This window comes from Kribbella ginsengisoli, from assembly GCF_039537185.1.
GTDB lineage: Bacteria > Actinomycetota > Actinomycetes > Propionibacteriales > Kribbellaceae > Kribbella > Kribbella koreensis.
In genome coordinates this window covers 1-57,671 of sequence record NZ_BAABAA010000022.1, presented here as the reverse complement: position 1 = coordinate 57,671, position 57,671 = coordinate 1, and the positions used below count along the sequence as shown (strand labels likewise).

The window sequence follows — 57,671 nt, the reverse complement described above, 5'->3', positions numbered from 1 at the left end:
TTCGGTCTGCAAGCTCGGCGAGAGTGATTGCCCTCAGGGAGGAGAGCCAGGCGCGAGCCGAGTCCGGTGCCGCTCGCTCAAGGAGCGATTCGGCCTTCGAGATGTACTTCAACCCGATATGAGCGTTTCCGGCTTCAGTCTCGAACTGGCCCAGGCTCGCCGTCATGTAGGCAGTCAACAGCGGATGCCGGGCCTGCTGGGCGCGTTGCACTGCCTCTCCGTATCGCAGTCGCGCCGTTGCAAGATCACCGCGGTCAGTTGCCAGCCAGCCTGTCATGCCTGCAATTTCAGCGAGAACGCTGAGCCCGCCGGGCGTCCTGAGATGTTGGTCGACGGTTACTCGAGCAAGTGCGAGGTGCGCCTCAACTGCGGGGGCGAGGTGCTCTGAAGAGACGGCATGTTCCATCCGCCGGTAGTGCGTGATCGGTCCGGCTAGTGCGGACCGCAGGTCATGTGCTCCCTGGTCGTCGGCGAAGGAGATGTATCGCGAGGCGATGAGGCCGGTACCAGCCCCAACCGCGACCCGTAGGAATTCTTTGCGCTGCACGTCATCACCGACTCCTCCACCCCCATCCACCTTCGTCTCTGGCGGCGCGGGCCAAGGGGTGCTTGTTCGGACGCCGCCTCCACTCGGAGCAAGTCCTAGTGCGTTCCGTGCGTGGATGGGCATTGAGAATCCATCCGCGATGCGCTCTAGAACGTGAATCCGGGCTACTCCACGGGTACCCCGAATGATCTCGCTGACACGGCCTTGACTGAAGCCCACAGCCATACCAATTCGGGTTTGACTCATCCCACGCTTGCTGGCCTCGTTGAACAGTGTGCTGATATCGCGGGATCGCAGAGCGTTTTGAACGACCTCGGCCCGCCAGAACGAAGCAGGCAGCCGCAGCGGCTCCGCAACCCCGTCCTTCATGTGGCCCTCGATCCATAGGAACTCAGGTCGGGATCGTACCCAAGCGTAGGCGCGTCCTTACTCCTCGTTCCACGTCGAATCCGAATAGGTATCCCCAATGGGGATGGATACCACCTGGGCCCTCCGTCACATTGGTTACGCAATGCAACAGACCCACTACGGCCGACTGACGCGGTCCGCTTATCGGCCCGAGTTGAACGGCAAGGATGTGACTGACGGTGATCAGCGAACTGAGCGAAGCCCAGATCAGCGAGTACGTCAGCAGGTGCCCTGACCTGAACCGGTGGGCTTTCGAAGGATGGCTCCGGGGCGAGCGCCACCTCGACGGGGATCTGATTGAACGGGGAGATGAGGACCGTGATGGAGACGGTGCAGAGCGAGGGGGGTGCTGAATGGCGCCGGGTGCAAGTTTGGTTCGGGGAACATCTCATTTCGGACTGGATTGGCGACAACCCGCGGTACGCGGCTCGGTTGGAGGCCGCGCAGCGCAGGCGGTTCGCCAAGCTAAGGGTGACCAACGAGCCGACCACACGCTCGGCCCGGTGACCGATGAGAAGCAGTGGCTGGTGGCAGTGATCCGCGATGGCCGGATCATCAACGCCCGTGTAGCGCCGGCTGCCTTGGCCCAGGCATACGCCGATGCCTTTCGGACGCGATATCCGCACGACCAGATTCGCGCCAGGGAAGCCACGGAGAACGAGATCGCATACCCGCCTGGCGAACCGTACGACCCTCGCGATTAAGTCGCGAAACTCCATGATCTGACGGAACCGGCATCCAACCTCTGGCGCGGTTGATCGTCGCGCGGTGCCGGTTCCGTCACCACAGACGGAGTCCTCGATTTCAACCCCGAGATCGAGGACTCCTCAAGACCAGCGGGTGGGCTTCGCTGGGCGAGCGGCGCCCACTCGCTGTTCCAACCAATCAATAAGGAGTGTCGTGGACACCGACATTGCAGCAGTGCCGGACCAGCCAGCAGTGAGTGCCGAGATCCATCAGCACTACTCGACCCGATGGAATGAGTCCGTTCGCCTGAGTTCCACCCTGAAAGGCAAGCTTGAGAGCGCGCGGCTGTACGAATTCCTGACGCGATGGCTACCGCCTGCTCCTAGCCGCGTTGCGGACATCGGCGGCGGTCCTGGCGTACATGCACAGTGGCTCCAGGGCCAGGGCTACAACGTCGACCTCCTGGACCCCGTTGTGGGACACGTCAAGAAGGCCCGTGACAGCGGAGTCAGTGCGGAACGCGGCGACGCACGCAATCTGCCCTGGCCGAACGGGACGTTCGACGCAGTATTGATGGCGGGTCCGCTCTATCACCTGCCGGACGCCTCCGATCGGCGGCTTGCCCTTCGTGAGGCTGCGCGGGTACTACGCCCCGGTGGCGTCATCGTTGCGATAGCGATCAACCGAGCGGCCAATCTGATCGGCTCGACCCTCGCCAACACCCTCGTTCCGCGACTTCACATCGTCGAGAAGATCATCGACAGCGGCTTTAGCGAAGACAACGAGCGCATGGCGCATTGCTTCTACCACAAGGAAAGCCAGCTCCGTAGCGAGATCGCCGATGCCGGGTTGCGGTCGGTCAAGATCTTCGGGCTCACGGGGCCTGGTGGCTGGCTCACAGTAGCGATCGATGCCCACTTCAAGGACCAGCCGTACTCGCAGAACCTAGCTGCTGAGGACCCGCTGACGACGGCACTGGAGTGCTGTCGTCTGGCCGACAGGATGCCGGAGTTGGTTGCCTCCAGCTCCTTGTTCCTTGCCATCGGCTACAAGGACTAGTCTGCTAAGCCGTCCGGCCGCCGAACAACTCTTCGTGCTCGATCTCTGCCTGGAGAACCTTGGAAAGGACCGACTCAGCGGGTGCTCGGGGAACTTTGCGCCATCCCAGCGCAACCTAGGCCCGGGAAGCAGGCGAGACGGCGGGATCACGACAGCTGTTCCTGGGGAGACGTACTCGACCCCGGTGGCCAGCGGTCCGAGTTCGTCTCTTGGCGGCAGAGTGCAGGTGATCCAACCGCCTTCAGGAAGCTGCATAGTTGGCGGCCAAACCCCGGGGCGATCCTGCTCATAGAGACGCTTGCCGTAGGCGCCGGCCACCTTGGGCAGCCTCCAAATGGCAACGGTCGCACTGGAGGTGATCGCAAGGTTCGGGCTCGGCGACTCCCCAGACGGCACCGACAGAGTCGGCATCCGTCAGCCAGTCTGTACTTTCGGCGTCTCCTTCTGGAGTCGCAGGCTGCATGGCCTAGGAGACCCCACGGCCGCATCCCCGGTCCAACTGCCAAAGGCCCGGCCCCACGTCCACGTCCACGTCCAGTGAGGAGATTGCCATGTCAGACCTACAGCGCCTGAAGGAGCAGCTACACCAGGTGGCGGCCGAAGCGAAGCAGGCGGCGGGAGGCTTGGCGGGGTTCAAGCTGCGGTTCACTGAGCACAGCGCGCAGGTGGAGCGCCTGATAGCTGGCACCGCAACCGGTGTCGACCGGGACATCTCCGAGATCTTGGATGCTGCGGGTAAAGCGGTCGAGCAGGCTTCCGAGGCATTGGAGATTGCTTCGGCCGGATGCAAGAGCTACGCCGATCAGATCTAGGCCGTAGGGTGCCTTCCGATCTTCAGCGGGTAGCACAGAGGCTGGTTGATTGCCTAGATGAGGTTCCCGGGATTCTCCAACACCTACAGCGGGCCGCTGTGCGGTGCAGGGAGAACGCCGCGATCGCTACCCACCTCGGCGCTACTGCAGCCGGTAGTCAACTCGATGCAGCGGCACGGGCGTGTGACGTAGCAGCCCAATGTCTCTCCTTGGCTCCGTCAAAGGCTCAAGGCTGGGCCGAGAGGTTGGTCCAGGGCGGTACAGGTGACACACATCCGGCGTCCCACTCAGCTGCCCGGAACCCCCAGACAACCGGTAGACCTCAGTCAGGCCGCGGCAATGAACATGGTCCTGATGGTTCAGCGCCAGGTCGCGTCGGCAAGGAACCAAAGACGGTCAACGAACCTGACCGCACAAACTCAGACGTCGAAGACCCGACTTGGGGGAGGGGAAGTGGCGGCTCGCAGCCGCCGCCCGCGCCGTTCCTCGAGCAGCTCTTTCAGCGTTTACCGATGAGGTCCGAAGGGGACCTCACCTCGGGCATCCTGTCGAGGACGGACGGCCGCGGACCAATTCACCTGGTCAGTGGCTCCAGAGGTCCGGGCAAAGGCAGTCCGTACCTGGTCGATCCAATCGCCCGGCTATCGGTTGCACAGGATCACGTAGAAGGACACACAGCGGCGCTGATGCGCCGTCCGGGGGCACCGCGCGAGGCCACGCTCTACTTGAACAACCAGCCTTGCGGAGGTCCGGGCGGGTGCGACGCGACCCTCGAATCACAGCTTCCTGACGGATCACAACTTACGGTGTACTGGCCCGGCGGCCACAAGGTCTACCGGGGGAACGGGAAGGGGATGGCGTGAGTAACACTCTGATGGGCTACTACGAGCGCGAGACTGTCAGGGTCACCTCTGAGGGTGAGCTGAATATCCTGCTGGACGCGGTCGTCGCGCTTCCTCATCCGACCTGGCTCCAGCTTGAGTCGCCCAGCCACGAGGTCCTCATGATTGGACTAGGGCAAGACTTCAGCTCGCTGAGGTTCATCGAGGGCCTGAACGCCGGCGATGAGATGTACCACTCAGTGGGCACGCTCGCGGATCCCGCAGAGGCCGAGTTCGACATGGGGTCAGTACCGACCAAAATGGACGTCGGGAGTGCCATCCCGGCAGCGCATGCACGCGCCGCCGCTGCCGAATTCCTGCGCACCTCTCAACGACCGGCGTCCGTCGCATGGACGGTCGTGCCGATGCCAGAGGGAGAGCCCGACCCTGTCGAAGGCTGGGGCGCCTTCGCAGATCCAAAGTGAGGCGGCAGCTCAGACGACCACTCGATGTAGTCCTCGCCAGCACCGCCATCACCTATTAGCTGCAATAGCCTCCCGCTGCCCCCGACCCACATAGCTCAGAGTCTGCATCTCCAAGGGTCTCGAGATAGGCCACATAGCGGATCGCGGTGTTCAGGCCACGGGTCGAGAGAAGCCGGCTTCGTGGATGAGCGAGGTTGTCGACACCAGCAACAGCAAGTTCCTCACATCGTGCCTGGAACCACTGCCAAGGCACGTCGAGGTACTCAGCTAGAGCCATCAGCCTTGCAGCCGCCGTCGACTGCCGGTTCACTGCGTCCGCGGCGAGCTCCCGTGAGAGTTGCCGGTACTTTGCCGTCCGAGAACGCGATGCTCCGACGTCCACGTACCAGAGCCCCAGATCTCCGAAGGAGTCCGCAACAATCACTTCCTCGGCAAGCACGAAACCTTCGACCTGGCCTAGGTCGGGTTCAGCGCTCACCTCCACTCTGACTCCGAACGCCTCCATCAATGCCGTTGCGAGAAGCAACAGCACTCGCTCGTACCGTGGAGAGCCCGCCACCTCGCTCTCCGGCACACAGAATCCGTGGCGGATCCCAGTGAACCGGCGCGAGATCCTGTGGAGGTACTCATATCTGTGCGACCAGATCAGCCACGACGCTGCTTCCTCGCCGGACCGTTCCCGCGACCAGAGCAACGCTGGGCCGGTCAGCCGATCGAGGTGCCGTGCCACATGCCGTACACAGAATTGCGAACCAAGCCAGCGCCTCGAAACGGCATTCAGGTTCGGCACCTCCCGCAGGCGCGCCTCCGACCTGAGGCGTTCGTCATAGGGAGCCAACCGCGCACGATAGGCCTCCAGTTGACCGTCGTCAGCGAGGAGGGCCGTGTCGGTATTGATGACCGCCCAGATAATGCCGATCGTCAGGTCATCGATCACGTTCGCGGCTGGCAGGGGATGCGGGCCCGCAAGATGATCAGCGTGGTCTGCGAAGTGCCTGCCGTCGCATACGTAGAACCTGCGCTCGTCGTCAACGGCCACCACCACCGACCGAGCGTCGGGCCGCCGTAGCGACTCCACCACATCGTTTGCTGGATCAACTACAAGCCAGTCGCGGCCTGCCCTCTTCGCAGCGCAATGATGCGCGACGACCTCGACACCGGTGAAAGACTTCCCGGCCGGAAACTGCAGCGGCTGCACCGTGCCGACCTGCGCGCCCATCAGGTCTTCCAACGGAAAGTAGGGCGACAGAATCTGCCGCGGCCGGTTCTTGGCCCTCCCGACACGCTGCTTGAAGAACCCCAGTTCGATATCCGTCTTACCGAAGATGCTGCGGAGGGCAGCTCGAGCGTCCTTCGATGGCCACGTGTACCAGCCTCGTTCCCAGTCGGAGATCGACTTCGAGCTGATCGCTGCTACCCGGCCCGTCGCACGGTAGATCTCTGTGTTGACCTGCTCGGCCAGCGCCACCTGAGACAGACCGGCCCGCGCTGCCCGAAGCAACTGATTGGGTTGTCGCGCCTGTGCAGTCATGGCACTGCCTTGCTGGGATCGTTGCCCGCAAACCGTGAACACCTTCGATCAGTCATAGAAACCGACCTTCCATCTGACGCAACCACCGGTTATAACCAGTGCACTCAGAGTAACTTCTGGACTGCGACAAACGCAACCACTTATTATGACCAGTGGCCAGACTTCGCAGGAGGAACCAATGAGCTCCAAAGGGGTACTCGGCACCAAAACTGAGCAGCTCGCCGCGTCGCTTCGCGACCAGATCCTCTCCGGGCGGCTCGCCCCGGCAGCTGTCCTGCCGTCCGAGCGGCAACTGATCAGCACTTATGACGTCTCGCGGATCACGGTCCGCGCCGCGATCGCCGCACTGCGCACAGAAGGCCTCTTGCAGGTCATCCCCGGCAAAGGAGCTTTCGTCAGACGCATCGGCGACTGGCCCGTCCACACACACGCACGCACCATCACTGTGGACAGAGACGGCAACTACATCGACAACGAAAGTGGCGCCGCCGATTGGACGGAGCTGGACCGGCCATCGAAGTACCGGGCCGACGCCGACACACCTCTGGCGCTCTCGCTCGGCATCGCGCAGGGGACCTCCTATTACGCGTCTGATCGATTGCTCGAGAACAACAGCGGTACGCGGATCTTCGTGCGTACCTATCTCCCAGTCTTCGTGACTCGCGAGATCCCCGAGCTCGCCGAGCACCCTTATATTTCGGCTCGCCAGGTTTACAAGGCCGCCAGAGAAGCCGGGATGGAACCTGAGTTCAATGACTACATCTCAGCGCGCCACCCCTCCGCAGACGATGCTCGCAAGCTCCTCATCCCCAACGCAATCCCGATGCTCATCACCCGCCGGATTGCAACTCACAATGAGCGTCCACTCGTCATGCAAGAGACCCATCGCAGCGCTGAGGACACCCAGCTGCACTACCGCCCCGGATCCTGACGCCGCTGGCGGCATTGGTCCTTGCTAGCCGACGTACCCCAGGAGCTCGAAGCGTTCTCTCTCTGCCTGCTGAACCAACTCGTGTACTGACTCCGCCGACGGCAGCGGAGTTTGCGGAAATGCCGGCGACTGCAACCAACGAGTCCGTCCCGAAGGCAGACGAGACGGCGGCATCAGCACCGGCGTACCCGGCTGAAATGCGCTCACGCCCGTAGCCAAGGTCACTCCGGCCACGGGCCGCGCGGTCGCCACAACCCAATCCCCACTGGGCAACTTCAACAGCGGCGGCCAAGGGCCAGGACGCTGCTGCTCGAACAAGCGCATCCCGTACGCGCCGATAACTCGCGGGAGCTTCCAGAACCAGACCGCTGCACCCGACGTCGCCAGAAGATTCGGCGACTGAGGCGTGCTCCACACTCGTGCTACATCCGCGATGTCTGTTAGCCAGTCATCGCCGCTGGCGTGTGTGCCCGGACGCTGACAAGTCAGGTCTCCGCAGGCGCACCTCCATCGACCGAATGCATCGAGCGCACTGGCAGTGCGTATCACGCTGTATGCCTGGCGCACAGCGATTCCCTGCTCTGCATAGGCGAAGGCTGTCGCGAGCAACCTATGGCGCGCCTTGAACATCCACACCTCCTTCTCTCGGAACCATCATGCAGCACGTCTGATCTTCAGCCCCGCTCAGGGATACTTGCTCGCGGCTGATTCTCGCCCTCATGGACCTGAAGTCCCTGACGTCTCAGGTGATCCTTGACGAGGAGGTCTTCGAGACCGGGTTGGCGCGGAGTTGCCGGCCTCGTTCTCGGCTTTCAACACGCGTCGTACGTCGCGAGTCGACCAACCCAGAATCTCGGCGGCCGCTTCGGCTGAGCCACACACCCGAGCCAGCTCAGCGGTGTCTGCCGACGCCGTGGCCTGCGCTCTGGCAACTCTGTCGTCATGCCGCTCAGCAGCGGCTTGGCGCGCACTCACGGCACGCTCGACAGCGGCCTGTGCGCGGACTGCGCGCCCAGTGGCCGCCTCGATCCTCCCCTGCCTCTGACGCGCCCGCTGCAACGCCGCGATCCGGTCGCTCGCGCTCACAGTGCCGGACCTCCAGTGTCTCGCTCCGCGCCGTCGAGTTCCGTCGCAAGGGATCGAGCGACTTCGGTGCGCGGTCCCGATCGCGACTTCTGGCCACGGTGCTGCCATCTGGATTCGGCGCCGACTGCTGGGGTTTGCGCGGTACGGATTTCGTGGTCGAGGGTGCTTGCGGCAACCTCTTGGTCGTCCGCCGGATAGTCGATGCGGACCAGGTGGTGAGCGACGCCGTCGACCTGGATGGCAGCGTGGTGGTCTGCGTGCGAGAGAGGGAGGTCGTTGCCTCCGTGCATCATCTGGACCTTGGATGCTTCGTTCCGCGTGAGGCGCAGCAGGGCCGCATCGATTTCAGAGTGCAAGTACGGCTCTTCGCCTCTGAGGTCAGCCTGCTCTTCGAGTTCGCTGCGCAGGTACGCCAGCGAGATCCACCGGTTGTCGGGCTCACGTCCTTTCGTCGCGAGCCACAAGGACATGTCGTAGGCAGCTCGCACGGCGTTCTCGGCCCCGTCTTCGCGTTGTCGAGCTTTCTCAGCGTCGAGGACCAGTCGCGGGACTGTGAGGTCAAGATCATCGACCAAATGCTCGATCCGTTCCTGTACCCGCTGCCGTAGGGCGGTCTCCTGCTTGTGGAGGTAGGCGGGTCGTTGTTCGGCAGGCAACGTGACGGCGGTCTGGATCGCGGCTAGCTCGTCCTGTTGCTGGAAGTCTTCGAGCATTTCAAGGACGTCTCCCAGTTGCGATGAGACGTCGCGTTCGCCGGCGTCGTGTGCGCTGTCCCATCTGACCTGGATGCGATCCATCAGCTCGGCATGACCCAGGTCGACGCCACTACGGTCCATCCATGACCAAACCTCATCGTGCACACCGGCTGTTCCCGCTGGCTCGAAGCTTTGGGTGGCGGCGCCGTGTAGATCGTGACAGGTGAGTTGAGAGTGGCCTTCACTGATCCACGCTTCCATAACCGTGGGCAGGTCATCAAAGGTGAGTCGTCTGTCGAAGAGATCTTCGGCCATGACGTTCAGGTCCTCGTCCAGTTCGTGGGCGATCGCCGTGTAGGTCAGCGCACTCGGCCGATCAGGGGCGATCGCGGAGAGCAGACGAAGCCGTCGAAGGCGTTCGTCGAGCGGCGCGAGCGCCTCAGAAATGGCTTCCCGGCGCTGGTGTTGTTCTCGACTGACCGCCTGCATGGCCAACATCTGCTCGTGCAGCTTCTCGGTCGTCGGCCTGTGTGCGAGCCGCGCGGCGATGACCCGTTCCGCAACTCGGTTAGCGGCCCGGTGCTCGCCACGCAAGCGGCCCATGAACCTCCCTATCCAGCTCACAGGATCGGTCCCACAAAGTCGAGCTCGACACCTGGGAGTTCATAGGCGAAACTCCGCGAGATCTCGGGCCGCACGGGGACCGGCGATATCTCACCGCGGAACCTGTCAGTTGAATTGATCAGCTGCTTGGCCATCGCGGTTACTCGTCGGCCTGTTGCCTGGAGCACCTTTTCGGGAGTGCCCTTGTCGACTGTGGCCGCCCACCCGGCGATGTACCCGAAGGACGACTGGTCGGTCTCGAGGCCGTGGTGTGACAGTAGGACGTACGCCACCGACTCAGCTTCGACCTCCCGCGTGCCTCGGCACATGATCGTGCCGGCCGCGACGACCTCCTGAATGGAGTGCATCCGCATGTGCGCGATCTCGTGGGCAAGACAAGCCACCGCACTCACGTCGTCGAGATGCGTTGCCACGACAACCTTCTTCTCGTCGTGATCGGTGTAGCCATCCACGGTGAGGTCCGAGGCCTTCTCCCTGGCCAGGGTGAACCCCGCATTGCTCACCTCAGCAGCCAACGCCTCCCAGAGTCCAGGTGGAACCTGCCCAACCACGGGTTGGGGAGTAGGTCCTGCGGGCAGCGGCTCGCCGGTTGTCTGCGAGATATCGAAGACAACCGTTGTTCGAAAGCCGATCAACCGGCGTCCGCTGCGTACCTTTGCCGGCTTCGCCTCACGGTCCTGAGGTTGATCCTGCTCAGCGTGAGCAACGGTGTCGGTCTTTCGCGACCAGACCGGCGCCAGGATCTTGATGCCTGTCTCTCCTCTGATCACCTGACGGCCGAGTTTTTGCCAATCGCCGTAGCCGGCGACTCGGGTGGCATCGGGCCTTTGCAGCTGGATCAGCAAGACGTTGCCGAAACTGTACTGATGGAACTGTGCTGCCGCTTTCAGCCATCGCTTCCAGTCGTCGCCCGACCTCAACCGTCGCACTTCGGCTTCGATGCGTGCCAGCAGGTCTTCGGTCTTGAGCTTCGCTCTACTCACATCGCCTCCAAGTCCCGTCGTTCTTCAGGAACTCAACGTCCGAGGTCTGGTTGACTCTGCGGCGTCGCTGCCGGATCGATGGCGGGCGCTGACGGGGAGCGATGCAGCGGCCCGTCTGTTCGCGGCAGAGGACGAGGGCCGACGCCCTTGCCGCCGTACGGCCGCAAGTCGTCACCGGCGCCGGTCAGCTCGCGTGCCGCTCGAGAGCTGGCGAGAAGTTCTTCGCATACCTCGCTGAGCGAGGTGGTCAGGTCCACGAAGCAGTCAGGGCGGTCGGTCCGCACCCAGGGATTGCGAACATGCTTGCGTTCTACCTGGTACTTCGTCAGGTAGTACTCATCTCGAGGAGCGACGACCGAACGCGGCGCGAACAGCCGTCCCTGCATGATGAGAATCGCCGTCGCCGATTGCTGCAGCTCAGCGACTCGATGAGTGGAGTACACCAGTTCATCCAGCGCGTCCAGAAACCGTTTGGCAGCCTGCCCATCAGGCACCAGTACCTCGGCGGCCAGGAGCTGTCCTTCCGGCCTAAGGTTTTCTGTCAGCGCCTCTAGAAGCTCCTTGAAGGCGGCCTCGCCGGGTGCCGCGCTCTGGCCACCAACATCTGAGAGCCGGCGCTGCCACCCATGGGCCGTGTACTGCGCCGCAACATCGGCTCGCCTGAGGCTCACCCTGAGTCGCCTGAGCAGAATCTGCGGCACACCTCCTCGAAGATGCGACAGACTGTCGACGAGATAAGCCGCGTATCCGATCGCCGTCCTCACCTGAGCAGTAGTCGACCGCAGATCGCGAGTCAGCAGGCTCGATGCGTCCGTTTGCTCATGTGCGCGTTGCCATCGGACACTCGCTCTGGACATCCACGACGGCCCATCGAGCTCGAAGGTGGGCGCGCCGGCTGTCAGACCTCCCAGCGCACCCAGGTTCGGATATCTCCGGTTGGCCTTCGCGATCTTCCTCAGCCGAGGCATCGTGACCGCCAGGTGCTCCCTCAAGCGGCCCATGGACTGATCGCCAGGCAGTTTCGAGATACGCGCCGCTACAGCGGCTCCGGCGACTAACACGATGCCTGCGACCTCCGCTCGAGCGGATGCCAGTTCGCTCAATTGGGCGAACGCACGCGCAGTAGTGAGATCCTGTGCCGCTAGCAGATCCGCTCCTGCTCCGATTGCCCGCGCGACGGCTGCAAGTCCGGCGTCGGGCTCACCATCACGACCATCGAACTGAGGTACGTCGAGTCCTCCACGTAGCCAGGCCAGGTGTGCTTCGGCCGCACGCACAACCGAGGCCCATCCGGCGGCCAGATCTCCGCCGGCATCGCGCCGGCTCGCATCTTCAGCGGCAGTTCTGGCGACATGGAGGAGATCCTCATACCTCGCCCGCATTACGCACCATCTGGACGTCGACTGCGGCGGACCTGAGTGCATCGGCGACCGCAAGCCGCCAACCGACGTCCTCGAGTGGTACGCCGAGGTTGTCGGCCTCGCCCGCGGCCATCTCTAGCAGCTCGACCGGGTCTGCAGTGAGATCACCGACGAACGTTCCGTACGGCGCGATGCCGAGCAACTCGCACACGCGATAGCGACTGAAAGCCGTCATCGCCCATCGACCACGCGGAGACCTCGCCTCCAGCGCCTCGAGGATCGCTTCTGCCTGGGTCGCCAGCGCTACCAGGCGGCTTCGACGTTCTTCGTCGGACATCATAGTGTCGGCCATCGACACTCTCCTCTCGTTACCGACAGAGTCGGCCGGATTCCTCCTGCTATGGGAAACTCGCTGAAATCTGTGGATAACCACGCCCACGTGGTCTCAACGCCTCACGCGGTGGCGGCTTGCGCCGCGCCTCTCCTCCGCTCGCACCGCTTCACCTCTGTCACACTTCTTGCATTCAAGGCGTTTCAGCATCTGAAACGGCGCGAACGAGGGCGGTCGCCTCAGCCACGTTGAGCGTTCATGGAGATCGACGAGCACGGATCTGATGTCACAGGCAACATTCGGTTGCGTGCCTGCGAGTGCTGTGCGGCGCCGTTCTACGCGCATCGTTCCGATCGCCGGTTCTGCTCAGATCGGTGTCGGCTGAAGAAGTGGCGGAGCCTCCAAACAGCACTCGAGCAACCCCTGGAATCGACCAACCCGGCAACTGCAATCACCAGTCTTCTGCGCACGTACCTAGAGCGATGCGGCTCAGCATCCCGTTGCGAAGTGACCGTCCAGGAGCTCGGCGACCTCTTGATCGAAAGCGCATTCCTCGCCCGCAGGTACGCCTCGATTCAGCGAGACTGCTTGGCGCTGCAAGGCGCGCTGACTCTGGCAAAGACCGCAAGTCGACGACGAAGCTGCGGCTGACCTCGTGCTCAGCATCCACCGGTTGACAGCTGGAGACGGCTACAAGTATCTCCTCAAGAACGTCGCGACTGGGGACGTGGACCGTCGAATGGCGACGCCTCTCACCGCGTACTACGCGGCAGCGGGATACCCGGTCGGTCGATGGGCCGGAGCAGGTCTCGCGAACCTCGGCGACGGCCGGCTGGCGCCCGGGAGCGAGGTCACGGAACCACAGATGGAAGCTCTCTTCGGACGAGCGCAAGACCCGCTCACCGGCCGACACCTTGGCCGGCCGTACCGCATTTACCCTCGCGTATCTCAGCGCGTTGCTGAGCGCGTCGCGGCCCTGGACGACGACCTGACCAGCACGGATCGGGATCTCGCCGTCGCGCAGATTCACCGAGAGGAATCTCGTCGACGGACGATGCAGGCCGTGGCGGGATACGACATCACCTTCTCCCCCGCGAAGTCAGTTTCGGCGCTATGGGCAACGGCCGACGTCGGCGTACAAGAACAGATCGCTTCAGCGCACTACCAAGCCATCGACGATGTACTACACCTGCTCGAGGAGCAGACGGCCTACACGCGAACTGGCGTGGACGGCGTCGCACAGCACAAGGCCAAGGGCCTCATCGCCGCCGCCTTCGACCACTGGGACTCCCGCAGTGGCGATCCGCAACTCCACACGCACCTCGTTGTCGCCAACCGCGTCCAGGCACCAGACGGGCAGTGGCGGACCTTGGATGGTCGGGTCCTCTTCAGCGCCGCAGTCGCGATGTCCGAGGTCCACAACGTCCTCCTCGCCGACCAGCTCAACAACCGAATCGGCACGATCTGGGATCTCCGTGAGCGCGGTCCGAGGCGCAATCCGGCCTTCGAGATCGACGGGATCCCGGACGAGCTCATCAAGGAGTTCTCGTCTCGAACAGAACAGATCGAACAGAACCTGCAGGCACTCCTGCTCGAGAGAAACACGGGCCTGGGCGCACCCACACGCAGCGAGATGTACGTCCTCCGCCAGCAGGCAACCTTGATGAATCGGCCGGCGAAGCTCGCCGCACGCCCGCTCGCGACGCTCATGCAGGAGTGGTCGAAACGCGCCGAGCAAGTGCTCCCGGGGCAAGTCGAATCCATCATCAGGCAGTCGATGAACCGGCCGGACCAGCGTCCTATGGTTACCGCCGATCTGGGAGCCGAGACGATCAACGCGTACGGCGCTTCCGTCGTACTGGCCCTTCAACTGAAGCGCTCGACATGGACCCGCTGGAATGTGATCGCGGAAGCCGCCCGGCAGACCCGTCTTCTCCACATGCGCGAAACCGAAAGCCGTATGGCCCTCTTGCTCCGGATCACCGAGTCTGCCGAGCAGCACTCCATCAGCCTCAGCGCGCCGGAACTCGTGCCGAGCGCCGAACTTCGCTCCGACGGCGAGAGCATCTTCACCGTCCACAACGGCCAGGTGTACACATCACCGGCAGTCCTCGGCGCTGAGTCGGTTTTGCTGGACCTGGCCAGCGACAAACTGGCGCCTGCCGTGCGACTCGGCGCGGCACCAGCCTCCCTCGCCGTCGACAAGGCTGCCGTACTGCGCCGCGTCATGGAGAGCGGCCAGCGAGTGGAGGCTGTAGTCGGTCCAGCTGGTACTGGCAAGACGACACTCCTGGCCGAGCTGAGAACGCGATGGGAGGCCGAGTACGGCAACGGATCGGTGCTGGCGCTTGCTCCGTCGGCCGCCGCCGCGATGGTCCTCGCCGACAGCCTCAATCTGCCCGCCGACAACGTAGCCAAATGGGTCCACGAGGCGGTGGGCATCGGCGCCGATCAGCGCCACCGCTGGATCGCCGAAACCGAAGCCGCGGCGAACCTCGCTGCCCAGTCCGGACGCCGGCGAAGAGCGCAAGGCCTGCTCGCCAAAGCCGCCGGAGCACGCAGCGAACAAGACCGATGGAGCTTCCGGCCGAACCAACTCGTGATCGTCGACGAAGCCTCGATGATCGGCACCATGGAGCTCGCCACGATGGCCCGGGAAGCACACCGCGTGGGAGCCAAACTTCTCCTGGTCGGCGACGACGCACAACTCGGTGCCATCGACACCGGCGGAGCTTTCCGCCTCCTCGTCCAAGAGACCAACGCAGCTCAACTCAGCGAAGTCTGGCGATTCAAGAACGCCTGGGAACGCGACGCCAGCCTCGCCCTACGCGCCGGAGACCTCCGCGTCATCGACGCCTATGACAACCACGACCGCCTCATGCACGGCGGATCGGACGAAGTCGAGACTGCGGCGTACGAGGCGTGGAGCAGCGATCAACGAAGCGGCCGCACCAGCCTTCTCATCGCAGGCGACAACGCCACAGTGATCCGACTCAACACTCGTGCCCGCCTGGACCGCATCGAAGCCGGCGAAGTCGAGGCCGACGGCGTAGTCCTCCACGACGGAACCCACGCTGGTACCCGCGACAAGATAGTCACCCGCCTGAACACCAGGCGCCTCAAAGTCAGCAAAGACAGCTTCGTCCGCAATGGCGCCATCTGGACCGTCATCCGACGGTGGACCGATGGCTCCCTCACCGTCCAGGACGACAAGTCCGAAACGATCACCCTGCCAGCCGACTACGTCCGCGAAAGCGTCGAACTCGCCTACGCGACAACAGCTCACCGGGCTCAAGGCACCACCGTCGACACCGCCCACCTGCTCGTCAATGACCAGATGACCCGAGCACTTCTGTACGTCGGCATGACCCGCGGCCGCCACAGCAACCGCGCCTACATCACAACCCACGAATCCACAGCCGACATGCACGAACCCATCAACGAACAAAGCATGCAAGACGTCCTCGAAGCCGTCCTCAACCAAGACGGCATCGAACACTCCGCCCACGAAGTCATGCGCACCGAACTAGACAACGCCACCCGCCTAGACCGCCTCATCCCCATCCACGAATACCTCTGCCAGATAGCAACAGGTCAGCGGTACCAAACGATCCTGACGACAAGCGCCCTAGACGAAGCCGACCAAGCCGCCATCAAAGCCTCCCCCGCATACGGCCCCCTACTAGCCGCCCTACGCCGCGCCGAAGCCATCGGCCTCAACGGCGAAACTACCCTCCGCACCGCAATCACCCAGTCCTCCCTCACCAACGCCAACGACCCCGCCGCAGTCCTCCACGCCAGAGTCGAACGCCTAACCACCCGAGCCGAACGCCGCACCAACACCACCCCGCCCCTGATCGCCGGCCTCGTCCTCCCAGCCACCAACATCACCGACCCCCAATTCGCCGCCCCACTCCACGAACTCGAGTCCCTCATCACCCAACGAGCCAACTGGCTAGCAGACAAGGCCACGCCGGATTCCCCACCGTGGCTACATGCCCTGAAGGACAATCTCAAACACCTATCCCTCGAAACCCGCAGACAGCACATTCGCGACATCGCCGCCTTCAGAGAGCGTTACCAGGTCGCCGCCCACCAACCTCTTGGAACACCACCCTCCATGCGCAGCTACCAACGATCCCGCGACTACGCCCGCCTCCAAACAGCCCTCCTGACCCCAGAAGAGACGCGGTCAGATAGGCCTGAATCCGCGCCATCACCCGTCGCAGAGATCGGAGGATAGAGCGTCGCTGGTTGCACACGTTGAAATTCATCAGCAGGCGGATCACGTCCACGGCGAGGCAGCGGGAGCGAGCTTGGGCTCACACAGGCTCAGCCTAAGGACCCCTGATTCCAGACCATTCTGCGTAGACCCCGGCTAGACCGTGACCTATCTGAACCACAACAGCGGCTTCCTCTCCCCGGATGCGGGGGCCGCATCTAGGTCCGATAGGCAAATGCCGGCGAGTCCTGCCCTACCGGCACCTACACCGAAGCCGCCGGTTCCTTACCCTGGTAACTCTCTACTGCATCGTGCCCTTGCGCATAAGTTCCTCGACCTGCTGCTCAAGGGCCACTACTCGCGCGGCCAATTCGGCCTTGGTCCGCCTGTCTTGCCGGGGCGCGGGCTCGGCCTGCGAAGCACGCCGGATGCCGATGGCCTCAGCGTCAACAATGGTGGCAGGGTCAAGGCCGCACTCGGCACAGCGCACGCCGCCCGAAAACGCCGCACGTACGGACAGATGGGTGCGGTGTGCCTTCTTCTCGATGACGTGCCCACAGTAGAGCCGGAGCCTCCAGCGCATCAGCTCGGACTCGGCAGGCCGTCGCGAAAGGATTCCAGCCAGCTTCGCGGCAACCGCCGGCGAAATCGGCAGAGATGGACAACACCGGCTGCAGTGGTTTGTCAGCGAGCCCTCGACACCCCAGCGACCGGCCCGACACTCCCCATGGAGATTCTTGTACCGGACTTCCTCGGCGTCGTACCGCTCCCGCTCCTCGGTCTTGAAAAACATCGTGCCTTTCGACTCCCACCGCTCTGAGTCGTGCAGCGGCCACAGGCAGCCCGGACAGGGCTTCCCAGCGGCCAACTCCTCAAGAGTGAGCGACGGCGCACTGCCGATGTAGGTGACCGCCCTCCGAATGTCCTCGCTCTGGCTTTGGTTGCGTTCGTGCTGCTTGGTCAGCGAAAACGGCTTCTCGATATCGCCGAGGCGCTCGTACTCCTTGCGTGCATTCATGAGGTCAGCACCATGGTCATCTGTTCGCCGATCACGAAGCGACCGCGTCCAGCTCGTTCGACAACGCCGAGCTGGCCTAACCGTCGTAGCCGTCTGTCGACCCCAGTCCGATGGCGACCGACCAGATCCGCCACCTCACGGCTCGAGGCACCACCGCTACGTTCCTGACTCTTGATCGCTACGACGATTTCCACGTCGGTGTCATCACGTCTGGGATCCAGGGCACGCAAGGTCTCCAGAACCAGGACGGTCCCGGTCTCCGTCGCCTTTCCACGCTCGGAATTCAAGTCGACAGTCCGGATCTCCGCGACACCGTCCCGCACCTGATCAAGAAACGATTCGGTACTCACGCGGAGGCCGTCCTCGCCGCGGACGTCGAATGGTCGCCCTTCGAAGGCCTTGCCGGCCGATCGCACGCAAACGAGAAACTTCGCTGCCCCGGCGAGGTCTGGTGTCCCGTTCTCGTGTGTCTCGATTGTGAGCCGACCAGACTCCGAGGCACTGACGACAAACGTCCCGATCCGCAGGTCCTCTGGATCAGGTACGCCAACCCCCCAGTCGACTAGTTCCACGCTCCCGATACCTGCGGAGCGGGCAGCGGAGGCAAGCGCCTCCAGGCGTTCACGCGCCTCGACATACATTTCTATTTCTGCAGCGGGCCATTTGTCGCTCGCGTAGCTCTTGATCGCCGTCGACCGATCACCCGCTGCCCAGACCGCCTCTGCGACGAGCCCTCGATACTGAGAATCCATCAACATCTGTGCCTGTCGGGCCTCTTCACATCGAATGGCGGCAGCCTTGAGTCGCAATTGCAGCATGAGGTCCTCGTGCGCCTCGATCATGACAGCTGGATCCTCGGCCGTGCCAGACCCGATCCACAACCGCACTCGCACCTTCTGAGGCAGCGACTCTGCACTCCGGTGCCAAGTCGTGCGATAGAGCGCCCGCGGCCCGTGCTCTCGAAGCACCTTCGTCGCCAAGTCGGCCGGCGTCGCCTCCGGATCCGTGTTCTTGCGGTGCTGGATCTCCATGCTGCTCTCGAAACCCCGGTCGCCGTCCACCAGCAGGTCGAACGAATGTGTCTGCCACTCAGATCCGCCCGGAAGAATCACCTCAAGCGAGAAGGCGTACGCAGTGACGATGCATCGATTCACGAGTCAAACAACGGACAGGCGCGGGTAGGGTTACGCCCACCGCCGAAGGCTTCGACGCCGCCGCGTTGCCGAAGTACTGTCCGCGGTACGGCCTAACATCTGGGTCATGTCGGTTGATCCTGGTTCGTCGAGCGTGCTGAACCTTCGCGAGCTGAGCCCACGGTACGAAGAGCAGCATCACAAGAGGTACGTCGACGTCCTTACAGACGCGGTGAAGCAGACCAGCGCCAGTGCACCCCGAAACATTGCCCTGACCGGGCCGTACGGCAGCGGCAAGAGCAGCGTTGTGGATGGCCTCAAACAACGGCTGGACGCGGAGGTCAAGACATGGTTCAGCCCCCGCCGGTCGAGTTCACGCGTGGTCAACATCTCGCTGGCGAGCCTCGGGACCAACGAGTCCACAGAAGCGGACGACGAGAAGACCTCCAACCGCATCCAGAAGGAGATCGTCAAGCAACTGCTCTACCGCGAGCCGGCAGCGCGAATGCCCTCATCGCGCTACCGACGGATCCAGCCCTTTCGTTGGTGGCCGGCCTTTGTCGGCGCCCTCTTCGTCGCGGGTGTCTTCTGGGCAGGCGTCGAGCTGATCGGCAAGCCTGCCCGCCTTGCTCACGATACGTCCACCTTGCTCGCGGCCGCGGCCCTGCTCGCACTCGTCGCGGTGGTCGCACAGTGGCGGCTAGCAGGACGCGTCTGGCTGGAGAAGTTCAGCGCCGGGCCAGCGACGGTGACGTTGTCCAAGCCCAGCAACTCCTACTTCGACGATTATCTCGACGAGATCGTCTACTTCTTCACCGCGACGAGTTGCCGGATCGTTGTCTTCGAGGATCTCGACCGGTTCAACAACGCACGCATCTTCGAGACTTTGCGCGGCCTGAACACAATCCTGAACAGTGCCCAGCAACTCAAGCCGAACGAGAGTCCTGTCAGGTTCGTCTACGCCGTCCGGGACAGCATCTTCGATCTTCTCGACGCGGACGCGGGGTCTGATGTCGAGGCAGCGGCCATGGTGGCGCCACGCTCCCATGGCCGGCCGGTAGAACCGCCGAGCACGAGCCGTACGAAATTCTTCGATCTCGTCATCCCCCTGGTTCCGTTCATCACCGCCCGGACGTCCCGAGACCTGTTGTCCCAGGTCATGCAGGCCAGCCCCGACTGTCCGGGCGCCGAAGTCATCAAGCTCGTCGCCGGCCACATCACGGACATGAGGCTCATCTACAACATCCACAACGAGTTCGAGGTCTTCAAGACCCAGATCCTCCCGGCCTATGGCGGGCTCCCAGGTCTTACCGCCGATCAACTCTTCGCCATGGTCGCCTACAAGAACCTGCACCTCAGCGACTTCGAGAAGATCCGAAGCGGCACCAGCGGACTCGACAAGGTCTACGACGCCTATCGATTCCTAGTCAACGAGCAGATCGCCAACCACGAGACGCGCATCGGCGAGCTCCGGGAGCACCTCGACAACGGCCAACTGTCACCGGAGCGATGCGCCGACCTCGGCGCCCGCCTCACGGCGTTCCTTCATGCAGTGGAGGAGCTCTATGGTCAGCCTCGCCCCGACTCGGAGGCAAAGCGGATCCAAGTGGCCGGTTCAGCTCATTACTCGCTGGCAGAAGCACAGTCTCCCGAGTTCTGGGCTGCAGCAGCCAATAGCTCGGGCGTCCAGCTATATCTCGCAGGCACCTGGCGATCCATGACATTGTCGAGTCTGCTCACAGGCGCGGGCATCACGACAACTCCCGAGGAACTACAGTCGGAATCCCACGCCAGCTGGACGGCGCAAATTAGCGACGCACAGGATGCCATCGCGGCGATCCGATGGGCCAACATGACCAAGATCCTCGCTGCCCAAGATCTGACGGTCGCCACAAATGGTGGACCGAAGCCGCTGAGGGCGGTCGCCGCGCAGGCTCTCGGTTCACCTCTGGCCATGGACCTGCTGACAGCCGGCTACATCGACGAGAACTTCGCGCTGTACGTCGCCCAGTACTACGAGACCCACTTGAGCGCGGCAGCCAAGAACTTCATCTTGCAGGTGACTGAACGCGGCGAACAGGACGTCGAGTACAGGTTCGGCCCGGCACACGACGTTCGCGACCTTCTGGAAGAGCTCGGCCCCGACTTCCTCGGCACCCGCAGCGCACAGAACATCGCAATTTTCGACTATCTCCTGACTGCGTCGCCGGCGCTCGCCGAGGTTGCAGTCGAGAACCTGACCCACGACGACAGCGACCCCGCGTTCATTCACAGCTACATCGCTCGGGGAGAGCACCCGAAACTGCTCATCAGCAAACTCAGCCCCATCTGGGACCAGACATTCACCTTCATCGCGGCGCTGGACGTACCGTCTGCCGACCTGTTGAACACCGCACTAGAACACTCCTCGCCGGACCGCTCCTACGCGACCAACGACGCCGTCGCGCGCATCGTCGACATCGAGGCGAGCACTCTGCCAGTGTTGACCACGGGCGGCGACGGCGACCCTCGAAACACTGCCGTGGTGCTCTCGCAACTCGGCGTGCAGTTGCAGGACGTCCAGCCACTCACGCGGAAGCTCCGCGACCAGGCGCGCGAGTTGAGCATCTACCGAGTCACTCGCTCGAACCTCGACGTGGTGGCCGGCGGTTCGACCGCCCTCGATGAGCTCCTGGCCCAGGACAAGGAGATCTTCATCCATGTGACGGCGAACATGTCCGACTACCTCCGCATCCTCGAAGACGATCAGGACATGCGCTCGATCGAGGATCCAGAGCGTTTCGACACCGTCCTCAATTCCCTGATGAACGTGTCCGAGGAATCGATCTCCACCCTCTTGCAGCGGTGTGCCCCTTCTTGCCAGGTCCACGATCTGAGAGACGTTCCGAAACAAGTCTGGCGGCCCGTCGTCGCAGAGCGTCGCTGTTCCACGAGTGCCAGGAACATCCTGAGCTACCTCGAGTCGTTCGGAGAGTTCGACGACCCGCTCGGACGACTGGTCGCGGAGGCGGGCAGCATCAGCGCTATCGCTGATGCGTCTGCAGAGCAGCGACAGGCGCTCGCCGTCCACATTGTCAACGCGGACTCGGTCCCACTCGAGCGGCTTGAGCCGCTGCTCGAGTCCTTGGAACTCGAGGCATCGCTACCTGCAGATGCCGTAATTCGTCAGATTGGCCCCGAGGTACCGAATCTCGTCGCCAAGCACCTACTGACCGACGGTCCGGACGCCTATGAGCTGGTCGCAGGAGAACGATGGCCGATCAGGCGCGATCTGATCTCAGCATCCGAGTCGTTCCCGGAGTACCTGGACCAGATCTCACTGACCGGTACGGAACTGGTCTCCCTCGTGACGGGAGGGATTGCGCCAGCGCGCGTGCGCACGGCAATCCTGGCCGATTCCAACCGCCTGACGCGACTGACCGCAGACGAAGCGACCCACATCAGCAGTTACCTTGCCGCTGGAGGGATCCGGATTCCCTCCAGCTCGCTAGTTGCTCTCACCACCGCCGGTGCCGAGCCCTACCCTGTCCTGCAGCTGCTGGTCAACCAGGTCGATACCCTGACTGCCGCCGAAATAGGTCACTTCTTCGGCGCGATGCCGGCCCCCTACAACGCGATCTCGTCGTCAGACCCCGTCAGCCCGGCAACGGTTCCGGACACTCATCGCGACCTCTTCGAGCAGCTCAAGTCAGCCGGCCATCTCCACTCCTTCGAGAAAGTCCGCAACAAACCACTCCTCCGAGTCGCCCGACTCGCGTGAGCGGCGCAGCCCCACTCTCGCTACTGTGCTTCGTGCGGCGGATCCGTTCGCGCTCCCCGACCTCGACCGTGTCGAAGTACTCGAGGCGATGGCCGTGGTCTTTCTGACAGACGGGGATAGTACGGCGCTGGTATCGATCGCCGGCGTTTTGGGGCGGCACCTGCGGTGTAGTCAGGCTCCTGGCCAAGCGTCCCGGCGCGTGAGACCTGCCAGCTGACTTGCGGCAAGCGCGGTTGGTTTGGGTTTGCCGCTCGTCTGACCCGAAATTTGGAGTTTCCGTTGTACCAGCGGTACTGGGGCGATGATCGTCCGGTCGATCTTCTGCCGGCGGCGACTCCGACCACTGCCTCGCGGCCAACCGCCCGCGGGCAGTCGACCCTGGGCGCCAGCAGGGGCACTGCGACAGGTCATCGCTGGCTCCCGACCCAGAGTGGTCGCATGCGCCGGATTGCTCGATCGCTGTCTCGCACAGTTGAGCCGAGCAGCACTCGCAATTGGGGCAGGGTCGCCGGCGTCCCAAGTTTGTTGGGTCACTCATCGGAGCCTGTCAGCGATGGCTCTGCCAAGGTTGGAGGCGGCAGCCTTATCCGGATGGTTGCGGCTCGTTGGAAGGTGTAGGGGCTCTAGGTCACGAATCCCGATCTCCCAGCTCGCGGTCCACTCTTCAGTTGAGCGTGGTTCGACTCCCATGACCCGGCAGTAGGTCACCTCCCGAAGCGGGATGAGTCGCGCGTCGATCGTCGGGCGGGGATCTTGCCTGTTCGAGCCGTCGAGCTCCCAGTCCGGAATCACGTTGGCCAGGCTCGCTGTCACAAGACCGACATCGGTCAAAGCGACGTACCGCCACGTAGTCACAGGGTCGCCGTTGTCGGCTCGGCTCTGGGCTTTGATGGATAAGGCGCTGTGGATCGCGCTGTTGCCCACCAGCGAGGCCACGACTTGAAGAACGACGGTAGGCGGCTCCAGCTGTTCTTCCGGCCCGCTCAGCGACTTCAGTACCGCGCGCAACTGGTCGAGGCTGATCTCCATCAGGTGCTCTTCTTTGACGATGCTCCGCCTGCCGAAGACGTCGGCGGAGGAGGCGGAGGCGGCTTGCTAATCGACTCTGGCGGTTTCGGCGGGGCCGGCTTCCAGCCGCCTTTGACTGATCGTTGGCTCTTGGCATTCGGCACGATGTCTACTTTCCCGTTGTGGTAGGCCTGCCCCCGGACGAGGGTGGCGGGGGCGGTGGGTTTCGAGGCCGTACCGGTGGGCCAACCACCTTGGGTTTCCACCCTCGCTCCTCTGTCGGACCAGGCGTGGCCGGCCTGCTGTGGATCGGGTTATTTCTTGGCACTGGTCGGGCCGCCTTTGCTGGATTTTGGGGGTGCCGGAACGAACTGGCCGGATCCGGTGTCGCGCTTCACCCATTCGCTTGATTCGCCGCTCTTCTTGGCGACGGTCTTACCGGTGGTCTTCTTCTTCGCGGCCGGTGGTGTTGCCCGGTATCCGCCGTGTCCTGGTGGGAGGTTCTTAGCCATCGGGTTGCCCTCCTTCGGCTTGGTTCTCCAGTGTGAGCTGATCAGCGGAGTCGAGAGAGATCAGTTCGATCGAGATAGCGGAGTCACAGGCCACAACAACACCTTCGGAGTCGGGGATTGGATCGCCGATCCGGCCGTCCGCGTCGACGGTGTAGCAGTACTCGAGGAACAGCTGGTGCTTCTCCGGGAACGACGAGCTGTAGGAGTTTTCGCCGTAGTACCCGGCGATCCACTTCTCCTGGGAGGTAAGGATCCGGACGAAGCAGGGGCTGCGGTCCTGGAACGCCTTGTCCCAGGCTGTAGGTGTCGGGTCGTACGACAGCCGGTTGGTGAACCAGCGGCAGATCTTGGCTTCATGGAGCCAGGCTGTGTGGTCGTCGGAGAGCCGGAACAGCGCTAGTACGGCCGGAAGGACGAACCCGCCGGCCAGCCCGATCGCGGCCCCGAGCCGGGGGTGATGGATCAGGGCACCGGTTCCGCCTGCTGCGTCGACCAGCGTCCGGCCGCCGATGATCAGGTAGGTCAGGCCAAAGATTGCCGACCACACGATCGCGCCGACGAGTCTCGTCGACAGGTCGACGTCGGTTGGCCGGCGACCGCGCAGGTTGACCCGGACGCCTTGGTAGACGAAGCCCGGCACGACGAACAACAGCAAGATCAGCAACTGGGTGCTCGTCGACGGGATCGACACCTAGCCTCCTCCTGTCTTCTGAGGTACTGATGGGAGACTGCACGCCGGGCGCCAAGGATGTTTTCGCCATCCTTGGCGCCCGACTTGGTTCAGTTTTCGCGGCGGACACCCTTGAACGGCTTGCCGTCGGCCTTGCCGTCCATGAACTTCCCGGATCCGGTGTCGCGCTTCACCCAGCCGGAGGGGGTGCTGACCTGCGAGCGACCGGTGACTGCTCCGCGGCGGCTGCCGCTGCCAGTGTTCTTTGCCATGAGTACTGCTCCTTTGGTGCTGGTCGCCGGGTCCCTGATTGGACTCGGCTCTACACCCTTTGGTGTATGTGCCGAAGTGGCGACTACCCCCCAGACTTCCGTTGGATTTTTTGGCGGATCCGGGCGGCCCGTGCGACGGCGTTGGCCGCCCTGGTGGTGGAGACGGTTCGACGAGCAGCCTTGGCTTTCGGGGTCCCCAATGACGACCGCTCGATCTTGGATCTGATGTCGCTCATGCGCCTCTTTCCTTGCGGAGCCGGCCACGCTGGTTGGCGATGGCCCGTTCGACGGTCTTCGGCGTGATGCCTAGTTCTTCTGCGATCTCGGTCTGTGTCGTCCCGACGGCCATCAGTTGGAAGATCCTGCGGTCGCGAGGGCTCATCCGGCCCAGCAGTTCGATGCCGGTCATCTGGTCGATAACCAGCTGCTCCGGGTCGGGGTCTTGCCTCCGCAGTTGCTGCAGCGGGTCGGGGTCGGGGCTGGTCGTGTCGTTCGGGGCGTCGTGGAGGAGCCACTGGCGGTAGATGTTCGGGAACCGCATCAGGCACTGCCCGATGAAGAAGGTCCGCAGCGAGGCACCCCGCCGGTAGTCCCACTTTCCAGCAGCAAGAACCGTACGGAAATGGAACAACGCCACTCCCACCGTCTCCTGGGCCAGGTCCTCGACCAGGTCCGCATCATCAAACGCTCCTCGAGGCGGTTCCTTCAGACCGCCGTACCCTCGTTGCAGGCAGTAGTGCCGGATGAGGCCGCGCCGGATCCAGGACCCGATCACCGCCAGGCCGTACTTAGCCATCTCGCGCTCGAACTCGAGGTAGTCCAGGCCGTGGAAGTTCTGGAAGGCCAGACCCGTGACCAGATCGAAGTCAGCCGCCAGGCGGTCGACACGATCCGCTCCATCTACTTCCGCAGCGTCGATGTCGGCAGCATCACCTGCCCATTTCGATGCCAGGCCTACGTCTGGTTCTAACGGCGCGGCGGAACCTGCCGGCGGCTTCACCAGCTGCTCCTGACGGGCCGGTGACATGACCAACCTCTCTGGCGGGGTGACCACGACTCCGTCGGGGTCACCCCTTCATATGTGCTGCTTTCTCGATTCCCCCCCAACCTCACGCAAAGTTTTTTCTGGGCGCAGCTGAGTGACCCGCCGGTCGCCTGAAATAGGCCTGCTACCGGCGGAGTGTGAGCGGCCTCGCTCGTTGGGCCTGGCGGCGCAACAAGGCGCACGCGGTCGTCTCCGGGCGGCACACAGCCACCCGAGAACCCGTTACTGGGCATGGTTCGACTTTCGGCACGCCTGCGAAGTTAGCTGTCGGGTTCGGGCTGAGAGTCAATAGCCCGGTCCGCTCCCGCGGACTTCACCCCAGGGACCCGACCACTCACGGTCGAGACCCAACTTCCTGGGTCCCCCACCCCTGCCACGGGCTTGTTTCGAGGGGAGTACGCACGCCTGGCAGGGCTCGGCGTTGACGTGCATACGGTTCGTCGCATTCGGTGAACCACCCATCAAGGTATAACAGAATGATCACGACGCAAAGACACTTATCCACAGGGCGCGTCGGTACCGGTTCCGTGCTTTGGTCACCTACAAATCCGCTGGTCAGGCACCCATTTCCGCAATGACCCGAGTGGCGCCGGACGAACTCCAACGCTGCTCACAGGTGGCGCCACCGCGAGCGGAAGCGCGTTGTGAACCTGGAAGGGCATCAACTGCCACCCCGCCGACCTCCACGATCCCGGACGCAGCGCCGGACGGCGCGGCGGCTGCCGTTTACCACCGCCGGGTAGCCGCGGCCTAGTTCACGCGGTGCCGACCTTGGGCTGTGTCGTCAGGTCGACGGCCGGCCCGCAGACTGCTGCCAGGTAACGATCGCCGATGTTTCAAGGCTGGTGTTGACCTCAGAGGTCGTCTGGCTCTGGTCGGTGGGTGGTGCGGGAGCAGCCAAGGTGTGAACTCCATTCGCGGAGGCGACGGAGGGCGTGTTCTAAGTCGCGGTGGAAGGCGAGAGGGTCGGAGGGGGCGGCGTCTTCCAAGTAGCAGGATTCCCAGAATGTGCGTAGGGCGGAGAGCTCTTCGGTGATGGCGCCGTGCTGGTGCCAGCACGGGGGGACGACTTTGTGGTCGAGGCGGTAGCGGGTGATGAACCACTGGACCCAGTCCATGAGGCGGTCGAGCTCTTCAGTGACGGTGACGTCGTCCAGGTCGCGCCAGCAGACGACGAAGGGATCGTCGATGGCGGCACCTGACATCGACAGGGCGCGGATCAGGTCGTCTTGAGAGGTCATCGCGCACCTGTCGCTTCATCGATGCTTCGTTGGATCTGGTCGGCGTCGGATCGGGCTGTCCACGGTGTCATCTCGAGGAGGATGGGTGGGGCGGTTCGGGCGAGGAGAACGCCGGTGCCGAAGGGGAGGGTTCTGAGGACGTCGGGTGGCAGGATCGGGATGCGGCGGGTGCTGGTGGAGACTGTTTTGGCGCCGTCGCTGCCGCGGCTCCAGTTGCGGATTTCTTCGTCGCGTTCGCCGCAGACGGCAGCGAGGTCTTGGAGGTCGCGAGGTTGGGCTGAGCCGCCCAGGATGAGGCGGAGGGTGGCTGCGTCCCACATGGCGGCTGCGGCTTGTTCGCCCCAGCGGTCTCTTGCTTGGGCGAGGGATTGGATGACGACCATTGTGGAGATCCCGGAGCCACCGCCATCGGCCATCAAGGCCGGGAGCGACGGTACGGCGCAGAGGTTGGCGATCTCGTCGAGGATCATGCTCAGCGGTGGCTCTAGGCGGCCGCCCAGGTTGCCGGCAGCGTTCTGGCGGGCAGTCTCGGTGATGTCTTCAAGCAGGGCTGCGATGAAGGACGATGTGGCGCTGGCGCCGACTCCGGTTCCGAGGAGGTAGATGGTTCCGCGGTCGCGCAGGAAGGATTCTGGATCGAGGCCTTCGCCGGGCGGTGGATCGAAGGCTTTGCGTACCGCGGGGTCGGCCAAAGCGGATAGCGCGGATCGAACGCCGGCCCAGATCGCGTCACGTGTCCGGCTGTCCATCCTCACGATGCCGTCGAGGGTGTCGCCCCATCCTTCGGCGGCGTTCTCTGACCTGTTGAGGATGGCGACGGCTTCGATTGCCGATGCGGGTTCGAGGCTCCAGCGGTAGAGCTGGCCGATGCCGGATTCGTCGATGGCAGCAGCGTGGAGGAGACCTCGCAGGGCCATCTCTGTTTGGCCGTGCCAGAAGGCGCCGTCAGAGACGCCGCCTTTGGTGAAGCCAGCGCCGGCTGCGAGGCCACTGGCTCGGACGATTGCTGTGGTCGGGTTTTCGCAGCCGCGGATTGGTGACCAGCGGATGCCTTCTACCGAGCCGAGTCCTTGGGGGTCGAAGATCGCGACCGGGCCTGTGTTGCGTCGTAGGCCGATGGTCGCCACCAGGTTGTCTGGGCGGGTAGACGTCGTGACGACGGCTCCCGGGGCGTCGATGATTGATCCGATCACCTGGTGCAGACCTTTGCCCGAGCGGGGCGGGCCGACGTAGATGAGGGAGTCCTCGACCGAGGCCCAGCAGGCGACCCCCGACGACCGGCCTAGCAGCAACCCGACGTCCCTGGCAGATGTGGTCGCCAGGAGAGGTCTCGCCGACCTGCCACGCCGTAGGACCTGCCGGCGGCCGACTGCGAGTTGGGTGTCCGCGCGAGTGGCGAGGCCAGGTCTTCTGGCCAAAGCCCTTGTACGGCTGGCGATGCTTGCCGTGCGGCGGAGCCAGACTCGGTGGGCCACGAGTGCTCCACATGCTGGCAAGGCGGCGAGCGTCGCCAGGACAAGCCAATAGAGGACCGGGTCCAAGGCAGGTTGACCGAAGGCAACCCCAGGTCGGCCAGGATCGGCAAGCACCTTGAAGCCCGAACTCCACGGGGCTTGTATCCAGCCTCCCGTCATCAGCCAGCAGGCGATTCCACCGGCCGTGTGGAAGACGCCGGCGAAAGCCATCAGGACTCCGAGTCCTGCCAGCAGGAGGTCGGTCATGTCCGGATGAGTTCGATTGGTTGGTGGGAGCATCGCTCTACATCCGGGAGTCGGTGTCGAAGAGCTCGGCTTCGCGGGCATGGCGGATGAGCTGTACTACGAATGACCGGCTGGGCAGACGCCAGAGAGCGCGGCCCTTCGGAAGCTTGGCGATCGTCGCGATCTCGACGTCGGTGAGGCCAAGAAGTGTCGCCGTACGCGCCAGCTGGTCGGGTTCTTGCCGGAGCATGACGCGTGTCGAGCAGTCCGCGAGCAGGCCTTCCGCCAAGGCGCGGGATTCGGAGCCGGCGTCGCCCACGGCGGCTAGGTCCGATAGGCGGTGCACGATCAGAACGTTGGAGACGCCCCAGGCTCGTGACAGCTTCCATTGCTCCTGCATCCGGCGTAGCAGGGCAGGGTCGCGCATCACCCGCCAGCCTTCGTCGTACACGATGAAACGCTGTCCTCCCGAAGGGTCAGCAACGGCGGCTTCCATCCACGACGAAGCGCAGGCGAGCGCCAGCCTGAGCGCATGGTCGTTACCCCCTGAGCCGATTCGCGACGAGTCCAGCGTCACCATCGGGAGTGTCGGATCGAACTGTGTGGTCGACGGTCCGTCGAACATGCCGGCCAGGTCGCCGTGGACGAGCCGCCGGATCGCATGAGCGACCTCACGCGCGTCACCGCTGAGGCTCTCGGACCTCAAACCATGCCGCGCAGCTTGGTCACGGTCGGGGTCAAACAGGGCGGTGACAACGTCCGGAATCGTCGGCGACTGCGCAGCGCTGGACGCGGTCTCGAGCGCCAAGTCAACGGAGGTGTGTTCAACTGCGGTCATCGGCCGGCCAAGGGTCGACTCAGCGAGGGTGCCGAGAAGTGCGCGGCGGCGCGACCAGATGACACGCCGCCATTCCTCGGTACTCACGATGCTGGGGCGTTCCCCGGCATCCAGCGGATTGAGTCGGGTCGGCATCCCGGGGCCAAGCTTGATGCTCGTACCTCCGATCGCTTCGGCGACGGCCGTCCACTCCCCCTTCGGATCGCACGGCACGTAGGCACGATGCCCAAGTGCGATCGATCGCGTAATCAGCGCTTTCGCGGTCGTGGACTTTCCACTACCGATCACTCCGGCGATCAGCATGTTGGGATTGGTGATGACCCGGGACTGATAGAGCACCCACGGGTCGTAGACGAAGGAACCACCGCTGAACACATCAGAGCCGAGGTACGTCCCATCCGTCCCGAGACCACTCTCGGCGAGGAACGGGTACGCGACGCGGAGGACCCGGGTCGTCGCTCGATGCGGATCGACCAGCAGCGGACGCGGACGCAGGATGCCCGTTGGTCCGTCAACTGATTCAGCCAAATCGTCAGGCACCGATGAGGCCACGGTCTTGCGTGCATTGGTCAAGGCCCGCCGGTTCGCCAACCGCGCTCGTCGACTGCCACCAGCTGGCTCATACAGGCCGGCGCTGCGCCGGCCCATCATCCGAGGCCGATTCCGAATGGCAGGGCCGCCGCGATAAAGCCCTCAAGCTGCTGCCCGACCAAACGGCGAAGGTCTATCAGTGCCTGCGCGCCGGCGATCTCGAGCTCTGTGCACGCTTCCTCGAGTGCCTCGTCGGTGTCACCGGAAACAACCAGCAGACCCAGCCAGCGAACGTCGCCGTGTCCTGCCGCGAGGTCCTTCTCTCGCTGGATGACGTCGGCATCCACCAGACGGTCCTCTTCAGTCTCGAGTTGGCCGATCCTGGCTCGAGTCGCCCGGTCAGTGATCCGCTCGACTCGATGCCTGCGCGCGTCACGTAGCGCCTTGGAGATCGGTATCGGCTGAAGCACGATCGAAAAGGTGCGCCTGATGCCAGGCCTCAAGAGCAAAGGGCTCAAGAACGACGGCGTGGCACGAACCCGTGGCCACTCGGCGACTACGTACACCCGATGGAGCGACGAGTCTGTTCGCAGCTGGTCCCAACCAGTCTCCACAGCCAGGGGCCCGGCGCCGGACGGGTCAAGTACCTCAGTACTCGGGATCGTCCTTGTCGCCGCCGGATCGAAGGCCACGCGCAAGCTCATGGCCAGCTCAGGAGCATCGAGCCAGCAACCAGCGACGCCCGCGGCCCCGAAGGATGTCTGAAAAGCACGCGCCTCCGACCCCAACACAGCCATCGCACCAGCCATCCCACCGCCGTGCTTTCGGATCTCCTTCGAGACGGCATCAAGGTTGAGCGCGAACGAGAAGAGAGTCTCGTGCTTCGCCGACGCCGGCGCAGCACGCTTCAGAAGATCCTGGTAGATCGCCCCAGCCGCCGTCCCCGGATCGACGTGCCGCTGCTTGGCCCATTCCCCCAGCCCGTCTCCCGAGTCCGGCAGGGTTCGTTCCAGAATCTGGGCGCGGCCGATGCGGCCACTTTGGCAGAGCCCGGCGATCAAGCGCCCGTACGCCGTGACCCGCCGCTCCTGCTCGTCGGAGTTCTGCAGTAGGTGGGCTGGTCCTTCGATCCGCGCGACCGCCACGAGTCGGCGACGACGGGGGTCATGGATCGCGGCGATCGAGGAGCGAGCATCGATCACCTTCAATGCCCCATCCTGCCCGGGAATGTGAATCGTCCCGTGGCTCCTCGGCCTCATCAGGCCTGCCCGATACGACTGCCTTCCACTGAGAGCGCGAACGCCGTACAGCGTGCGGAGCATTGCCCATCGGTACGCCGGAAGCCCGTCAAGGCGCGCGAAGGCACCGGCCACCGTCACGACTGCAACGACGAGCCCCACAACCTTTGCACCGGGCGTCAGACCACCGAAGGCGACCAATGCCGCGCACAGCACGGAGAAGGCGAGCAGGGCGATCTGAGCCGGCCGAAGTCCCAGCAGGACTGTTGTACGCTGCGGCCGGGGGAATCTGGTTGAGATTGCGTCGCGTGGCGTCATGTTTCATCACCTCGAGATGACTCCTGCGAGCTCGACTGCTCATCCCCTGATGGCCCTTCGACCGAGACCTGGCTTGTCGCAACGGCAATCGCCGATCCACCGCCGCTGCTGGGTGCCGTCGGGCTTTCGGCGGTTGGAGATCCATCGGAGCCCACAGGGCCGCTGAACTGACCGCCTGGCGCATCGTTGGAGGAGTTGGCCGAGTCGTCGTCGACATCGTCGGCAACGTCGGTGTCGCTGCTGGAGATCGGCGTCGTCTCTCCATCGTTCGAGCCGCCGAACTGATCGGCCTTGAATTGCAGCGCTTGGTCTACGTGGCCTCGTGCGGCAGCTGCCCCCGCGGCGCCTTGCTGCATAGCTTGCGCAGCGACATATCCCTGGTCACCGGCCCAGTGAATGAAGGAGAAGGTCACCATCGGCGCGAACGCCGCCATGGCAACCAGCAACGCTCCGGCGAGAAAGTCTCCAAGGTTTGCGGGGGAAGCTGGGTTGTCGGCTCCGCTGGCTGAGATGCCCACCGCGAAGACGACAGCCATCGCAATCTTGGAGAAGAGCAATGCGGCGATGACCTCGATATATCGTCGGAGCCAGTGCCTGATGGCCGACCACGTCCAGCTGAGTAAGGCGATCGGTACGAAGATGCCGAAGGCAATCAGAGCGACGTCGCGCAGAAGCATCACGAAATACAAGGACAGCATGGCGACGAGCGTCATGAAGATCGCCAGGAGCAGAAAGCCACCCAGTGTTCCCGCGCTCAGCAGCACTGTTGTGTCTGTCATCCAGCGAAGCTTGTCCGCGGTGACTTGACTACCGAGGATAGCCACCGAGATCTCGTCGACGATCTTGCCGCAACTCGCCATGACCGCTATCGCGACCGGGACGCCGGCCGTGCCGATCAGCGCCCCCACTAGCGCTCTCCCGAGGCGTGCGGGTTCGCGACGTACGGCGGCCGAGATGCATTGCAATACGAAGACAGCCACAAGCACGGGCAACGAGATCATCACCATCAGGTCGAGGTTCTTCGTCCACCATTCCTGGTTGAACTGAGGTGTAGTGCTGGTACTGAAGGCGTTGAAGACCGTTGCCGAGAAGTCGGCCAGGCCACGCGCCATCCAGTTCAGGAAGGAGTCCCAGGTCGCGCTGGCCCCAGCGCTCGCCACGTTCTCGACTAGGCAACTTGTCGGGTTGAGTAAGCAATCGCTCCAAGCCATGGTCAGCCTCTCTGATCAGCCGATCGGGATGCCGCTGAAGAACCGGATGATCGACGGCGCGGAAATCACGAGAGCAGCCGCGACGGCCGAGATGAGGCAGCCCCACTTGCCTTTGCCGGAGTAGGTCGCGTTGCTGTTGATGCTGCCTCCTGCCCAAGCGATGACTCCGACCACGAAGATGGCGACGCAGACGACGAGGCTGAATGTTTGCAGCGCTCCAACCAGGTGGCGAAGCGCTGGTAGGCCGGGTAGTCCGTCGCTGTTGGGGCTGACGCCGGGATCCTGTGTCATCGGAATGGCTGAGATCTGGGCCATGAGGTTGTGGATCATGAGATGTCCCTTCCGGTGAGTACCGGTGTCATGTGCCGGGATAGATCGGGGGCGCCCAGCCGAGGTAGTCCGCGTTCCACTCGGACTCGACTGCTCCGGTCTCGACGAGGTAGACGCCGCCGGCGCCTGGAGCGCGATCACCGATGTCGTTCGAGACGATGTGGCCGTCGCCGACATAGACCGCGACGTGTCCGTAAGGGCCGCCCGCGCTCCAGAAGAGCAACGCTCCCAGCGGAGGATGGTGGTCGCCTAGGTGTGCTTGTCCCGCCGTGACCATCGCGTTCCACTGCTCCGCGGCTGAGATGTACCCGGCGCGTGGACGGCCCCAGATGTTGGCCGCGAGTCTGGCGCAGAGCTGGTAGTAGCCGGTGTGCCCGACGAGCGACAGAGCGCGCGCTACAGCTTGCTGGGCGCCAGGCAACTCGCTCGTGTCGGTGAACTGCCACCCCCCGCAGGATGCAGGCGGCTTGCCAGCCAGCTGCCTCGCTAGGTCGAAGTTCCGGCGATAGTTGCTGCCGTCCGATGAGGCCGACCGTTGGACTGCCTGCGCGGCCGCCCACGGCTCCATCGCGTCCCACCCCGGCACGTTGGACAACGCTTTGAAGAACAGCTCCGACGAACCGACCGGACTCATCCGGACCTCCAGCGGCCCCCAGCCGTCCCGTTGCTGAAAGAGGCCACGCGAGTCCGGGCCGGCGGAATCACCGTGATCGACGTTGCGCAGAGTCGACTCGGTCAGAGCCGTCATCACACCGATGACCTGGCCGTCACGATCGAACCCGAGGCGGGCTCCGACAGCGAGGATCGTGGTCAGGTTTTGGCTCTGCTCGGCGTCAAGGCTGCTGTCGTCGCCCGACGCGGTCGCTGCACATTGGTTTGCGGCTCCGCCTGAGACAGCGATCGGTACGAGGAGGCAGGAACCCGCCAGTATTACCGCGCCGGCCATCGCGCCCGCGAGAATCACTGCGGTGCCTCACTGCTGGCCGACCAGAACCTGCACTGGGGCTGGCAAACCACGGCCACCGTCGCCTGGCGCGTCGCCGTTGACGTGGTCCCGTCAACTACACTGCTCTGCGTCGCCCGTACGAGGTAGCTGTGCCAGCCGGCCGGCGCCCGAGGATCGTGCTCGAGAGCCTTCAACTGAGGGGTCACATCGGCGGTCGGCGACGACACGCTCGCCTTGGCTCCGTGAAGCTTGAGTTGCCTGAACTGCTCTTCGTACGGCAGAAGGGTCCGAGCGATCCGAGCTGCCGCACTGTCCATCGGGTCTGCGAAGACGCTCACCGCATCCCGCCAGGTGTAGTAATCGTGCGCTGCGGTGTCGTAGGTCCAGACCGCTGTGGCGTACGCAAGCGCGAACGCCTTCGGATCCGTCGTCGTCGGACGACGCCACGCATCGAGCACCGGCGCCGATTCACCGATGCCATCAGTGTCCTCGCTCGACGGGACCTCGCCGACAACTTGGCCGCTCCGGCCATCTTGCTCAGCCGGGCGGTTCTGCCAGCGAAGAACCAAGCCGACGACCAGGACCAGGGAAAGAAGTGCGATCGAGATCGCGACCGCTCGCTTGGTGCTGAGGACATGCTTCATGTTCAGATCTCCCGACGTCGATCTGCGGTTCGGAGTTTGACGATGAGGCTGTCCGCCAACGCAGGCGGGATGATCCGCACGGCGCCTAGCACGCGGACGTAGACCCGCGCCTGGCGGACGTAGTACCGCACCAGCCAGTTACGTCGGCGAACAGCCAGATGAGTTGTGTTCATGCGAACTCAACGGCTGGGCCTCGGCCGACTTGCACCTTCAAGCCGACCTCGCCAGGTCGACAGAGATCCCCTCGCGGCCGCTCGTCCCCGCACGCCCACCGGTGAACCAGAGATCCTTCCCGGCCGCAGCCCGCACCCAACGCCGGACGACCGGATCATCGAAGACCCGATCAGATCGCTGCCCACCCGCCAACCGTTCCAAAGCCGATGGATTGGCCGATCCACCACGCAGAAGCCACGCAAAGCCCTCGGCCTGTGACCGGCTCGCACCGGAATTGATGAGCCGGCTTCTGATCAAAGCCCGCTCGTACCGCGGCCCATCTCCAGCGATGACGATGTAGCGCCTCGCGACCGGATAGGCCAGGCCGCTACGACGCAGCTCCATCGCGATCTGATCCAAGAGCGATCCCAGCTCAGGCGCCGCGTCCTGAGCTTCGAACTCGGGAATGTGCTCCACTAGCGGATTCCGCTGGTTCCGCAGCACGTCGGCCCGTACTGCGTCCTTGAGGCGCCAGCGAACCGCGTTCGCCAAGTACCCCCAGGTGAAGCTGGTGTCCGGTGTCGCGGCCAGCTGCATGCAGCGCTCCCACGCGACATACCGCGCGATCTGTGCCGCCTCCTCTCCGCCGAGAGCGACCCGCAACCTGATAGGGACCGTCGCAACGACCCGCTCCTCGATCGCCATCGCCAGTCGCTCGCATGAAGTCGATGTCCAACCGGACTTCACTACGTTCACGAGAAGGTCCTGCAATTCGGCAGTCATTCGTCTCTCCCGCTCGATATCGGTGACTCGTACTCACCAATCTCGCCAGGGCCTGCGATCTTCAGAACCCGGATATCGGCATCGAGGACGTCCTTGAAGTTGCCTAGAGCAATGGACCACGGCCGGGCGGATCAGGATCTCGAAGTGCCTGGCGGCGACCACTCTCGGCGGTACGTCGAGCAGGCTGATCCACCGCTTGAATCAACTCCCTGGAGACCGTTGCCTCATCGAGCTCCAGTAGTCGCGAGAGTCTCAGAACCTCAGCAGCGACTCGGTCTTTCGGGAGGCGTACCACCAACGGCGCAACGGCTCGCAGTGCCCCCACCCGTCCGCTGATGTGATCGATCACCCGCGACCAACGCGCCAACTCTGAATCGATAGCGACGTCAAGCAACGGCCGGGGGAAACTCAGTGCTTGATACAACCGATCGGCCCCTCGCCGTGAAGAGAACAACGAGGACGGGTCGTGGCCAGCAGGAATCTCGGCACAGAGCACCTCCGGAAATCGCGACGACAACGGTTCCAGCCATCTGATCGCCGCGGCCCGACCCCCGGTATCGCCGTCGGTCGCCACAATGGCGATCTCCGAGGTAGCGACGCCGTCGAGAATTGCCACCTGTGCAGCGGACAAGGCGGTACCGGCAGCTGAGACCCCCACCCAGCCTGACCTTGTCGACCGACTCAGCACGTCCACGGCCAAGGCATCGACCGGTCCTTCGACGAAAACCGGAATACCACCCCTGCTCAAGAGGTCCTGCTGCTCAGCAACGCCGACCAGTGTCCTCGACTTCTGATAGATCGACGTAGTAGGCGTATTCAGGTACTTCGTCGCGCCGCCGCGCCCACGGCCGACGAAGCCAACCATGTCCAGCCGTTCATCATGCGCGGCGAACATCAGACGATCCCGAAACCGGTCGATCAGATAGCCGTTCGACGTGACCGTGGCCAACCCGGCCTCCATCATCGACGCGTCGTCCAAGCCCTGTGACCGCAGGTGATCCACAAGGTTCGACCACCCGGGCGGCGCATAGCCGATGGGCCACCTGGCACCAATCGCGATGACATGATCCAGCCGTCGCGCCGCTAGGTACTGCGCCGGCCACAAGCCCCGTGCCCGTAGCAACTCCCGCTCATAGAACTCCTGAGCAGCACGATGAGCCTCGACGAGCAACGTCCGATCAGCCACGATGTTCTAGAGCTAGATCTTCTCCGACTGGCATCTGACGCCTCTTCTCCTCGACGATCCCCAAGTCCCACGGTCGTCGCGAGCCTGGCAGAACAGAACCCTGATTACAGAGCCGGAATGTCCTTGATTCTCATGCCGATGCGTTCGTGTGAAGGTAGCGACCTCGCTCAGAAGAAAGTCAGATGAATCGGTCGCACTTCACCGGTCCGCAGAGGTCCCGCCTGATGACCGGAAGTTTGCAAGCCATCGAAAGACCGTCCTTAGCGCCGGGCTCCTCAACGAGTCGCGATGGTTCGAACTGATGAAGGGCCTCCCAGCCAGCTGCAACCCAGCCAGCCTCGAGCTCAGGAACGATCGCGCCTCAGCATGGGCGGTGGCGTCCTGATCCTTGGTGTGCGGAGGAGCTCGGCTAAGAGCCAAGTCCCCCGACGACGCCGTACCGAATGGTCTCCAAGACCGATTCGGCCAGCTCAGCGAAAGAGGGGTTACGCCACCCCATGCGGTGACGTTCGACGGACTGTCTCTCCATCCAGACGCCCGTCACCGATACGTGCTGATAGTCGTCGTTCCCCGCTCCGGGTGCACCGCATGGAAGGTCGAAACCTTCATCGCGTCTGCATGCGAGCCAGCTGAAAGTGCTCAGCTGCCAGCCAGGCGCGTGTTCCGGAGTTCCTCAGGCAGATGACGGTCGAATGCGTCGAAACCGAGGCCATGTCCTGCGGCGAGCGCTGGCACCATGGCAAAGACCCCGGCGTCTGGATCGACCGATCCGGACGCCACAGGACGGACGATACAGTCAGTTCGCCTTCGTGTCCCACAACCTCGGCCGCAGTGTCCGCCACAGCATATTCAGAACTCGGACCCGAACTGCTCGATGCGATTCACGAATTGGTCCTCGATCACCTCTGATGACCTCGCTTCCGCGCAAGCCGACCGCGGCCTGCTTGCTGCGGAGCTGGGCGGTGTGGGCGTTCGGACAGTCACCCGTTCTGCCCGCTGGTGGCCACTGAGAGCTTCGAGCACATGTCGAAGGTCTCCCGGCCGTCTGCTCGCTGACGGCGGCAGGCCCGTAGGTGCGATGCGCCGCGGGTCCACCGCAATCATGATCCGCCTTCCGCTCTGAGGTCGCGTCTCTGTCGGGCAAGAATGGCGAGCTGAGCAGCAACCCCGGCAAGGGCATCGTGATAGGCCTGAGAACCAAAATCATTGAAGTCAGACGACCTGAGCCAGAAGCCCGCAAGCCCACCACGGATCCGATTGATCCGGTCGAGCAGGGCCGGACTGTAGACGCCCTTGACCCGCCAGTTAACCAAGTGCTCGGTTCGAACTTTCGCCTCCACAAAACGTGAACGACTTCGCGCCCGCCCAACCACTTCAAGGGTCTCCCAGCCCATCCCACCAAGCCCATCGACCACGTAGAGTTTCGCCCCTGCACGAAAGATTCTCAGTCCGCTGCGGGCTTCCTGACCTCCCGGACCGTAGGGACGGACATCAACCACGTTGGCGACAATGCACCATTGCTGCGGTGGCTCCACAACATCCGCCATGAGTTGTTCTACCCCGCTTTCAGGCCAATGAGGTATAAAACGTCTGTGACTTTCAATGAAATTTTGGCCGATCTCAGATCGGGACGTACAGTTATTCTGAGTGACTGGCACGAGAGCAACACTGCTGACCCCAGTCAATTCGAGAGGTCGACGCGGATGTCTCAGAACGCATCCGGTGACTTCAACCTTATCTCCCAGCTCATCTCTCACGACGGTTCCGGAGCCGCATCGTCACCAGAGTTTGAGACCCTCAACCCGACCGAGCTTCAAGGGCGGATTGCCCGATTGCTGGGAGAAGGGTTCCAGCCGATTACGATCTAGCGTATCACCGCAACTTTTGGTGAATTCAAGCATGAGTGGTCGTTGAGTTCCGCCTTAAGAAGCGGACCCCTGGCCTCGGCGGGAGACATGCGCCGATCGCCACGCCAATGAAGTGACAACTGCTGTCGTACGTGCTTTTACTTGCAATCTCCGTTCCGCCCCGCACCGTCTCAGGGCACAAGAGCAGCAAAGTGCGCATCAAGGCCGGAGTGCAGCTGACGGTCTATTGGTGCCGACGCGACCTGGGGACCGTCGGGGTGCTAGACACCAGGGTCGCGGTTTGGCCGCGTGGCGGTGTGTGAGTTCGCGCTGCATTGGGGTGGTCCTGCCAAGGGCCGAGTGGCATCGTCGCCGGCTCTAAATATCGCGTTCCAGCAGTTGGCGGCGCGTTTGGCATGGGCATAGGTGGTCCAAGCGTGGCGGTGGCAGAACTTCAGGTCGCGAAGAGCGATTCGGCCATCGCCTCGTTCCCGTAGACCGGTCCGGCTGGCCGAGCAGACCAGGTTGTCGCAGCCGCGAAATAGTGGGTCTCGAGGGAGGTGTACTGAGCGCCTCGGCCGACGAGCAACATGACGTGGTGAGACAGACGGCCTCCGCTGATCGGCGGTCTGGACCAGGTCGGCGCGTTGGTGGTCCTCGATCGCCCAGCCCAGAACGCGGCATGCACACGCGTCACGGACGACTGCGACGTAGAGCCTGCCTGGGTGGGTGTACAGGTAGGTGTTGTCGGCGATCCACACGGTGTCCAGGTTCGGTTTCGAAGACCCAGGTCACCAGCGGCGCGTTCTGCGCCAATACCTGGCCCCAGCGTCGCCAAAGGCTGAGCTCGGGACTGGCCCGAATCCGCTAAACTGTCAACAACCGTTGTATCATGATACGACTGATGTATTGCAACTCAACTTCCATCGGAGCGCCCACCGTGAACCGAGTCGCACGATCGCGACCATTGCTTGCTGATGTCGTTCGCGCCGAACTCGCGAAGGCGATCAGCAATGGGGAATTCCCACTGGGGTCGAAGCTTCCGAACCAGGAACAGTTGCGGGAGCGCTTCGATGTCAGCACTATCACGCTGCGCGAGGCTGTCCAGGGTCTGATTCAGGACGGCTACGTTGTCCGTAGGCAGGGCTCGGGCACGTATGTCACACGCCGCCCAAGCCTGCGCAATTCTCTCGACAAGAACTTCAGCTACACACAGTACCTTGAGCACGCAGGAATCCGCCCTGGAAAGAAGTTGCTTGGCGCGAAAACCATATCCGCCACAACAGACATCGCCGAAGCACTTGGTCTTCGTGCCCTAGCGCCGGTCGCCGAGGTACGGCGAGTCCGAACCGCAGACGGGCAGCCCGCGATCTATTCAATCGACTACGTCGATGTCAATATCATCGATCCAGTTTCTGATCGAAAGCAACTCAACGGATCGCTATACCGGCTCCTCGCCCATCACGGTCACCCTGTCGACCACGGTGTCGCGACGATCACACCGGCGAAGGCTGACGCCAAACTGGCGGAGTACCTGCAAGTCACCCGTGGCTTTCTCCTTCAGCATTTACGACAAGTGGACTACGACGCACGCGAAACTCCTCTGGTGCTGTCACTGGAGTGGCACGTGCCATCGGTCATCGAGTTGAGTGTCTATCGTCGTGGCCCAGGCCCGGTGCAGGACGAAGTGAGCTAAGCGTGTCCTTCATCGCAAGTACATCGCCGCCCATCAAACCATCGGCACCAAGAGCAACCGCCCGCGCGATATCTTCAGGAGATGTCGTTGGCCACACCCACAGCTCCATACCGGCCTCGTGCACGGCGTCGACGGACTTGCCAACCAGGTCTGCATGGTGATGTTGGATGATCTCGGCGCCAATTCTCCGCGCCTGCGCTACGAGATCAGATGGATTCAGCTGGCCACGCTCAGGAAGGCGCTCCGGTGCCGTGCAAAGACCCGGAGTGGTTCCCGCAGCCGTTGCTAGCGCTCCATGATCGAACGACGCTAGAACGTCGCATTCCAAACGGCGGCGTTCTACCAGTGCGCTCGCCACGGCTACCGCGACAACGGTCCGGGCATCATCGGATTCTCCCTTGGCTTCGAGGCATAGGCGCACCCCGGCAGCATCGGCGAGGTCGAAGAGCTCATCGAGACATGGCACTCGTTCGCCGGCAAACTCAGCGGCAAACCATGATCCTCCGTCCAACTGCCGCAGTTGGCTCCAGGTGAAGTCCCCCACCTCGCCACGCCCATCAGTTGTCCGGTCGACAGTCGAATCATGTAACAGGATCAATCGGCCGTCGCGGCTCAACCGGACGTCCGCCTCGAGCATATCCGCGCCCAGTTCGATCGCCGCGGTATACGCAGACATCGTCTGCTCGGGAGCGCCGACTGAGTGTCCTCGGTGCGCGATGATCAACGCCTTCGCACCTGCCATTGGCTCGGTCTCAGACCACGCCGGCGATTGCCAGCACCTTGACCACCTGGTCAGCGACCGGAGGTCCACCGGCCCGCCATGCCTCGAAGATCGCTGTTCCGATGGTGAAGCCCCAAGCGCCGCTTCGTGCGACCAAGGCGATCTGATCCTCTGTGACGATGCCGCCGGCAACGATCAGCGGTCCATCGATCGCGGCCGCGACGGCCGTCGTCAACTGCTCCGCATCCACCGTCTGATGCCGATAGGTCAGGAGATCGACACCCGCTACCGAATCGTGCTCGGTCAAGCTCTTCGCATGCTCGGCGATGCTCTCGATTGAGCCGCTGAGAATGCTCGGATGCCCGGTGACGACTCCCGGAAACGGACAGTATTTGATGCCGGTATCGCCGAGCACGCTGATTCCGGCTTCCGGGTGTGTACCGCCCAGGACCCAATCGACACCCGCAGCGCGAGCCGAATGCAGAGAGGCAGTCTCGGCTTCCGCGGACGTCGAGACGACCTCCAGCATGACCTCCATCCCGTGCCGATGAGCGGCTGCGGTGAGTTCCTGCTGCTCTTTCGCTGACGCGCCGACATCCTTGAAGCCGACGTACCGAAGACCGGTGTCTGCCAGCGACTCGATCAACTCGACTCCGTTGCCCACCGTACGGTCGTGCTGCGTGAGCATGAAGATAAATTCCACCATGGCATAGCCTTTCGACTTGGACCGGTCAGGCGACCAGGTCAGTAAGGGAGTGCACGACCGCCGTCGGCCGAATCGGAGACGAAGCCACGTCGGCGAGGGTGGTGGCTCCGGTAAGCACCAAAATTCCAGCCATCCCCGCATGGAGTCCCATCGCAACGTCCGTCGCGAGTCGATCGCCAACCATCGCGCAACGCTTCGACGTGATGTCGATTCGCTGCAGGACCGCAGCCGCCATATGCGAGCTCGGCTTGCCGACTACGGCCTCGGCCTTGACGCCCGTGCAGGCTTCGAGCGCGGCCAGCATCGCGGCACAGTCGGGGAGGCCTCCGTTCACCGTCGGGCAGTATGGATCAGGATTGGTGGCGACGATCGACGCGCCTGAACGAACTGCCTTGAACGCGAAGTCCAGCTTCTCGTAAGAAAACGTCCGATCGAACGAAACCACCACTACGTCCGTGCTGGACGGATTCGACGCCGTGGCGAAACCTTCACGTTCAAGGGTCTGCGGAACCAGTGGCTCCGCAATGTATGCGAGTTTCGCGCCAGCATGCTTGTCCAGCAGATACAGCCTGAGTGCATCGAGGGCGGTGACCACGTCGTCCTCAGTCGCGGGTACTCCCATGCTGGTGAGCTTTGCCGCATATCCGGCACCGGTGTCCAACGGTTTGTTGGTCACGAACATCACCCTCGCACCGCCACGACGAAGCTCACGGATCGCCTCGACAGCTCCTGGCAGCGGCTTTTCGTCAACATGAACTGTCCCGTCCAGGTCGAGGGCATAGCCGTCGAAACGCCTGACCGGCTGGCCGGTCACCATCCGGCACCCCACTCGTTGAGTTCCGCCAGCACATCGCTGACCAACTCTGGCGTCCAGATGCCCATCAACTCCGCGAGGTCCGCGATCAGGAATCGATCCCGCATGCGATGCGCGTTATACACCGCCCAATGAACCGTTTGTTGGTCGAACTTGCTAGCAAGGTCGCCGAAACGCACCGGGGCCCCGGAAGCCTGCAGACTGGCGACCAGCTCGCGGGGGTCGCCGAGTAGGTCGTCGAGGCGGTCCTGCAGCGCAGGCCACTCATCCATCAAGCGGGTCAGGCTGTCCGGGTTCTCATACCAAGCGTTGAGCTTCTTCTCGTACGCTGTCCAGCACTCTTCGGCAGCAACCTTTCCCAACCGTCTAAACGCGTTCAGAGCCTCGTGCTTCGCCCAGTCAGGCTCAGGCTTCACAAGCATGGGCAACCGTGCTGGGGCATGACGGCGCACCCGAGACCAGATGCCGGCCGCGACCAATGTGGCAATGCCGACCCGCTCACCGTGATGCGAGGACGGCAGGCCGCTTGCCCGGGCCGTCATCTCGAGCACGTGGCTGATGACGTGCTCGGTCCCTGACGACGGCGCAGTCGTCCCCGCCAAACCCATCGTCAACCCACTGATCGAAAGCATCCACGCGAGATAGCTGAGGTCGTGGGGGTTGCGCTCACCAAGGCGGCCAGCGACATCAAGAATCCGTCCGCCCTGCGGCCGGACGAGCTCCACCAGTTCATCGTCGTACGCCGGACCTAAACCTGCCGTCGACGCTATCAGCCAGTCGGCAGGCGCCGTGAACATCGACAAGAGATCGCCCACTCCGGATGCGTTGAGCAAGTCGGGCGCCAGCGCGATCACATCAATATCGACAATCAGAGCGTCTGGCCACCGGCTCGGCACCGTCCGCTTGACACCCGCACGCAGCAGTACGCTCTGATCGTCGGCGAATCCGTTGACGCTGTTCGCAGTTTGGACGACCACATGCGGGATGTTCAGCCGTTGCGACAGGACTTTGCCGATGTCTGCAAGAGTTCCCGACCCCACCGTAACCAGGACGCCGGCGCCTCGGACGGCCTTCTCGGCGCGCAACATTGTCGCTTCGTCAGCCTCGACCAGGAGCGACTGTCCCGTTATACAAACCTGTCTGACAGCCCTAGCTCCACTGGCGAGTTGACTGAGCAGCCACTCCTTGAACGATCCGCCCGAGCCCGCGTACGGCGTCTCATCCACAAGCATGACCAGGTCCCCGGGTGTATCGCCGACCAGATTCGCGGCAACTCCGGCGACGGCTGCCGACGCGCCCGGCCCGATCACCAACTCGCGCAGGCCCAACGGAACTCCACGCGTGGCAGCCATTCGCTTGATGTCTTGCAGAGTAGGCAGATCTTTCAGGCCTGACCACGTCATCTCGATGCTCCTTCGATTCCGTCGAACAGCCTTCGGTAATCGTGATAGGCGGACTCGTACCTCGCGTGGCGTTTCGCATCAGGCTCGATCTGCGATTTGCCCAGTTCTATGACAATGTCCGTTGCGGCCTCCAGCGACGGAAAGAAGCCGGCACTCACAGCGGCGAGGCTGGCGACTCCCAAGGCTGTGCCGTCCGGCGACAACACTCGACGCACCGGCCGTCCGAGCACATCCGCCTTGATCTGGTTCCAGAGCTGGCTTCTGCCGCCGCCGCCGACGATCCGGACCTCGTCACCCCCGAGGCCCAGGTCGCTAATCCGCTCGACAATGTCGCGCAGTGCGAATGCACAGCCTTCGAGCACTGCCCGAGCGAGGTTGCTACGGGTGTGGTTCATCGACAGACCGTTGAACGCCGCACGAAGGCCGGCGTTCCAGCGTGGAGTCATAGATCCGGTCAGAGCAGGTACGAAGGTCACACCGTCACTTCCGACCGGAGCGTTTGCAGCCAGTTCGAAGACCGCACCTTGTTTCACCCCGAGGATGTTGTCGGCCAGCCAGAGAGTGCTCCCGCCGGAGACAAACCCCGGATTCTCGACCAGGTAAAGTCCGTCGACAGCGTGCGCATGGGTCTCGACCAAGCGATCCGGGTCGAGATGGAGGCCGGACGCTGCCGTTGTGACAGGCTCGGCCGTGCCAGTCACATCGCAGATGATCCCCTCTTTGCATGCGCCAGCAGCGATCGACGCCGCATGCTCGTCGCCCGTACCGACCAGTACTTCGCATTCCTCGGACAGCCCCAGGAGCAGAGCAGCATCGCGGTTGACGGTCCCGCAGACCTCGGCCGCCTTTGCGATCGGCGGCAGGAACTCACGGGGTACCCCAGCGAGAGCGCAGAGCGAATCCGAATAGTCACCTGACGACAAGTCGTACAGCATGGTCGAGGAAGCGTTCGCTGGATCTTGTGCCACAGTGCCGGTTAACCAGCCCACCAGGTATGCGGTGACTGGAAGCAGATACCGCGTAGCGGCCCACGTGTCGGGATCATGTTCGCGGATCCACATCATCTTCGGTGCGCAGTGCGAAGCATCAGCGTTCAATCCGGTCTGGGTGAAGATCTCGACCAAGCTCGTCTGCCGAACAAATGCGTCCGTCTGCAATTCGGCTCGCCGGTCAAGCCAGATCAGGGCGTCCCGTAGCGGACGGAGCCGGTGATCGACTGGCACAACCCCATCAACCTGACAGGCAAGGGCAATCATCCGTACGTCGAGATCACCTGGTGCCGTGATCTCGCCGACCACGGCGCCGAGCTGTGCCACCCAGTCCAGCGGTCGTTGCTCTGCCCAACCATTGTGGCGATGCAGCATCGACAACGGGGCAGATGCAGCTCGCACGACCGTCCCGCTGTCGTCGAGGCACACCGCTTTGACGCTCTGCGAGCCGACATCGACTCCGATCACCTGCGGCATTGACCCCGCCTGTACATGGCACACCTCCGCTATCTCGAAGTCTGTTGGTCGCGTAGCTGCTCGCGGTCCCGGCCTGTAGCCGCATGTCTCTCCCTGTCGCACCCGGCCGAAGTCGGCGACGGCCGAAGGCCTTGACGAAGCCACGTGCCATGCCTACCTTAAATCATAAGTCGTATTATAACTAGCCAGATCACCTGATGAGGTCTGGGGCCTCAGCAGGATCAGCTGGGAGGCTGAGATGAGGTTGCGCTTCACCCCGATGGTTGCGATGGCGCTGACGGCGACGACACTGCTACTCGCCAGCTCGTGTACGAAAGACGACGGCGCCGCCGCCTCGAACTCTGCAAAGGTCAAGGTTCTGCTCATCGGCTTCCCCGATCAGGACGGAATCGATCCGGTGACCGGAGCCGACACCCCAGGGATCGGCGAGCTGAAGAAGCGCTTCAACGACACGCACTCCGACATCAAGCTGGAGATCGTTAATATCCCTTGGGGTGAGGGCGCGACTGGGTACGCCCCCAAAACAGAAGCGATGATGAAGGCTGGCGAGGCGTGCTTGTACCAGATGCCTGGCGCGCCGGCGTACGCCCGCAAGGGGCAACTGGTCGACCTCGACGAGATGATCAAGAAGGACCCCGAGTTCAAGAACATCTGGGGATCCCAGCTCGATGCCGCACGCTCTTGGGGGCCTAGCAATCCCGAGGGGTTGTGGTACCTCCCGGCGAACGCCGACGAGCGCGTCATTCACTGGGACTCGAAGCTCTTCAAGGACTTCGGTGTCGAGCCGCTGTCCTCGACGCCGACACTCGACGAGATCGAGCAAAAGGCCGCACGGCTGACTGGAAAGAACCCCGTGACGGGCGAGCAGAACTACGGTTACTGGTACCAGGGCAAGTATGCCGTCTGGCAGTTTCTTGCCATCGCGCACACCCTTGGCGCCAGCTGGGGCGGGGTAACCGACAGCGGCGCACTCGAAGTGAACTGGAATACACCGGAGTACCTCAAGGCTCTCGAGTGGTTCGCCAAGATGTCCAAGTACGCACCGAAGGGCGCGCTGGCCAGCGAGGGCATGCCGCAAGGCTTCTTGTCCGACAAAAACATCGTCGCGCTGATACCGGAAGGGGAACCGGGCTACTTCCTGAAGCAGATGATCGCTCAGCCCAAGTTGTCCGACCGCTTCCGCACGACCATCAATCTGAAGGGATCCGACGGTCTGGGCGGAGTCAACAACGTCCAGCCGCTGGCCATGGCCGCCAGCTGCCCGTCCAAGGACGCGGCCTGGACGGTGCAGAAATGGCTCGCCGGAGATCCGGCGTCCCAGAAGTACTACTTCGACGCAGTCGGTCGTCTGCCACTGATCGAAGGCAGCGAATCGCTCGTATCGAAGGTCGCCGAGATGCCAGACGGAAAGGCAATCCTCAGCCAGCCGCGCACGGCGGAGCCGCTGTACCCGTGGGCCGCCGACCAACCGAGGTGGGCTCTGCAGACCGCACTCGAAGCTGCGCTGTCGGGCACTCTCTCGCCGAAAGCTGCTCTGGAAAAGGCGCAGAAGGAGACAGCCAAGTGGTTGTCCGAACAAGGGACGAAGTGAGCACTGAGATCGCGGCGGCCGACGGCATGCCCGATGACGGCGAGGCTCGGCGGCTGGGCCACGCCTGCCGGTCACGCATCAGGAACAATCTCGTCTGGTATCTGTTCGTCGGACCACCGTTGATTCTGCTCACGATCTTCGTCGCCTATCCGACCTTTGAGTCCTTCCGGCAGAGCTTCTACCGCCAGGCCGGATCCGAGCTGCGTTTCGCCGGCCTGGACCAGTACCGTCGCCTCGCGGATAGCGGAATTTTCTGGAACGCGCTCGGGAACACCGCGCTACTCGGCATCTCATTCCTGGCACTGGTCGTCCCCCTCGCCGTCGTCATCGCATCGATGATCAATCGGTTGCGATACGGCGGCGCCGTTCTAAAGGTCATCTACTTCCTGCCGCAACTGACGTCATCCGTTGCCGTCGCGATCGTCTTCAACTACGTGTTTCAGCCCGACTGGGGTCTACTCAACGGCTTCCTTCGCAAGCTGGGCGTCGACGCGCTACCGCAGTGGCTCGCCGATCCGAGACTTGGTTTGACCGGATCGCGAGCCGCAGTGACGATCCTGGCGGTCTGGGCGGGTCTCGGATGGTTCGTCCTGATCTTCCTGGTTGGCCTGCAATCTATTCCGATCGAGCTCTACGAGGCCGCAGCTATCGATGGTGCAAACACCTTCCAGACGTGGCGCGCCATCACATTGCCGAGCCTCCGTCCAACCTTCATCTTTCTGCTGATGACAGGAACCGTCGACGCAATGTCGAGATTCGGCGACCTTTGGGCCCTCGGAGGGCCTGGTGGCGCGCCGGCCCGATCGCTGCAGAGCGTTGTGGTCTACATGTTCCAAGTCGGCTTCGAGGCTGGAGACAGCAACCTCGCGGCGGCCATCGCCGTCGTGTTCTTCATGCTCATGCTCGGTGTGACCCTCATCTCGTTCCGGGCGCTACTGGTCAAAGAGTTCCGACTGCGCCCGCGGCGGCGCCGGAGGTTAGCCTCATGATTTCGAAGCAGAACTGCCTCCGCGAAGCCCGAGCCCGCAGTTCCCGAAGGCCGCGTGGGATCGTCACCCAACTGACCTTGCTCGCGGTTCTCTCGCTTGGCGCCATGGCGATGATCCTTCCATTCGTATGGATGATCGCGACCTCGTTGTCCCGACAGGCAAACATCAGCATGCCACGCGATCCCAGTTTCTGGCCGCCTGACCCTTCGCTGTTCAACTATCGGGTCGCATCGGCGAATCTTCCTGTTGCCCGCCTCTACCTCAACAGCATCATCGTCGCTGGCGGTAGCACCATCGGCTACCTTCTGTTCAGCTCAATGACCGGTTATGCCTTCGCCAAGGGGAGGTTCCGTGGAAAGTCGGTGCTGTTCATCGCCTTCCTGTCCACGCTCCTGATTCCGTTCGAGACGAGGATGATCCCTCTCTACCTGCTGATGAAAAAGCTCGCGCTGACCGATACCCTTGCGGCACTGATCGTGCCGTTCCTGGTCGGCGGGTTCGGGACATTCCTGTTACGGCAACACATCACAACGATCCCCGACGACCTGATCGACGCCGCCAGGATCGACGGCGCCGGCGAGTTTAGGATCTTCTGGACGATCATCCTGCCGCTGTGCAAATCTGCTCTTGCAGCCCTCGCCATCGTCAACGTCATTTGGCGCTGGAACGACGTGCTGTGGCCGCTATTGGTGATCACGACTCGGGAAAACCAGACGCTCACGCAGGGACTCGCCGCGGCCGGTCGTGCTTCCGGGGTCTTTCCTGGGGTCGCGCTGGCGACGGCTGTGCTCGCAGTAGGACCAGTGATCATCGCCTATCTGATCCTCCAGCGTCACATCATCCGCGGAGTAGCCACTAGCGGCCTGAAGGGTTGAACCGGCAGGCGGTCAGTGGGTAAATCTAACCTGGAGCCTCACGTGAGCAGTGTGATCTGGCCCTCGCCCGACTACGAGCGTTCGCCCAGGACCGGGTGGTCCCGGCAGCATTGGAAAGTGCTCGCGGACTATCTCCTCGCTTCGCTCGTGCCGTACTTCTCGCCCGCTGCGGCCCGTGTCGACTTGCCCGGCAGACCGAGCCACTCCGGTTCCCAAAGCGACGGCCTGGAAGGCTTCGCGCGATCATTCCTGCTCGCATCGCTCCGGATCGCCGGCAGTCAGGGAGTGGGCTGTGGGGAGCTTCTCGAGCGGTACGCGCGAGGCCTGACCGCCGGTACTGATCGAAGCAGCCCGGAAGCCTGGCCGCCGATTAGATCTATGGCTCAAGAGATGGTCGAGGCCGCCGTCATCGCACTCGGACTGCACGAGTCAAGACAGTGGTTGTGGAACTCGCTCAGCGGCAGGCAACAGGACCGAATCGTTGACTGGTTGAGTGGCTTCGTCGGCGCCGTCACGTACGACGACAACTGGCGCTTGTTCCAGGTCGTATCCGAGCAGTTCCTCGCTTCCGTGGGCGCCTCGTACTCCAAGGCGGATATCGAGCGCGGACTGAATCGCATCGAGGACTGGTACGTCGGCGACGGTTGGTACTCCGATGGCGACGGACAGAGCTTCGACTACTACAACGGCTGGGCCATGCACATCTTCCCAACCATGTGGACAAGGATCGCTGCAGCGACACCGGGAACGAGGTACGAGGACCGGCTCCAAGTCTACAGGCAGCGATTGCGGAGCTTCCTCGAGGACGCCATCCATCTCATCAGCCCCGAGGGCGCTCCCGTGCATCAAGGACGCTCGTTGACCTACCGTATGGCCACGGCAGCACCGTACTGGATGGGAACACTTCTTGACGCGAGTCCGCTTGGGCCAGGTACGACTCGCCGACTGTGCTCAAGCATCACGAAATATTTCGTCCGGCACGGTGCCCCTGATCAGCAAGGCCTACTCCGGATGGGTTGGCAGCACCCATTCCTACCGATGATCCAATCCTATTCAGGTCCCGGCTCTCCGTATTGGGCGAGCATGGGATTCCTGGGCTTGCTGTTGCCAGAGAACCACGCCGCCTGGACCGAGACCGAAGGCAGCCTGCCCCTGGACGAGGTGGACCAGATCAGGGCGCTAGCTGGCCCAGGCTGGTTGCTGCACGCCACATCAAACGATCAAGTGGTCCGCCTGCTCAACCACGGTGCTGACGGCGCGGGGGATCCAGAGCCCGGAGCGCTCGAGCCGTCCGCGGATCCACACTACGAAAGGCTTGCGTACTCGAGTCACACCGGCCCGGTGCTATCCGCACACCGGGTTGACAACGCGGTCGCGCTGTTCGACTCCGCCGGACGATGCAGCGGTCGGTCCCGCATCCACCGAATCGGCTTCGGTGAGCGAGATGCCGGCTCCTGGTATCAGGCTTGGCTCGGGTCCGAAGGCCCGTGGCGGATCGAAGTCAGATCCGTCGTCTGCCGGGCCCTGGAGGTCCGATGCGCGCTGGTCGAAGGACCGTCTGGAGCCAGAGTGACCAGCGGGGGTTATGCCGTGTCAGGAGAGTCCGCGCCAACGTCGTCGATGTCGATCGGTTCCACAACTCCCTTCGCAGTTGTGGAACTCGACAACCTGTACTCGATGGTGGTGGGCATCTACGGATTTGAATCCGCAGATGTCCGGCGGGATCGCGATGCGAATGCCTTTGGGCCCTGCTCAGCGAGTCCCTTCGTATTCGCCACGCATCCCGGCGGCGAGCTCGTTCTGGTCACCGCAATCCTGCTCGAGCGCGGTTCCCCACCAGCCGACTCAGATGCCCTTGGACTCGGCGTCCAAGTCGATGGTCGAGTGGTCGAGCTGCAGCTGCCAGACGGATCGCGGTCTTGCATAAGGCTCGGCGAATGAGCGCGTTCAAGCCTTCTGCTGCAGGTCCTCGGAGTCGCCGACCGCCAGCAGTTGCCCCGCACGCTCCATCTGCTCTGGCTTGGCTCTACCGATCCAAATGGCAGCAGTCACGACGATCGCAGTCCAGCCGAGGATTACCCACGGGAACCAGGTGTACGGCGCTGTGGTCTGTTCCCTGATCTGGCCGTAGAGAAGCGCGATCATCAGGCAGGCCCCAGCGAGTGGCAGCACGAGGTGGCGCAAGATGCTGAAGGTGCCCTTCGCGCGGAACCAGTTGACCGCAGCCAGGTTAGTGAGCACGTAGACGGGCAGGATCGCCAGCGTCAACAGGAAGCCCAGGTAACCGTAGACATTGAACCCCGCAACCGGATCTGAAAACGGGCCAGACAGCAAACCGACGACGACCGCGAGGCCGGCCGCGAAAACCCCCTGCGCAACGATCGCCTTTGACGGAGTGCGGAAGCGGGGGTTGACCTCGGCGAGAAAGGCGGGCAGCAATCGATCGCGGCCCATGGCGTGGGTTATCCGTACGATGCCATTGCTCGAATTCACCATCACGGCAAACATGCTCGAGACAGCGGCAATGATGACTGGCCACTTCATCCAGGTGGCATACCGCTGCGCAAGATCATTCCACGGCAGCGACGCGCCGGTCAGCTCGTTGGCAGCCTGCTCACCGATCCCGAGCACCTCGGCCCAGATGCAGAAGACGTACAGCAATCCAACAGCAAGGACCGAGAGGACGATCGCCTTCGGCACCGTCCGTCGCGGTGCTCTGATCTCCTCGCCGAGCGTCGCGGCAGCTTCGAAGCCCACGAAACTCAGCGCCGCGAACACGAATCCGGTCGTGATCCCGCCGACACCATGAGGGGATGCCGCAGGGCTGAGCGGATGCAGGCTGATGCCGTCGTCGCCTCCCTTGCCGACAACAATGACCGCCAATACGACTATCACCGTCACCTCCGCCCCGAACAGGATCAGCGCGGCTCGAAGTGACGTCGCGATGCCGCGGTAGGCGAGTGCGACCATGAGTGATACCGGCACCACACCGATCAACCACCACGGCACGTTCAGACCGAACTCGGCCTGCAGCGTGCTCTGCACGTACGCACCGATGAGGCCAATCTCGGCCGGCGGCAGCAGGGCGTATGCGACGAACATCAGACCGCCGGTGACAAACCCGGCCCTAGGTCCGATTCCACGGCTGACGTACGTATAGAACGCGCCAGCGCTCGGGAACTCTCGCGCCATCTCGACGATCCCGCTTGACACAAGGAGCATCACTGCGACGCAGATCAGATACACGAAGGGTGTCGCAGCACCCGAGAACGGTGTCGCGAACTGCGGATTGAAGAAGGTCGAGACTGCCGGCCCCATGATGGCGGCGGACATGACTACGGCGCCGCCCAGGCCGACGGAGTTGACTCGCAGTCCCCCGCCTGGCTTGTCTTGTGGGAGCTGACGTAGCTTCTCGTTTACATGTCTGGCCACGGAACAAGCGTCGAGTCTTGGCCTGATGCATTCCTGAAAGCACACTGAACCGATCCTGACAGCGATCAACCGATCACTGGCGACCCATGACGCGGGACAAGACAACCGCCGCGATAAGCGACCCGCCGTAGAAAACGGAGATCACCCAGCCTGAATAGCCTACGATCTCCAGGCCGGTAATGCCGGTGACAAGGAAGTACACCGCCACGAACGTGCCTGCCGCGTTGAACCGACCGGGCGTGAATGCAGTGGCTCCAAGAAACACACCTGCAAGAGCTGGCAGCAGAAGATTCACTCCCGAATTCGGATCGGACGAACCAAGGAGACCGGCCAGCATCACGCCGGCGAGTGCTGCGATAACCCCTGCGCCCAGGAATGCGCCCATCCGCAACGCGCCCACCCGTAGGCCGGAAAGGCGCGCGACGCGCCGGCCGGCTCCCACAAAGTACAGGTGCCTGCCGAGCGGAGTGAACTTAAGGATGTACCAGATCGCCAGCGCAAGCGCCGCGGCGACGTAGAAGCTGACCTGTAGGCCACCGGCCCTGAAGCGCAGAGTCGAGACGAGCCCGGTCGAGATCCCGACGATAGGGAGATTCTTGATTGCAAGGGCAAGGCCCGCGAGGAGGGTGCCCATACCGAGTGTCACAGCAATCGAGTCGATCCTGACCACCACGACGAGGAATGCATTGACCAGCCCTATCGCCCCACCGCAGCAGAGAACCGCGGTCACAGCGAGCCAAATCGGCCAGCCATGTACGACGTTCAGCCAGCCCAACAACATGCTCGACGCCCCGAGAATCCCACCGAGGGACAGGTCCAGCTCGCCAACGATCAGTGGCAGCATCGAGGCAAGCGCCAGAACGAGGACAACCGATTGAGAGCTGAGGATCGTTTGGATGTTGCGGACGGTACCGAATTGGTCCGGACGTAAGATGGAAAAAAATACTAGAAGGATGATCCACGCGACCAGGAGCCCGCAACGCTGTGCCTGGTCACGCCGCGGACGAAGCCTGGATGGTTCAAGCGGGACGCTGGTCGCGATTTTGCCTGCCCTGGTCATCCGACTCTCCGGTCGGGACCATAGATGAGTTCCAGGACTTGTTCGTGGCCGATGTCCTGACCGGACAACTCTGCCACCTTCCGCCCACGCCGCAGGATTATCAATCGGTCGCAGAGATGAACGAGATCCTCGTGCTCAGTGCTGCACAGCACGACCCCCACGCCCTTGCGGGCAATCTCTAGGATCTGACCGAAGAGCGCCTTCCGCGAGCCGACGTCGACGCCGTGCGTCGGCTCATGTAGAACCAGCACACTCGGTTCCGTCTCCATCCACTTCGCCAGAATCAACTTCTGCTGATTGCCTCCGCTGAACTCGTTCATCGGCTTACCCGGATCCGCAGGTTTCACCTCGAACGTGTCGCACAGCTGTCGCGTGCGCTGTTGCTCGTCGTGACGGCGTAAGCGCCCTCGGCGGAAGTAACGCCGAAGGGTGGGCAAGGTGAGATTTTCTGTGGCAGTTGCCGAACCGAGAACGGCGTCTCGGGTGCGGTCCGCCGGGACAAGCACCACGCCGAGCTGAATCGCCTTGCGCGGGGTCAGAGTCTTGGCTTGCTCCGTCTTGTCGCCGACGCTGATCTGCCCGCCGGCTATAGGCGACGCCCCGGTAAGAAGATACGGGAGATCGTCATGGCCGCTGCCCAGCAGTCCGGTGAACCCAACGATCTGGCCAGCCCTGACTTCGAATGTCAGCGGTTCAAGCCGCTGTCCGGACAGCCGGGCGACCCGGGCAAGGAGTGCCCCCGTCGGGCGCTCGCCGGATGGATATAGCTTATCGAGCTTGAACCCGAGGATCAGCTCGGACAAGGTCTCGTTGGTCAGCCGCGAGGTTTCGTATGTGCCGGCGTATTTTCCGTCACGTAAGACCGTGACACGTCGGCTGACTGCGAGGACCTCATCCAGATTGTGGGAGACGAACAACACGCTGGATCCGCGCGAGGTAATCTCACCGACGGCCAGGAAGAGCCGATCGATCCCATCGCGCGGCAGGTTGGCCGTAGGCTCGTCCAGAACGAGCAGCCCGCCACTAATTTGCCGGAGATCACTCATTGCTCGCACAATGGCCAGAATCGTCCGGTCCACGGGCGCAAGATCGGCGACCAGGGTCTCAGGGCGGACGCCTAGCAGCCCGCTTTCCTCAAGCTGCTGACCTACCACTCTTCTACGCTTGCGCCAGCCAATCGGCGCAAGAGCGCCGCGGTCATACCTTCCTGCACCCAAATTCTCCATCACTGTGGCCGCCTCGTTCAGGCCCAGATCCTGGTGCACGAACGCGACCCCACGCTGCGACATCACCTGATGCGAGATGGGAAGAGAGGCTGGTTCGCCGTTCAGTTCGAGCCAACCACCCGGCTCCGGGGGATGGTAGCCAGCCAGAATCTTGATCAGCGTCGATTTGCCCGATCCGTTCTGACCCACCAGTGCGTGGACTTCGCCCGGCCAAACCTCAATACCGACCCGGTCGAGGACGAGGCGTCCATCGAACCGTTTCGAGCAGTTGCCCGCTCGTAGAATGGGAACGCCCACTGTCCTGTCACTCAATCGACCACACCCCATAGCTGCAGATAGGCTCGCTTGTAGTCGGCGCCGTAATCTGCACCCTTGTTTGGGTCAGCCGCGGTGAGGTTGGCCGCGGTAAAAGCGCGGTTGCCGATATTTTCACTCTTGGCCGGTGGATTGCCACTGAGAATGCGGTAGAACTGATCCATGATCCCCCAGCCGATCCAGTTCTCGGAGCTGGCGACAAGACCAGTGATCAGGTCCTTCTCGTGAAGGGCACTCAGCGCAGTAGAGGTTGCGTTGTAAGTGATAATAGAAACCCGCTCATCCGCACCCGCAGCATGCAGAGACGGCCTCATGAAGTCCACAAAGGCGGCGAATACAGGTACGACAAAGTCAATCTCCGAGTCCTGGCCGATTGATGTGGCAATCGAGGGGAGCTGTGTAGCCCACTGGGCCACGGGAGACTCATATGTCTTCGGTCTGCATGACGGACACAATCGAGTAAGTTCTTCCATGAATGCCTTACTCTCCGCAACGGCTACGCTCAGATCGGGGCTGGTGATCACCGCAACATCAAGTTCCCCGCCGCTCTGCGCGACGACCAAGTTGGCGATCTGTGTTCCTGCACATGAGTAGCAGGCACTGACACGCGCGCTGACACCAAGCGCACTGTCCTCGGCACTGACGGGTCCATCATCGGCATCGAGAGCGACGATGACAGGGATGCCAGCTTCCTTGGCGGCTTTGATCGGCGCGCTGAGGGAGGCCGGCGAGAGGTTCTGCAGCACAATGCCACTCGCCTTCTCTGCAACTGCCTGCTCAATCTGCCTCGTCGCAGTCGTGAGATCCCCCTTGGCGTCGAACGTCTTGACCACAACACCGCCCCGGGTTGCCGCTTCTTTCACCCCCGACACGACGCTCTGACTGAACTCGTACGACAGCGCCTGCGAAATGTAGTAGAGGGTTTTACCCCTCATCGCCGGGCTGAGGCTGATAGCTGGGCCAGGCGCCTCCAACGGGACAGGTGCGGTAAGCCGCGCGGCTCGGTCTTGAGCCGCGGCGACATCTGCATCACTAGCTTGTTTTTTGGAGATCGGTTCCGAATCTCCGGTGCACGCCGCGAGGGCGAAAAAGAGAAGAACGACACAAGCGGCAATGACTCTGAGTCGACTGAACATGACCTTCTCGCCTCCTGGCGCGCCGGCTGACTGCGTCCTATTACCTTCAGCGCAGGTAGTCCGCAGCTGGGTGAGCTCGCGGATAGTTGCGCAGGAAGCTCAGATACCGGAGAAGTACGCCGTCGCTGCCCGACGGCGTACCTGGCCGGAAGCGGATCGTCGTGAGGATGGAGAGGTCTTCGACGATGAATTGCCGCTCAAAAGCCAGAACGCGGTCCACGAACTCCTTGTTCGCCGCCTTGTCACCCTCCCGGTCGAGCACCATGGCAACGAAAAACATCTCACACTTGCCGGGCCGGGGCATGCCGAGGCCAGCAAGAAACCCCATCCAACGGCCATCCATCAGGCCGTATTGAATGAACATCGTGGTGCCCACATTGCCCTGGGTGAACTCGACCGGCCTGCCTTTCCGCGTGGCTTTCATCTCATAGAGCATCGAGAAGTCCGTCCAGGTGATGCTGTCGAGCGGATTGCCATCCAGATCCATTTAATGGACGACTCGGTGGTGCTGAACGTCCGGAGCCTGGCAAAGCAGGATCCAAGGATCCATGTCGATGAGCGGATACACCTCGATACCGAGTACGAGATCCTCGTCGGGGAACGGCATGTCAGGCAGATCGAACAACGGCTCATTGCCGTTGAAAGCCCAGATGAGTCCGTAGCGCTCGACGGTGGGGAATCGGTAGAGTTGGGCGCCGCGCGGAACAGGGTCTCCCGAGCCAGTTGCGACACAGGCTCCGCCACCGTCGAATCGCCAGTAGTGATAGGCGCACCTAAGCGTCCCATCGACCATGTCACCCACCGAGAGGTCTGCCCCCATATGCGGGCAGTATGCACTCAGTACCTGCGCCGCACCCGTCCTGATCACGCAGGACAATCACTCGCCCGTCGAGGAAGTCCTTGCCGACGATCTGCCCGACCTGTACATCGCTTGTCTGGCAAATCGGATACCAACTCATCGTGAAGAAGTCCGTCCTGCCCCTCCGCTGGAACTGGGGTCAACAGTTGCCGAGACCTGCGCTCAGCGGCCTGGGAAAAGAGGGTCTCTGTCATGATGTCCTCCCGAACGTCCCGCAACCACGATGGTTATGCCGAGAGTCAACGCTCCCCCTGAAGCCGCTCTGAATCCGAACTGAAATGGTTCCCGGATCAGTTGAGTCCAGCAGAGTGGTGTACGGCGAGATCCTGGTGATGCGCGGGGCGGAGACGTGAGCGCGGTCATCGGGTGATCCTTCGAGTGATCTCTCACAACCGACTCGAAGAAGGAAACCGCG

The 57,671-nt window shown here is 63.0% G+C and carries 50 protein-coding genes and 1 riboswitch (1 of these 51 running past the window's edge); of the genes, 13 read left to right on the top strand and 37 right to left on the bottom strand.

Annotation, left to right across the window (positions count from 1 at the left end):
• On the bottom strand, positions 1-916 hold the 5' portion of the coding sequence (locus ABD768_RS41235) for a helix-turn-helix domain-containing protein (RefSeq protein ID WP_486327395.1). Its footprint begins 410 nt before the window's first position; the window shows 916 of its 1,326 coding nt (coding positions 1-916); its start codon is at positions 914-916; its stop codon lies off the left edge, out of view.
• 542 nt (positions 917-1,458) lie between these two features.
• On the opposite strand from ABD768_RS41235, the gene ABD768_RS41230 reads away from it, so the two are divergent.
• The 5 genes from ABD768_RS41230 to ABD768_RS41215 all read left to right on the top strand — a co-directional run bounded on the left by ABD768_RS41230 (position 1,459) and on the right by ABD768_RS41215 (position 4,819).
• Positions 1,459-1,659: a hypothetical protein gene (locus ABD768_RS41230; protein ID WP_344850203.1), complete on the top strand. Its 201-nt coding sequence runs from the start codon at positions 1,459-1,461 to the stop codon at positions 1,657-1,659.
• A gap of 196 nt (positions 1,660-1,855) precedes the next feature.
• A complete protein-coding gene (locus ABD768_RS41225; protein WP_344850201.1) occupies positions 1,856-2,701 on the top strand; it encodes a class I SAM-dependent methyltransferase in 846 nt (281 codons plus the stop codon).
• Between the two features lie 551 nt (positions 2,702-3,252).
• Positions 3,253-3,513, top strand: a complete 261-nt coding sequence (locus tag ABD768_RS41220; protein ID WP_344850199.1) for a hypothetical protein — start codon at positions 3,253-3,255, stop codon at positions 3,511-3,513.
• Entirely contained in the window at positions 3,486-4,376 is an 891-nt protein-coding gene (locus tag ABD768_RS43235) for a DddA-like double-stranded DNA deaminase toxin (RefSeq protein ID WP_425558479.1), read from the top strand. Before ABD768_RS41220 ends, ABD768_RS43235 begins: the two co-directional genes overlap by 28 nt.
• Positions 4,373-4,819: an Imm1 family immunity protein gene (locus ABD768_RS41215; protein ID WP_344850198.1), complete on the top strand. Its 447-nt coding sequence runs from the start codon at positions 4,373-4,375 to the stop codon at positions 4,817-4,819. The genes ABD768_RS43235 and ABD768_RS41215 overlap by 4 nt, the downstream gene beginning before the upstream one ends.
• Positions 4,820-4,874: 55 nt before the next feature.
• Here ABD768_RS41215 and ABD768_RS41210 read toward each other — a convergent pair whose 3' ends face one another.
• Complete coding sequence (locus ABD768_RS41210; RefSeq protein WP_344850197.1) at positions 4,875-6,350, bottom strand: helix-turn-helix domain-containing protein; 1,476 nt, start codon at positions 6,348-6,350, stop codon at positions 4,875-4,877.
• Between the two features lie 178 nt (positions 6,351-6,528).
• On the opposite strand from ABD768_RS41210, the gene ABD768_RS41205 reads away from it, so the two are divergent.
• The gene (locus ABD768_RS41205; protein ID WP_344850195.1) at positions 6,529-7,281 is read left to right on the top strand and encodes a GntR family transcriptional regulator; all 753 of its coding nucleotides are present in this window, start codon (positions 6,529-6,531) and stop codon (positions 7,279-7,281) included.
• Positions 7,282-8,363: 1,082 nt separating this feature from the next.
• Here ABD768_RS41205 and ABD768_RS41200 read toward each other — a convergent pair.
• The 5 genes from ABD768_RS41200 to ABD768_RS41180 form a co-directional block, all read right to left on the bottom strand.
• On the bottom strand, positions 8,364-9,665 hold the full coding sequence (locus ABD768_RS41200; protein WP_344850193.1) for a hypothetical protein: 1,302 nt from the start codon (positions 9,663-9,665) through the stop codon (positions 8,364-8,366).
• A gap of 17 nt (positions 9,666-9,682) precedes the next feature.
• The gene (locus ABD768_RS41195) at positions 9,683-10,669 is read right to left on the bottom strand and encodes an ArdC family protein (RefSeq protein ID WP_344850191.1); all 987 of its coding nucleotides are present in this window, start codon (positions 10,667-10,669) and stop codon (positions 9,683-9,685) included.
• Positions 10,670-10,701: 32 nt separating this feature from the next.
• Positions 10,702-11,370, bottom strand: a complete 669-nt coding sequence (locus tag ABD768_RS41190; protein WP_344850189.1) for a hypothetical protein — start codon at positions 11,368-11,370, stop codon at positions 10,702-10,704.
• Between the two features lie 440 nt (positions 11,371-11,810).
• Complete coding sequence (locus ABD768_RS41185; RefSeq protein WP_344850187.1) at positions 11,811-12,023, bottom strand: hypothetical protein; 213 nt, start codon at positions 12,021-12,023, stop codon at positions 11,811-11,813.
• Positions 12,024-12,034: 11 nt separating this feature from the next.
• Positions 12,035-12,382: a hypothetical protein gene (locus tag ABD768_RS41180; RefSeq protein ID WP_344850185.1), complete on the bottom strand. Its 348-nt coding sequence runs from the start codon at positions 12,380-12,382 to the stop codon at positions 12,035-12,037.
• A gap of 634 nt (positions 12,383-13,016) precedes the next feature.
• Here ABD768_RS41180 and mobF point away from each other — a divergent pair.
• Complete coding sequence (gene mobF, locus ABD768_RS41175; protein WP_344850183.1) at positions 13,017-16,604, top strand: MobF family relaxase; 3,588 nt, start codon at positions 13,017-13,019, stop codon at positions 16,602-16,604.
• Positions 16,605-16,884: 280 nt separating this feature from the next.
• On the opposite strand, the gene ABD768_RS41170 is transcribed toward mobF, so the two are convergent.
• Together ABD768_RS41170 and ABD768_RS41165 are read right to left on the bottom strand one after the other, a co-directional pair.
• Complete coding sequence (locus ABD768_RS41170) at positions 16,885-17,601, bottom strand: hypothetical protein (RefSeq protein ID WP_344850181.1); 717 nt, start codon at positions 17,599-17,601, stop codon at positions 16,885-16,887.
• Entirely contained in the window at positions 17,598-18,755 is a 1,158-nt protein-coding gene (locus tag ABD768_RS41165) for a hypothetical protein (protein ID WP_344850179.1), read from the bottom strand. Before ABD768_RS41165 ends, ABD768_RS41170 begins: the two co-directional genes overlap by 4 nt.
• A 106-nt stretch (positions 18,756-18,861) precedes the next feature.
• Between ABD768_RS41165 and ABD768_RS41160 the strand changes: the two genes are divergently transcribed.
• Complete coding sequence (locus ABD768_RS41160; protein ID WP_344850177.1) at positions 18,862-22,494, top strand: YobI family P-loop NTPase; 3,633 nt, start codon at positions 18,862-18,864, stop codon at positions 22,492-22,494.
• Positions 22,495-23,028: 534 nt separating this feature from the next.
• Here ABD768_RS41160 and ABD768_RS41155 read toward each other — a convergent pair.
• The 17 genes from ABD768_RS41155 to ABD768_RS41075 form a co-directional block, all read right to left on the bottom strand.
• Complete coding sequence (locus tag ABD768_RS41155; RefSeq protein WP_344850175.1) at positions 23,029-23,523, bottom strand: hypothetical protein; 495 nt, start codon at positions 23,521-23,523, stop codon at positions 23,029-23,031.
• Between the two features lie 293 nt (positions 23,524-23,816).
• A complete protein-coding gene (locus tag ABD768_RS41150; protein ID WP_344850173.1) occupies positions 23,817-24,014 on the bottom strand; it encodes a hypothetical protein in 198 nt (65 codons plus the stop codon).
• A complete protein-coding gene (locus tag ABD768_RS41145; protein ID WP_344850171.1) occupies positions 24,007-24,705 on the bottom strand; it encodes a DUF6338 family protein in 699 nt (232 codons plus the stop codon). Before ABD768_RS41145 ends, ABD768_RS41150 begins: the two co-directional genes overlap by 8 nt.
• A gap of 89 nt (positions 24,706-24,794) precedes the next feature.
• Positions 24,795-24,956 (bottom strand): hypothetical protein, encoded by a 162-nt coding sequence (locus ABD768_RS41140; protein WP_344850168.1) that lies wholly within the window; start codon positions 24,954-24,956, stop codon positions 24,795-24,797.
• Between the two features lie 232 nt (positions 24,957-25,188).
• A complete protein-coding gene (locus ABD768_RS41135; RefSeq protein ID WP_344850166.1) occupies positions 25,189-25,983 on the bottom strand; it encodes an RNA polymerase sigma factor in 795 nt (264 codons plus the stop codon).
• A gap of 253 nt (positions 25,984-26,236) precedes the next feature.
• A riboswitch (cyclic di-AMP (ydaO/yuaA leader) is annotated at positions 26,237-26,393 on the bottom strand.
• A gap of 462 nt (positions 26,394-26,855) precedes the next feature.
• Positions 26,856-27,242: a hypothetical protein gene (locus ABD768_RS41130; protein WP_344850164.1), complete on the bottom strand. Its 387-nt coding sequence runs from the start codon at positions 27,240-27,242 to the stop codon at positions 26,856-26,858.
• A complete protein-coding gene (locus ABD768_RS41125) occupies positions 27,239-28,963 on the bottom strand; it encodes a type IV secretory system conjugative DNA transfer family protein (protein WP_344850162.1) in 1,725 nt (574 codons plus the stop codon). The genes ABD768_RS41130 and ABD768_RS41125 overlap by 4 nt, the downstream gene beginning before the upstream one ends.
• 37 nt (positions 28,964-29,000) lie before the next feature.
• A complete protein-coding gene (locus ABD768_RS41120) occupies positions 29,001-30,320 on the bottom strand; it encodes a VirB4 family type IV secretion system protein (protein WP_344850159.1) in 1,320 nt (439 codons plus the stop codon).
• Positions 30,321-30,427: 107 nt separating this feature from the next.
• Positions 30,428-31,867: an SCO6880 family protein gene (locus ABD768_RS41115; RefSeq protein WP_344850157.1), complete on the bottom strand. Its 1,440-nt coding sequence runs from the start codon at positions 31,865-31,867 to the stop codon at positions 30,428-30,430.
• On the bottom strand, positions 31,864-33,027 hold the full coding sequence (locus ABD768_RS41110; RefSeq protein ID WP_344850155.1) for a hypothetical protein: 1,164 nt from the start codon (positions 33,025-33,027) through the stop codon (positions 31,864-31,866). The genes ABD768_RS41115 and ABD768_RS41110 overlap by 4 nt, the downstream gene beginning before the upstream one ends.
• A gap of 66 nt (positions 33,028-33,093) precedes the next feature.
• Entirely contained in the window at positions 33,094-33,408 is a 315-nt protein-coding gene (locus tag ABD768_RS41105) for a DUF6112 family protein (RefSeq protein ID WP_344850153.1), read from the bottom strand.
• Between the two features lie 28 nt (positions 33,409-33,436).
• Entirely contained in the window at positions 33,437-34,372 is a 936-nt protein-coding gene (locus tag ABD768_RS41100; protein WP_344850151.1) for a CHAP domain-containing protein, read from the bottom strand.
• Complete coding sequence (locus ABD768_RS41095) at positions 34,369-34,998, bottom strand: hypothetical protein (RefSeq protein ID WP_344850149.1); 630 nt, start codon at positions 34,996-34,998, stop codon at positions 34,369-34,371. Before ABD768_RS41095 ends, ABD768_RS41100 begins: the two co-directional genes overlap by 4 nt.
• Before the next feature lie 2 nt (positions 34,999-35,000).
• On the bottom strand, positions 35,001-35,171 hold the full coding sequence (locus tag ABD768_RS41090; protein WP_344850147.1) for a hypothetical protein: 171 nt from the start codon (positions 35,169-35,171) through the stop codon (positions 35,001-35,003).
• A gap of 37 nt (positions 35,172-35,208) precedes the next feature.
• Positions 35,209-35,934, bottom strand: coding sequence for a hypothetical protein (locus tag ABD768_RS41085; RefSeq protein WP_344850145.1), 726 nt, complete (start codon positions 35,932-35,934; stop codon positions 35,209-35,211).
• A gap of 103 nt (positions 35,935-36,037) precedes the next feature.
• On the bottom strand, positions 36,038-37,120 hold the full coding sequence (locus ABD768_RS41080; RefSeq protein WP_344850143.1) for a toprim domain-containing protein: 1,083 nt from the start codon (positions 37,118-37,120) through the stop codon (positions 36,038-36,040).
• 1,100 nt (positions 37,121-38,220) lie between these two features.
• Positions 38,221-38,667 (bottom strand): hypothetical protein, encoded by a 447-nt coding sequence (locus ABD768_RS41075; RefSeq protein ID WP_344850141.1) that lies wholly within the window; start codon positions 38,665-38,667, stop codon positions 38,221-38,223.
• Positions 38,668-39,934: 1,267 nt separating this feature from the next.
• Between ABD768_RS41075 and ABD768_RS41070 the strand changes: the two genes are divergently transcribed.
• A complete protein-coding gene (locus tag ABD768_RS41070) occupies positions 39,935-40,663 on the top strand; it encodes a GntR family transcriptional regulator (protein WP_344850139.1) in 729 nt (242 codons plus the stop codon).
• Here ABD768_RS41070 and ABD768_RS41065 read toward each other — a convergent pair.
• The 5 genes from ABD768_RS41065 to ABD768_RS41045 are packed head-to-tail and all read right to left on the bottom strand — an operon-like array spanning position 40,605 to position 45,773.
• Complete coding sequence (locus ABD768_RS41065) at positions 40,605-41,405, bottom strand: glycerophosphodiester phosphodiesterase (RefSeq protein ID WP_344850137.1); 801 nt, start codon at positions 41,403-41,405, stop codon at positions 40,605-40,607. The two genes, ABD768_RS41070 and ABD768_RS41065, sit on opposite strands and share 59 nt — an antisense overlap.
• 10 nt (positions 41,406-41,415) lie before the next feature.
• A complete protein-coding gene (locus ABD768_RS41060) occupies positions 41,416-42,090 on the bottom strand; it encodes a hypothetical protein (RefSeq protein WP_344850135.1) in 675 nt (224 codons plus the stop codon).
• A gap of 25 nt (positions 42,091-42,115) precedes the next feature.
• Positions 42,116-42,907: an HAD-IIA family hydrolase gene (locus ABD768_RS41055; RefSeq protein WP_344850133.1), complete on the bottom strand. Its 792-nt coding sequence runs from the start codon at positions 42,905-42,907 to the stop codon at positions 42,116-42,118.
• On the bottom strand, positions 42,901-44,307 hold the full coding sequence (locus tag ABD768_RS41050; protein WP_344850131.1) for an iron-containing alcohol dehydrogenase: 1,407 nt from the start codon (positions 44,305-44,307) through the stop codon (positions 42,901-42,903). The genes ABD768_RS41055 and ABD768_RS41050 overlap by 7 nt, the downstream gene beginning before the upstream one ends.
• Positions 44,304-45,773: a xylulokinase gene (locus ABD768_RS41045; RefSeq protein ID WP_344850129.1), complete on the bottom strand. Its 1,470-nt coding sequence runs from the start codon at positions 45,771-45,773 to the stop codon at positions 44,304-44,306. The genes ABD768_RS41050 and ABD768_RS41045 overlap by 4 nt, the downstream gene beginning before the upstream one ends.
• 238 nt (positions 45,774-46,011) lie before the next feature.
• Here ABD768_RS41045 and ABD768_RS41040 point away from each other — a divergent pair, with 238 nt between their 5' ends.
• From ABD768_RS41040 to ABD768_RS41025, 4 genes are read left to right on the top strand one after another with little or no spacing between them, the layout of a single operon-like run.
• Positions 46,012-47,364, top strand: a complete 1,353-nt coding sequence (locus ABD768_RS41040) for an extracellular solute-binding protein (protein ID WP_344850127.1) — start codon at positions 46,012-46,014, stop codon at positions 47,362-47,364.
• Positions 47,361-48,353 (top strand): carbohydrate ABC transporter permease, encoded by a 993-nt coding sequence (locus ABD768_RS41035; protein WP_344850125.1) that lies wholly within the window; start codon positions 47,361-47,363, stop codon positions 48,351-48,353. The genes ABD768_RS41040 and ABD768_RS41035 overlap by 4 nt, the downstream gene beginning before the upstream one ends.
• A complete protein-coding gene (locus ABD768_RS41030) occupies positions 48,350-49,228 on the top strand; it encodes a carbohydrate ABC transporter permease (protein WP_344850123.1) in 879 nt (292 codons plus the stop codon). The genes ABD768_RS41035 and ABD768_RS41030 overlap by 4 nt, the downstream gene beginning before the upstream one ends.
• 42 nt (positions 49,229-49,270) lie before the next feature.
• Entirely contained in the window at positions 49,271-51,169 is a 1,899-nt protein-coding gene (locus ABD768_RS41025; RefSeq protein WP_344850121.1) for a DUF2264 domain-containing protein, read from the top strand.
• 6 nt (positions 51,170-51,175) lie between these two features.
• Here the strand turns inward: ABD768_RS41025 and ABD768_RS41020 are convergent, their stop codons facing one another.
• The 6 genes from ABD768_RS41020 to ABD768_RS40995 all read right to left on the bottom strand — a co-directional run bounded on the left by ABD768_RS41020 (position 51,176) and on the right by ABD768_RS40995 (position 57,265).
• A complete protein-coding gene (locus ABD768_RS41020; protein ID WP_344850119.1) occupies positions 51,176-52,561 on the bottom strand; it encodes an APC family permease in 1,386 nt (461 codons plus the stop codon).
• A 172-nt stretch (positions 52,562-52,733) separates the two neighbouring features.
• Entirely contained in the window at positions 52,734-53,720 is a 987-nt protein-coding gene (locus tag ABD768_RS41015) for an ABC transporter permease (protein WP_344850117.1), read from the bottom strand.
• Positions 53,717-55,243: a sugar ABC transporter ATP-binding protein gene (locus ABD768_RS41010; protein WP_344850114.1), complete on the bottom strand. Its 1,527-nt coding sequence runs from the start codon at positions 55,241-55,243 to the stop codon at positions 53,717-53,719. Before ABD768_RS41010 ends, ABD768_RS41015 begins: the two co-directional genes overlap by 4 nt.
• 11 nt (positions 55,244-55,254) lie before the next feature.
• The gene (locus tag ABD768_RS41005) at positions 55,255-56,397 is read right to left on the bottom strand and encodes a sugar ABC transporter substrate-binding protein (protein ID WP_344850112.1); all 1,143 of its coding nucleotides are present in this window, start codon (positions 56,395-56,397) and stop codon (positions 55,255-55,257) included.
• 46 nt (positions 56,398-56,443) lie between these two features.
• Complete coding sequence (locus ABD768_RS41000; protein ID WP_344850110.1) at positions 56,444-56,884, bottom strand: hypothetical protein; 441 nt, start codon at positions 56,882-56,884, stop codon at positions 56,444-56,446.
• Positions 56,885-57,265 carry a Rieske 2Fe-2S domain-containing protein gene (locus tag ABD768_RS40995; protein WP_344850107.1) on the bottom strand — a complete coding sequence of 127 codons (381 nt, stop codon included), beginning with the start codon at positions 57,263-57,265 and terminating at the stop codon, positions 56,885-56,887.
• Between the last annotated feature and the right edge of the window lie 406 nt (positions 57,266-57,671).

Excerpts from the sequence above, each read along its gene's own strand:
- ABD768_RS41220 (WP_344850199.1), top strand. The coding sequence starts at position 3,253 with ATGTCAGACCTACAGCGCCTGAAGGAGCAGCTACACCAGGTGGCGGCC.
- ABD768_RS43235 (WP_425558479.1), top strand. The coding sequence starts at position 3,486 with ATGCAAGAGCTACGCCGATCAGATCTAGGCCGTAGGGTGCCTTCCGAT.
- ABD768_RS41210 (WP_344850197.1), bottom strand. The coding sequence starts at position 6,350 with ATGACTGCACAGGCGCGACAACCCAATCAGTTGCTTCGGGCAGCGCGG.
- ABD768_RS41205 (WP_344850195.1), top strand. The coding sequence starts at position 6,529 with ATGAGCTCCAAAGGGGTACTCGGCACCAAAACTGAGCAGCTCGCCGCG.
- ABD768_RS41200 (WP_344850193.1), bottom strand. The coding sequence starts at position 9,665 with ATGGGCCGCTTGCGTGGCGAGCACCGGGCCGCTAACCGAGTTGCGGAA.
- ABD768_RS41185 (WP_344850187.1), bottom strand. The coding sequence starts at position 12,023 with ATGTCGCCAGAACTGCCGCTGAAGATGCGAGCCGGCGCGATGCCGGCG.
- ABD768_RS41180 (WP_344850185.1), bottom strand. The coding sequence starts at position 12,382 with ATGGCCGACACTATGATGTCCGACGAAGAACGTCGAAGCCGCCTGGTA.
- ABD768_RS41170 (WP_344850181.1), bottom strand. The coding sequence starts at position 17,601 with ATGAATGCACGCAAGGAGTACGAGCGCCTCGGCGATATCGAGAAGCCG.
- ABD768_RS41160 (WP_344850177.1), top strand. The coding sequence starts at position 18,862 with ATGTCGGTTGATCCTGGTTCGTCGAGCGTGCTGAACCTTCGCGAGCTG.
- ABD768_RS41155 (WP_344850175.1), bottom strand. The coding sequence starts at position 23,523 with ATGGAGATCAGCCTCGACCAGTTGCGCGCGGTACTGAAGTCGCTGAGC.
- ABD768_RS41150 (WP_344850173.1), bottom strand. The coding sequence starts at position 24,014 with ATGGCTAAGAACCTCCCACCAGGACACGGCGGATACCGGGCAACACCA.
- ABD768_RS41140 (WP_344850168.1), bottom strand. The coding sequence starts at position 24,956 with ATGGCAAAGAACACTGGCAGCGGCAGCCGCCGCGGAGCAGTCACCGGT.
- ABD768_RS41135 (WP_344850166.1), bottom strand. The coding sequence starts at position 25,983 with ATGTCACCGGCCCGTCAGGAGCAGCTGGTGAAGCCGCCGGCAGGTTCC.
- ABD768_RS41130 (WP_344850164.1), bottom strand. The coding sequence starts at position 27,242 with ATGACCTCTCAAGACGACCTGATCCGCGCCCTGTCGATGTCAGGTGCC.
- ABD768_RS41125 (WP_344850162.1), bottom strand. The coding sequence starts at position 28,963 with ATGACCGACCTCCTGCTGGCAGGACTCGGAGTCCTGATGGCTTTCGCC.
- ABD768_RS41115 (WP_344850157.1), bottom strand. The coding sequence starts at position 31,867 with ATGACGCCACGCGACGCAATCTCAACCAGATTCCCCCGGCCGCAGCGT.
- ABD768_RS41105 (WP_344850153.1), bottom strand. The coding sequence starts at position 33,408 with ATGATCCACAACCTCATGGCCCAGATCTCAGCCATTCCGATGACACAG.
- ABD768_RS41095 (WP_344850149.1), bottom strand. The coding sequence starts at position 34,998 with ATGAAGCATGTCCTCAGCACCAAGCGAGCGGTCGCGATCTCGATCGCA.
- ABD768_RS41090 (WP_344850147.1), bottom strand. The coding sequence starts at position 35,171 with ATGAACACAACTCATCTGGCTGTTCGCCGACGTAACTGGCTGGTGCGG.
- ABD768_RS41085 (WP_344850145.1), bottom strand. The coding sequence starts at position 35,934 with ATGACTGCCGAATTGCAGGACCTTCTCGTGAACGTAGTGAAGTCCGGT.
- ABD768_RS41075 (WP_344850141.1), bottom strand. The coding sequence starts at position 38,667 with ATGGCGGATGTTGTGGAGCCACCGCAGCAATGGTGCATTGTCGCCAAC.
- ABD768_RS41065 (WP_344850137.1), bottom strand. The coding sequence starts at position 41,405 with ATGGCAGGTGCGAAGGCGTTGATCATCGCGCACCGAGGACACTCAGTC.
- ABD768_RS41060 (WP_344850135.1), bottom strand. The coding sequence starts at position 42,090 with ATGGTGGAATTTATCTTCATGCTCACGCAGCACGACCGTACGGTGGGC.
- ABD768_RS41055 (WP_344850133.1), bottom strand. The coding sequence starts at position 42,907 with ATGGTGACCGGCCAGCCGGTCAGGCGTTTCGACGGCTATGCCCTCGAC.
- ABD768_RS41050 (WP_344850131.1), bottom strand. The coding sequence starts at position 44,307 with ATGACGTGGTCAGGCCTGAAAGATCTGCCTACTCTGCAAGACATCAAG.
- ABD768_RS41045 (WP_344850129.1), bottom strand. The coding sequence starts at position 45,773 with ATGCCGCAGGTGATCGGAGTCGATGTCGGCTCGCAGAGCGTCAAAGCG.
- ABD768_RS41040 (WP_344850127.1), top strand. The coding sequence starts at position 46,012 with ATGAGGTTGCGCTTCACCCCGATGGTTGCGATGGCGCTGACGGCGACG.
- ABD768_RS41030 (WP_344850123.1), top strand. The coding sequence starts at position 48,350 with ATGATTTCGAAGCAGAACTGCCTCCGCGAAGCCCGAGCCCGCAGTTCC.
- ABD768_RS41020 (WP_344850119.1), bottom strand. The coding sequence starts at position 52,561 with ATGTCCGCCGCCATCATGGGGCCGGCAGTCTCGACCTTCTTCAATCCG.
- ABD768_RS41015 (WP_344850117.1), bottom strand. The coding sequence starts at position 53,720 with ATGACCAGGGCAGGCAAAATCGCGACCAGCGTCCCGCTTGAACCATCC.
- ABD768_RS41005 (WP_344850112.1), bottom strand. The coding sequence starts at position 56,397 with ATGTTCAGTCGACTCAGAGTCATTGCCGCTTGTGTCGTTCTTCTCTTT.
- ABD768_RS41000 (WP_344850110.1), bottom strand. The coding sequence starts at position 56,884 with ATGGATCTGGATGGCAATCCGCTCGACAGCATCACCTGGACGGACTTC.